Origin of the sequence: Mediterranea sp. ET5, from assembly GCF_023337025.1 — a bacterium.
Classification (GTDB): domain Bacteria; phylum Bacteroidota; class Bacteroidia; order Bacteroidales; family Bacteroidaceae; genus Phocaeicola_A.
Genome location: NZ_JAMBLN010000025.1, coordinates 1 through 42,531 on the forward strand (window position 1 = coordinate 1; position 42,531 = coordinate 42,531).

45 protein-coding genes and 1 tRNA gene are annotated in these 42,531 nt (G+C 49.9%); 23 read left to right on the top strand and 23 right to left on the bottom strand.

Annotated elements, in window-relative coordinates:
* The 6 genes from M3087_RS12750 to M3087_RS12775 form a co-directional block, all read right to left on the bottom strand.
* Positions 1-603 (bottom strand): GIY-YIG nuclease family protein (locus M3087_RS12750; protein WP_249096308.1); only part of this gene is annotated, 603 nt, incomplete at its 3' end.
* Between the two features lie 22 nt (positions 604-625).
* Complete coding sequence (locus tag M3087_RS12755) at positions 626-1,207, bottom strand: peptide chain release factor 1 (RefSeq protein WP_249096309.1); 582 nt, start codon at positions 1,205-1,207, stop codon at positions 626-628.
* Between the two features lie 12 nt (positions 1,208-1,219).
* Entirely contained in the window at positions 1,220-2,329 is a 1,110-nt protein-coding gene (locus M3087_RS12760) for an HNH endonuclease family protein (RefSeq protein ID WP_249096310.1), read from the bottom strand.
* A 3-nt stretch (positions 2,330-2,332) separates the two neighbouring features.
* Positions 2,333-3,190, bottom strand: a complete 858-nt coding sequence (gene dinD / locus M3087_RS12765) for a DNA damage-inducible protein D (RefSeq protein WP_249096312.1) — start codon at positions 3,188-3,190, stop codon at positions 2,333-2,335.
* Positions 3,190-4,191: an adenine-specific methyltransferase EcoRI family protein gene (locus M3087_RS12770; protein ID WP_249096313.1), complete on the bottom strand. Its 1,002-nt coding sequence runs from the start codon at positions 4,189-4,191 to the stop codon at positions 3,190-3,192. Before M3087_RS12770 ends, dinD begins: the two co-directional genes overlap by 1 nt.
* Before the next feature lie 4 nt (positions 4,192-4,195).
* Complete coding sequence (locus M3087_RS12775) at positions 4,196-4,396, bottom strand: helix-turn-helix transcriptional regulator (protein WP_075317913.1); 201 nt, start codon at positions 4,394-4,396, stop codon at positions 4,196-4,198.
* Between the two features lie 586 nt (positions 4,397-4,982).
* On the opposite strand from M3087_RS12775, the gene M3087_RS12780 reads away from it, so the two are divergent.
* From M3087_RS12780 to M3087_RS12800, 5 genes are all read left to right on the top strand, one after another.
* Positions 4,983-5,294 (top strand): helix-turn-helix domain-containing protein, encoded by a 312-nt coding sequence (locus M3087_RS12780; protein WP_165859010.1) that lies wholly within the window; start codon positions 4,983-4,985, stop codon positions 5,292-5,294.
* A gap of 41 nt (positions 5,295-5,335) precedes the next feature.
* A complete protein-coding gene (locus M3087_RS12785; RefSeq protein ID WP_249096315.1) occupies positions 5,336-5,641 on the top strand; it encodes a helix-turn-helix domain-containing protein in 306 nt (101 codons plus the stop codon).
* A 50-nt stretch (positions 5,642-5,691) separates the two neighbouring features.
* Positions 5,692-5,943, top strand: a complete 252-nt coding sequence (locus M3087_RS12790; RefSeq protein WP_249096320.1) for a winged helix-turn-helix transcriptional regulator — start codon at positions 5,692-5,694, stop codon at positions 5,941-5,943.
* Between the two features lie 416 nt (positions 5,944-6,359).
* On the top strand, positions 6,360-6,902 hold the full coding sequence (locus M3087_RS12795; protein WP_249096322.1) for a hypothetical protein: 543 nt from the start codon (positions 6,360-6,362) through the stop codon (positions 6,900-6,902).
* A 120-nt stretch (positions 6,903-7,022) separates the two neighbouring features.
* A complete protein-coding gene (locus tag M3087_RS12800) occupies positions 7,023-7,478 on the top strand; it encodes a hypothetical protein (protein WP_249096325.1) in 456 nt (151 codons plus the stop codon).
* A 315-nt stretch (positions 7,479-7,793) separates the two neighbouring features.
* Here M3087_RS12800 and M3087_RS12805 read toward each other — a convergent pair whose 3' ends face one another.
* The 6 genes from M3087_RS12805 to sppA form a co-directional block, all read right to left on the bottom strand.
* Positions 7,794-9,035: a site-specific integrase gene (locus M3087_RS12805; RefSeq protein WP_249096327.1), complete on the bottom strand. Its 1,242-nt coding sequence runs from the start codon at positions 9,033-9,035 to the stop codon at positions 7,794-7,796.
* A gap of 245 nt (positions 9,036-9,280) precedes the next feature.
* Positions 9,281-9,353: transfer RNA gene (locus M3087_RS12810), tRNA-Phe, on the bottom strand.
* A gap of 164 nt (positions 9,354-9,517) precedes the next feature.
* Positions 9,518-10,558, bottom strand: coding sequence for a thiamine-phosphate kinase (gene thiL / locus M3087_RS12815; protein ID WP_249096328.1), 1,041 nt, complete (start codon positions 10,556-10,558; stop codon positions 9,518-9,520).
* A gap of 9 nt (positions 10,559-10,567) precedes the next feature.
* Positions 10,568-11,377, bottom strand: coding sequence for a purine-nucleoside phosphorylase (locus tag M3087_RS12820; protein ID WP_106484423.1), 810 nt, complete (start codon positions 11,375-11,377; stop codon positions 10,568-10,570).
* Complete coding sequence (gene lpxK / locus M3087_RS12825) at positions 11,337-12,428, bottom strand: tetraacyldisaccharide 4'-kinase (RefSeq protein WP_249096330.1); 1,092 nt, start codon at positions 12,426-12,428, stop codon at positions 11,337-11,339. Before lpxK ends, M3087_RS12820 begins: the two co-directional genes overlap by 41 nt.
* Positions 12,429-12,441: 13 nt before the next feature.
* Complete coding sequence (gene sppA / locus M3087_RS12830; protein WP_249096334.1) at positions 12,442-14,208, bottom strand: signal peptide peptidase SppA; 1,767 nt, start codon at positions 14,206-14,208, stop codon at positions 12,442-12,444.
* A gap of 920 nt (positions 14,209-15,128) precedes the next feature.
* Here sppA and M3087_RS12835 point away from each other — a divergent pair.
* The gene (locus M3087_RS12835) at positions 15,129-16,106 is read left to right on the top strand and encodes an acyltransferase family protein (protein WP_249096336.1); all 978 of its coding nucleotides are present in this window, start codon (positions 15,129-15,131) and stop codon (positions 16,104-16,106) included.
* A gap of 276 nt (positions 16,107-16,382) precedes the next feature.
* Here M3087_RS12835 and mscL read toward each other — a convergent pair whose 3' ends face one another.
* Positions 16,383-16,823 carry a large-conductance mechanosensitive channel protein MscL gene (mscL, locus tag M3087_RS12840; protein ID WP_022383651.1) on the bottom strand — a complete coding sequence of 147 codons (441 nt, stop codon included), beginning with the start codon at positions 16,821-16,823 and terminating at the stop codon, positions 16,383-16,385.
* 136 nt (positions 16,824-16,959) lie between these two features.
* Positions 16,960-17,829, bottom strand: a complete 870-nt coding sequence (locus M3087_RS12845; protein WP_106484435.1) for an NAD kinase — start codon at positions 17,827-17,829, stop codon at positions 16,960-16,962.
* A 198-nt stretch (positions 17,830-18,027) separates the two neighbouring features.
* On the opposite strand from M3087_RS12845, the gene M3087_RS12850 reads away from it, so the two are divergent.
* From M3087_RS12850 to M3087_RS12885, 8 genes are all read left to right on the top strand, one after another.
* Positions 18,028-18,744 carry a pyridoxine 5'-phosphate synthase gene (locus M3087_RS12850; RefSeq protein ID WP_106484436.1) on the top strand — a complete coding sequence of 239 codons (717 nt, stop codon included), beginning with the start codon at positions 18,028-18,030 and terminating at the stop codon, positions 18,742-18,744.
* Positions 18,741-19,463 carry a MotA/TolQ/ExbB proton channel family protein gene (locus tag M3087_RS12855; protein WP_106625739.1) on the top strand — a complete coding sequence of 241 codons (723 nt, stop codon included), beginning with the start codon at positions 18,741-18,743 and terminating at the stop codon, positions 19,461-19,463. Before M3087_RS12850 ends, M3087_RS12855 begins: the two co-directional genes overlap by 4 nt.
* A 6-nt stretch (positions 19,464-19,469) precedes the next feature.
* Positions 19,470-19,883 carry an ExbD/TolR family protein gene (locus M3087_RS12860; protein WP_022383647.1) on the top strand — a complete coding sequence of 138 codons (414 nt, stop codon included), beginning with the start codon at positions 19,470-19,472 and terminating at the stop codon, positions 19,881-19,883.
* A gap of 3 nt (positions 19,884-19,886) precedes the next feature.
* Positions 19,887-20,729: a TonB family protein gene (locus M3087_RS12865; RefSeq protein ID WP_249096337.1), complete on the top strand. Its 843-nt coding sequence runs from the start codon at positions 19,887-19,889 to the stop codon at positions 20,727-20,729.
* Between the two features lie 2 nt (positions 20,730-20,731).
* A complete protein-coding gene (locus M3087_RS12870) occupies positions 20,732-21,283 on the top strand; it encodes a DJ-1 family glyoxalase III (protein ID WP_022383645.1) in 552 nt (183 codons plus the stop codon).
* Positions 21,280-21,951: a 2-C-methyl-D-erythritol 4-phosphate cytidylyltransferase gene (locus M3087_RS12875; RefSeq protein ID WP_249096339.1), complete on the top strand. Its 672-nt coding sequence runs from the start codon at positions 21,280-21,282 to the stop codon at positions 21,949-21,951. The genes M3087_RS12870 and M3087_RS12875 overlap by 4 nt, the downstream gene beginning before the upstream one ends.
* Positions 21,939-24,035 (top strand): ATP-dependent DNA helicase RecG, encoded by a 2,097-nt coding sequence (recG, locus tag M3087_RS12880; protein ID WP_249096341.1) that lies wholly within the window; start codon positions 21,939-21,941, stop codon positions 24,033-24,035. The genes M3087_RS12875 and recG overlap by 13 nt, the downstream gene beginning before the upstream one ends.
* An 887-nt stretch (positions 24,036-24,922) precedes the next feature.
* Positions 24,923-25,321 (top strand): hypothetical protein, encoded by a 399-nt coding sequence (locus tag M3087_RS12885; RefSeq protein ID WP_249096343.1) that lies wholly within the window; start codon positions 24,923-24,925, stop codon positions 25,319-25,321.
* A 133-nt stretch (positions 25,322-25,454) separates the two neighbouring features.
* Here the strand turns inward: M3087_RS12885 and M3087_RS12890 are convergent, their stop codons facing one another.
* Positions 25,455-28,115, bottom strand: coding sequence for a calcium-translocating P-type ATPase, PMCA-type (locus tag M3087_RS12890; protein ID WP_249096360.1), 2,661 nt, complete (start codon positions 28,113-28,115; stop codon positions 25,455-25,457).
* A 191-nt stretch (positions 28,116-28,306) separates the two neighbouring features.
* Positions 28,307-29,059 carry a hypothetical protein gene (locus tag M3087_RS12895; protein WP_249096361.1) on the bottom strand — a complete coding sequence of 251 codons (753 nt, stop codon included), beginning with the start codon at positions 29,057-29,059 and terminating at the stop codon, positions 28,307-28,309.
* A gap of 176 nt (positions 29,060-29,235) precedes the next feature.
* On the opposite strand from M3087_RS12895, the gene nhaD reads away from it, so the two are divergent.
* A complete protein-coding gene (nhaD, locus tag M3087_RS12900) occupies positions 29,236-30,636 on the top strand; it encodes a sodium:proton antiporter NhaD (protein ID WP_249096363.1) in 1,401 nt (466 codons plus the stop codon).
* Positions 30,637-30,730: 94 nt separating this feature from the next.
* Here the strand turns inward: nhaD and M3087_RS12905 are convergent, their stop codons facing one another.
* Positions 30,731-31,069, bottom strand: coding sequence for a translation initiation factor (locus tag M3087_RS12905; protein ID WP_249096365.1), 339 nt, complete (start codon positions 31,067-31,069; stop codon positions 30,731-30,733).
* Positions 31,070-31,345: 276 nt separating this feature from the next.
* Between M3087_RS12905 and M3087_RS12910 the strand changes: the two genes are divergently transcribed.
* The 3 genes from M3087_RS12910 to ispF are packed head-to-tail and all read left to right on the top strand — an operon-like array spanning position 31,346 to position 33,195.
* Positions 31,346-32,005 carry a redox-sensing transcriptional repressor Rex gene (locus M3087_RS12910; protein ID WP_249096367.1) on the top strand — a complete coding sequence of 220 codons (660 nt, stop codon included), beginning with the start codon at positions 31,346-31,348 and terminating at the stop codon, positions 32,003-32,005.
* Between the two features lie 57 nt (positions 32,006-32,062).
* Positions 32,063-32,680, top strand: a complete 618-nt coding sequence (locus M3087_RS12915; protein WP_022383635.1) for a fumarylacetoacetate hydrolase family protein — start codon at positions 32,063-32,065, stop codon at positions 32,678-32,680.
* Positions 32,681-32,715: 35 nt separating this feature from the next.
* A complete protein-coding gene (gene ispF, locus M3087_RS12920; RefSeq protein ID WP_249096374.1) occupies positions 32,716-33,195 on the top strand; it encodes a 2-C-methyl-D-erythritol 2,4-cyclodiphosphate synthase in 480 nt (159 codons plus the stop codon).
* 30 nt (positions 33,196-33,225) lie between these two features.
* Here ispF and M3087_RS12925 read toward each other — a convergent pair whose 3' ends face one another.
* The 5 genes from M3087_RS12925 to M3087_RS12945 form a co-directional block, all read right to left on the bottom strand.
* A complete protein-coding gene (locus M3087_RS12925; protein WP_249096376.1) occupies positions 33,226-33,693 on the bottom strand; it encodes a DUF4252 domain-containing protein in 468 nt (155 codons plus the stop codon).
* Positions 33,690-34,220: a hypothetical protein gene (locus tag M3087_RS12930; protein WP_249096381.1), complete on the bottom strand. Its 531-nt coding sequence runs from the start codon at positions 34,218-34,220 to the stop codon at positions 33,690-33,692. The genes M3087_RS12925 and M3087_RS12930 overlap by 4 nt, the downstream gene beginning before the upstream one ends.
* On the bottom strand, positions 34,204-34,716 hold the full coding sequence (locus M3087_RS12935) for an RNA polymerase sigma factor (RefSeq protein ID WP_249096382.1): 513 nt from the start codon (positions 34,714-34,716) through the stop codon (positions 34,204-34,206). The genes M3087_RS12930 and M3087_RS12935 overlap by 17 nt, the downstream gene beginning before the upstream one ends.
* Positions 34,703-35,191 (bottom strand): DUF4252 domain-containing protein, encoded by a 489-nt coding sequence (locus M3087_RS12940; RefSeq protein ID WP_249096383.1) that lies wholly within the window; start codon positions 35,189-35,191, stop codon positions 34,703-34,705. Before M3087_RS12940 ends, M3087_RS12935 begins: the two co-directional genes overlap by 14 nt.
* Before the next feature lie 127 nt (positions 35,192-35,318).
* A complete protein-coding gene (locus M3087_RS12945) occupies positions 35,319-36,080 on the bottom strand; it encodes an SDR family NAD(P)-dependent oxidoreductase (protein WP_249096387.1) in 762 nt (253 codons plus the stop codon).
* Between the two features lie 335 nt (positions 36,081-36,415).
* Here M3087_RS12945 and M3087_RS12950 point away from each other — a divergent pair, with 335 nt between their 5' ends.
* The 5 genes from M3087_RS12950 to M3087_RS12970 all read left to right on the top strand — a co-directional run bounded on the left by M3087_RS12950 (position 36,416) and on the right by M3087_RS12970 (position 42,429).
* A complete protein-coding gene (locus tag M3087_RS12950; protein WP_249096388.1) occupies positions 36,416-37,843 on the top strand; it encodes an aspartate ammonia-lyase in 1,428 nt (475 codons plus the stop codon).
* Between the two features lie 117 nt (positions 37,844-37,960).
* Positions 37,961-38,149 carry an RNA polymerase sigma factor gene (locus M3087_RS12955; protein WP_249096389.1) on the top strand — a complete coding sequence of 63 codons (189 nt, stop codon included), beginning with the start codon at positions 37,961-37,963 and terminating at the stop codon, positions 38,147-38,149.
* Positions 38,150-38,202: 53 nt separating this feature from the next.
* The gene (locus M3087_RS12960; protein ID WP_249096390.1) at positions 38,203-39,201 is read left to right on the top strand and encodes a FecR family protein; all 999 of its coding nucleotides are present in this window, start codon (positions 38,203-38,205) and stop codon (positions 39,199-39,201) included.
* 451 nt (positions 39,202-39,652) lie between these two features.
* Complete coding sequence (locus M3087_RS12965; protein ID WP_249096391.1) at positions 39,653-42,031, top strand: SusC/RagA family TonB-linked outer membrane protein; 2,379 nt, start codon at positions 39,653-39,655, stop codon at positions 42,029-42,031.
* Positions 41,959-42,429: a TonB-dependent receptor domain-containing protein gene (locus tag M3087_RS12970; protein WP_249096392.1), complete on the top strand. Its 471-nt coding sequence runs from the start codon at positions 41,959-41,961 to the stop codon at positions 42,427-42,429. Before M3087_RS12965 ends, M3087_RS12970 begins: the two co-directional genes overlap by 73 nt.
* Here M3087_RS12970 and M3087_RS12975 read toward each other — a convergent pair.
* On the bottom strand, positions 42,410-42,531 hold a 122-nt coding region (locus tag M3087_RS12975; RefSeq protein ID WP_249096393.1), incomplete at its 5' end, for a transposase. The two genes, M3087_RS12970 and M3087_RS12975, sit on opposite strands and share 20 nt — an antisense overlap.

Consider the following 42,531-nt stretch of genomic DNA (forward strand, 5'->3'; position numbering starts at 1 on the left):
ATTCTTGCCTTCAAACATCCAATAACCGGTAGGTTGAATGGCATGAGTGATATTGAGTAATTTCTTAGTAATTCCAGTCAAAGAATAGACTTCACCTTGATACTTTACTTTCTTTTCATCCACTACAGATATTTCAGTAGATGGATCTTTTATGAATACTAAAACATCACCTTTCTTCATTCCCATCTCAAAATAATTGAGGGGAGGACGACGAGACGAATTGATTTTCTCCGTAGCAGACTTATCTTCTGTTGTCAAGTCATTGTCTATCTCTTCCGTGATTTCTAGTGTCACATCTTCTCGATTAAACAATTCCAATATCGCCATTGCCTGCTCCGGTTTTATTTGAAAAAACTCACGATTCGCATTAATCCGATTTGGAGCAAATGCAGTATGCAGGGCTTTTTCAATCTTTGCACAATCCGAAGATTTTACCTTGCAAGCATATTTACACTCAAATGGAACAGGAACCCCAGTACCATAAAGTTCTTTCATTCGAGCATCCAGATTGTCTCTTGTAGTCATACCAATTTTTACTAGCCCAGGCATTGCAGGGTTAATAAGAACATAAACAATTCCTGAATTATTTTGTTTTTGGGACATATGATACATGTTTTTATGTATGTTATTGACACAGAACTGTCGTTATAATATTTGAAATAATATTAGAAGCTACATCTATACCGAAACTCTTTATTTTATCAACTAACTTTGTTTTAGCCAAAGCTGGGTTAGGTTCTGTTTCAATAATTTCTTTTATTTCCTTGTATTGTTTACCTGTTAATTCATCCTTTATTAGATCCATGAAAAAGTCTAAAGACTGGGATTGTCGCTGTGATTGGTTTTGACTAACATGGACGTTAATAGATTTATCTATGATATTTAAATTTTTAGTATCATTGATAATTTGAGGCATTTCTAAGCAAGCCTGTAATATTGCAAGCATCTTATCAAAAAATATAGGAGAATTTCTATTCTTAGTAAATTCTTTAGAACCTTCCTCAAAATCATTTACACACCTGTCGTTAGGGAAAGATATGGATAGAAATCTTATTGCCTTGTTTTTCCAAATCTCATAGATTGAATTATCTGCAAGTCTATAAGATGAATATAGACGAATAACACCTGATGGTGGATTGATGTATGTGATTTTACTCCTTATATCTCTTCCTTCTTCAATAAGTTGTTCAAGAGTTATTGTTTCCATCTTTTAATGATATTATTTACCACCTTTTATTCTATTACAATTCTTACAAAGCATCTGGCAATTCTCAGCCACAGTAGTACCACCTTCTTTCCATGGTGTGATATGATCAGCTTCCATTTCCTCCAACTCAAAATGTTTTCCACAATGTACACAAATACCTTTCTGGCGTTCGTAGGCTTCACGTTTCTGTTTTTTATCAAACGTACGGAAACTTAAATCACGTAAATCACCACTCAGGACATAACGGTAAATACCGGATTTTTTCATGATTTCATCATCTTCCATCAAATCATGAATTTGTTTTTCCAACGCTGCGGTATCATAGACACCATCACCATATTTGTCGAACATTTCGCCCCAGTCCAAACCTTTCATTTCACGGCGGTACTTAACGAATGTAGAACGTATCCATGTGATGATTGATACGAAATAAGCCCAAAGTTTATTGGCATTTGGATCAAACTGATGCAAAGCCATATACTTGTCAATACTCTCTACACCGTCATGACGAGCAGCCCATTTTAAGATTGTGGATAAATATGCTTGTTCTATTGCATTACCGTTCAGAAAATCTGCCCCCATTTTATATGCCGGGCAACCATTCTTTGAGAAGTGTCTACGTGCGTCAGTTACAAAAGGTCCAGAATAAACTGCATTTAATAATTCTTGGTCAAGAAGTTTTTCTCCAGCAATGTTGATTACACGGAACCAATCCAGTTTTTCTTTATCTGTACCTTCACAAAAATAGACCGTTAACTCATAATTGAGGAATTTTTCTTTTTCCTCAGCAGTAAGTGTTGAAAAATAAAGTGTACCTCGATCATGGTCAACTATATTGAAGTCATGGGTATAGAATCCGCAGATTGAAAGAGTACGTTGCTGTCCGTCAATCATTTCAAAATTGCCATTATCATCCACACTCCAATACATAATATTGAGAGGAAACCCTTTAAGTATAGTATCTATTACAGCTTGTTGTTGCTTTTCATCATAACGAAACTCACGCTGATAAGGTGGGCGTATATCCAATTTTCCATGGTAGCCTTTAACACCTGTATCTGGATCATTGACATAGCCGTCAATAAGATCTGCAATTTTTATTGATTTCAATTCTATCTGCATATCTTACTCCTTTCCTTTTTTTGAAGTTTTGTTTGTGCTTTGTTTCTTGGTCAAGGATTTTTCCTCAGATTTTAATCGCCGTTCTACCTTTTTTACGTCCTCTCCCGGTGGCAACTGTTCCGGAACAATTCCACGTTGAAGCAGCATATTCCTTACAGCAGCATTGTTGTCTACATGCTCACGGGTTATTTGTTCTTGGCCATGCAAATCTTTCTGTTGTACATTCACTGAGGTCATTTCTGCAGCGAAATCTTTTGCTTTGATACTGATTGTTGGAAGAAAGTCTGCTAAAGGTCGATTGTCAGGAGCGCCTAATCTACGCTTTAATAATGCTGTGTCTAAATGAAATAATGCCTTGTCGCCTTTAGAACGGATAATGCCGAATCCTTTGTTATCCACGCCACGCTCATAAAGAATGCCAGACAGACGATTTTCCGTTTCAGCTAATTTGTTGCGTGCCACAACACGTTCGTGTTCCAAGATTCTTTTTTGCACAAGTTCTGCTCGGCGTGTCTGTACAGCAAAGTAGTTTTGTGCAAATGCTACTTGGGCTTTGCGGGGGTCTCCATTTTGTGCTATAAGATAGCAGGCATAGCGCGTCAGCATGTAGTCATTTATCTCACGCTGAGCTCCTTTGGCCAATTCTATCATTTTGCTGACGTCAGCAAAATGATATGCTGTTTCTTGGCCTGCATTTTCACATGCTGCTTTTGCTTTCTCTATGATATTCTCGAAGTTACGCCATTGAGCATAACCCAATAAGGTAGAGAGTTCTCTTGCACTCCAGCATTCTACTCCTTCGTATTCATTAGCAATGGCTTCAAATTGCTGGAATAGTTCTATTATTTCTTCGGCTTTCATTATATCTTCTTATGACGGATTAATATTCTCGTATAAACTCGTTTTAATTCTCCTTGATTTTCTATGTAAAATGCGGGCCCTCCATTTAACTTTCCTAACCTTTTCTTTATAATATCCATATTCGCGCAATTAAGATTAAATCCTACAATCTCAAATTGTTCTGGATTATATTTATCTAAAAAAGTAATAGGAACTCCCATTACACCATCATAATTCATGGGAATTAGTTCTGTTTTAGGTACTTCTATTGCATCGTAATTTACATACTTAGAATATTCTTCAGGCGTATATTTCTTATAAAGTATTAAATCTTCATGTCTTTTTTTGATTTCAAGGTTGGTAAACCATGTTACACCAGAGACTCTTATCATTCCTTCTCTGTGATCATTAGCTGTGGCTGTGTCTTCATAGTTAGAAATAAAATGACCAGCGCCACCTTTAAACCCATATCCCAGCCATAATTTATTTTGCATAATAAGAGGAAATATTTCTTTATATGTAATTGCATTTTGATGTCCAATAATCAAAAACTTCTTATTGTATTCAATCAATTGAGCAACATATTCTCTAAATAATGAGAATGGAGGATTGGTAACTACGATGTCTGCTTCTTTAAGCAATTCTATACACTCTTTACTTCGAAAGTCACCATCTCCTTTCAGTGGCATAACTCCTATTTCATTTGCATCTGGAGTATGATTCCCATTCTTATCTCCTTCATAAATTAGATATACAGCCTGTTCACTTTGGTTTTGGCTGAATAAATCCATATTCTGGTTCTTGTAGCATGTAGTAATCAGCTTTTTCAAACCAAGGAACTCAAAATTATATGCAAAATAGGTAAAGAAGTTACTTACTCGTGGATCGTCACAGTTACATAATACCGTTTTACCACGAAAATGTTCGCGATAATGTTTCAGCTCATTATTGATATCGTCAAGTTGAGTATAAAATTCATCCTTTTTCGCTTCTTTAGCCTTATCTATATTTCTTTTTGCCATACTTTTACATGCTTTTATTTAATAATTCTCTGATATCCACATTTAGCAATCCTGCAATTTTAGACAAGGTTGCTAAATCTGGTTGAATCTTATTGGAACACCATTTAGAAACGGTGGAACGATCTTTTCCAAGTTGTTCAGCCAACCACTTTCCCGTTTTGTTTTGTTCTACTAATACGACTTTTATTCTATTTAAATTTTCCATTATAGACCACATTGTTGGTGTATAATGCAAATGTAGTGATAATATGTGAAACAGTATATGTCAGCTAGAATCTTTTTAATTACTATTTAATCATTAGTTGCTTGTATATTTAATTGGGGTTATATTTTCCGACTTTGGAGGAAAATATTTTAGCAAGTAGTTTTGGGGTGCCGAAAACATTTCGGGCGCCCCAAAACACAACTTGCTATGTTCGTTTGAACATAAATTTTCGGTGCCGAAAATTATTCAAACTAAGAACTTTTTTAGTGACAAAATCATATAGGGAAGTGTTGCTTATAATCAATACTGTTTGCTTGGTGATAAATAAACAAGCAAACAAACACTCAGTCAATACTGACTGCACTCATTACTGATTGTGTGATGGTTTGAAGTCATACAAACAGTAATTCAGTCACTCAGTTGTTCAATTTGTATCATATGGAATGAAGCGACCTTGCTAACGTTTTCATTTCGTTATGCAATATGTCGACAGTTGATGATACCGAATGTCAGAGTTGCGGCATGCATTGTTTTTTATCTTTACTTAGTATCAAACATTTAGGTTTAACTCAAAATAAAGAAGACAATGGAAATCATCAGCTTTGAAAAAAGGACTTTCGAGGAGATTGCCGCCAAACTGGATCGGTTCGTGCAGCGGGTGGAAAGTCTGTGCCGTGAACACGGTGGGAAGGAAACAGGTGAATGGATGGACAACCACGAGGTCTGCCGCAGGTTGCGTATCAGTCCGAGAACCTTGCAGACTCTGAGGGATAACGGGACACTTGCCTTTACAAAAATCGGAAACCGGACTTACTACCGTCCTGACGATGTAGAGCGTGTGGTCGGGAATGTAGAGGAAAAGCGTAAGGAAGCCCGTTGGAAAGGCAAGACCATTTGAGTGAGTTTCAAGAATAATGTATAACCCAATATCAAACGCGTATGAGTAATGAAATCAGAGAAAAGGACCACGAGTGGGTAAAGGCGTTCCACTCGAATTTCGACAGGCTGCTGGCCCTGCTCGAAAAGTTGTTGGAGAAACGGCAACCGTCCGCCTATGGCGATGAACTGCTGACGGACAAGGAAGTGGCATACATGCTGAAAGTGAGCCGGAGAACCTTGCAGGACTACCGCAACAACGGCATTCTGCCTTACACACAGGTAGGCGGCAAGATTCTCTACCGGGCTTCTGACATAGAAAAGACACTGATGAAAGGGTACAAGGAAGCGTACCGACTTAATGAATAAAATCGGTATCACTCTATTGGAATCTGTATCACTTATCAAACAGGTGGGTGATGCAGATTCTATTTGTTTTATTGCAAAAGGTAGGGAGAAAAGCAAATAAAGTGGGGAGAAAAAGTAGGGAGAAAATTATTGCTTTGCTATCTCAAGACAATTCACTAAGTGCAGCTACCCTTGCCGAGCGGATAGGCATAACCCCTAAAGCTGTGGAAAAACATATTGCCAAGATGAAGGCAGAAGGAATACTCAAGCGTGTCGGACCGGATAGAGGCGGACACTGGCAGGTCGTAGAAAAAACGGATTGATTTTTCTGGAGGGAGCGCAGTTTATCGCCTGCCCATTTTATTGCATTTCTAAAAAATATCCCTCTTTAAGTGATGAAAACGGCATATAGAATCGGACGTGATTTTAATTTCCATCGATATGCTGTTTTACTTTTTAATTTTCTGACTTTTCCGTCAGTCGCTTGTTTCCGCTGCCGTCGGCGTTCATTGTACAGACGTGAAAGGGAAAAGGTTTTCGGGCTGAATACGCTCTGAAAGAGGAAGATTCTGCCCGAAACGGCATAGCCGCCAGACCTTTTCGCTTTCAAGAGAGTCTGTACTAACTTCTATGGACGGCGAGGAAATAGGCGACTGATAAAGAATTGTAAGTTACTCCTTCTTTATTTTATAATGCTATAATAATTTTGTATTTTTGAAAGCTATATTACATTGATTATATGGGAGCAGTAAAAAATTACATGATTGACAGAGATAATGTTATAGATAATCTAAACTTTTATTTGAGTATCATTAAGGAGTTTGCAAATCAAAGTAAAGTTGGTTTAGATATCTACAAGAAAGGACAACTGATTATAGAACAACTGGAAGGTCCACATTTATTTATCCAAACCATGAATTTTATTGATCATATGCAATATGTATTAGATCAATATATTGAAACTGTTAAATCTCAAAATGCTAGCGCAAAAGATAAGCATAGTGCACTGATTGGTGTCAGGAATATTTTTTCTTCTATTCTTCAGATGATAAATGAGGAAATTAATAATTCTACAAGCAATTACAATAGTGAAAAATATTACAAAGAACAAATTGCAATATTAGAAAAAAGAGAGCAAGAATTAAATGAAAAAATATCAATGCTTGAACCTGAGTTGAGTAAAACTCAGCAGCAACGAAAAGAAGCAGAAATACATCAGCAAGAGTTGGCAATAGAACTTGCGAATGTAAAGCAATATATGCAACAAATGCGTCAGGAGTAAGATGAACAAAAACGACGTCAGGATGCTCAAGAAGAATTAAAAACTAATATCAAAAATGCATTTAATGAACTTAATGAATATTCAGTTCCAATTGAAACAGAAAAGAAGCGTTTAAATTGGATGTTTATAATTTATGCCCTACTATGTATAGCTACTTTAACAATTCTGGCTATATATGAGTACAAATTTATAGAACGTTTCAACAATCAATCGATTCCTAATACTTGGATTAGTTATTTACCATTTTATTTACCTGTGCCATTATGTGCAGGATTATTGTGGGTTTTTATATTTCAAATGAATAGAGCACAACGGCAATTAATTCTTTTAACAGACAAATTGCATCATGTCAAATATATTGAAGGATTATTGTTGGCTATTAATACTCTTTCTACTAATACTTCAGAAGGAGCGATAAAAATACAACAGACTATCAATAGCATTATTGATAATTATCTTCGTCATCAACAACGTGTAATTGAACCTCAAATTCAAAAGGAATTATCTCAAGATCAGACAGACTTAAAGCAGCTTACTAACTTTATTCGTGAAATAAAAGAATTAACTCATAAATGACGTCATATTAATTCAAAAGTTATTTCCGTCTTTCGTTTGAGTCGATTGCAGACGTGAAAGGGAAAAGGTTTACGGACTGAATACTCTCTGAAAGAGGAAGAATCTGTCCGAAACGGCATAGCCGCCAGACCTTTTCGCTTTCAAGAGAGTCTGTACTAACTTCTATGGACGGCGAGGAAATGGGCGACCGATGGGTATTCTTTTGATTCGGAGATTTGTCTGGTATTCACGCGGATAATTAACCGCAGAATTTGCGGCCTATTATCCGTATGATAGAATGATTCAACATTATTTCTGAATTGTTTAAATGGGTTGTTATAAACGAAAAAGATTGCCTGAAAGTAAATCCCTTACATTATTCATATCTTTCAGAATGGAACTGTCTAGTACCCTTGCATAGTGCTGCGTCATCTTGATATTGGTGTGACCGAGCATTTTGGCTACATTCTCAATGCTTACCCCATTGGCCAAACAGACAGATGTGGCGTACGAGTGGCGGGCTGTGTGTGTAGTCAGGTTCTTCTTTATCAGACACAGGTCGGCAATCTCTTTCAGGTAGCTGTTCATCTTCTGATTGCAGGGAACAGGCAGCAATACTCCTTTCTTTTTAGATGTAGGATAATCTGCATATTTCCTCAGGATTTCCAAAGGAATATCCAGCAGCGGAATATTACACATGTTCTTTGTTTTCTGACGTGGCTTCCTGATCCACAGATTTCCGTTGTTGTCTTTTACGATATGCTCAGGAGAAAGCTGTTGCACGTCGATGAAAGCCAGACCGGTAAAGGCGGCGAAAATAAAAACATCACGGACTACGGTGATTCGCTCCAGAGGAAACTCCTTGTGGTAGATGGTCAGCAGTTCGTCCATGGTAAGAAATTCACGGATTACTTCTTTTTCGTGGAACTTGATACCGATAAACGGATCCTTGGCTATCCATTCATTGGCCAGTGCCAGATTGGTAATCTTCTTCAGACACTTCATATAACGGATGACGGTATTCTGCTGACATTCCTTTTCCGTCTTCAGATAAAATTCGAAGGCACGTACCAGTTCACCGTTGACTTCTGCTAGCGGCAGATCATCCTTTCCGTATTTCTGTTTGATAAGTTCGGCAAGATAGCGTTTGCAGCTTTCATAACGGCGAACGGTAATCAGGGCGTAGTCTTTACCGACCAGGGCACGGCATTGGTCATTGTGCTCCTGCATGGTACCGATGAGCGTACGTACCGCTTCCGGTTCTTTGTCCTGTCCGAAAAATATTTCCTGTAACAGACGCGCTGTTATAGGCTGATTCTGTTCTTCCAGCTCACAAAAAATCTGATGTAACTTGATTCTCGCATTTTCGATATAGGCATTCAGATCGCATGATTTGCGACTTTTGCCTCTGGCAGATTCCTTTGCCTGACTCCAAAGGGATGGGTCAATGCTCTTGCGGATGTTGTTTTCAACTCGCGTACCATCTACAGTGATACGCATACACACGGATGCTTCTCCGTTTTTCAGCAGCTTTGTTTTCTTCAAGAAGAAAAGCACATTGAATGAACTTCTTTTCATTTTTCCTACAGTTTTTAGTTTGTACAAAAGTAGGAAACCGAACCCGTTTTCTTGCTATGCAAAATATTGACAATCAGTGAAAAAGGTCGTAATTCGGTGGAGATTTCTGCTCCACCTTTTATCTCCACCTTTTGCTCCACCTCGAACGGTAATATTTTGCCGTTTTTTGCGTGCCGGGGGGGAAACAAAAAATCCCGATTTCGCTTGGAAATCAGGATTTTACTGCTTTTTGCTTTTCTTCAAAGTGGTGCCACCAGGAATCGAACCGGGGACACAAGGATTTTCAGTCCTTTGCTCTACCAACTGAGCTATGGCACCGTTTTGTTTTGCGTGTGCAAAGGTAGAGAAAATATTTTATCATGCAATAGGAATGGGCACTTTTTTGCAGAAAAACGCGAAAAAAGTGGAAAAGGCTAAAGCCTCCTTCCCGGAATGAACACATTCAGGCGGGAAAGAGGCTTTAGGAAAGAGGCATGAGGGGCCTAAGATTCGCGCAGCGGATTCCAACCCTGTGCCTTGAGTTCGAATTCCTGACCGTCACGGGTGATGAGGGCCAGTCCCAGCTCGGGCTTGGTGATGTAACCGATGATGCGGATGCCGTCCAGTTGGGAGACCTTCTCGTTGTCGGCCAGAGGTACGGTGAACAGCAATTCATAGTCCTCACCGCCGTTCAAGGCACACGTCGTGACGTTCATGTTCAGCTCCTCCGCCATGACTGCCGTCTGGTAGTCCAGGGGAATGCGTTCTTCGTAGATGCGGCAACCGGTATGGCTCTGGTTGCAAATGTGCATCAGCTCCGATGAAAGGCCGTCGGAAATGTCCATCATGGCAGTGGGCAGGATGTGATGCTCGGCAAGCTTGCGGATGATGTCTCCGCGTGCTTCGGGCTTCAGCTGACGTTCCAGCAGGTACTCTTTGCCTGAAAAGTCCGGATTGACCTCCTGCTGGCCTTCAAAGACCTTCTTCTCGCGTTCGAGCAGCTGAAGTCCCATGTATGCAGCTCCCAGGTCGCCACTTACGCAGATGAGGTCCGTTTCATGGGCACCGTTGCGATAGACGATACGGTCCTTCGGAGCATCGCCGATGCACGTGATGCTGATGGCAAGTCCCGTGAGCGATGAGGTGGTGTCTCCGCCGACGATGTCCACGTGGTGTGCGGCACAGGCAAGCTTCAGTCCGGCATAGAACTCCTCCATGTCCTCGATGCTGAACCGTTTCGACAGGGCAAGCGACACGGTCATCTGACGCGGCGTACCGTTCATGGCATAGATGTCGGAGATATTCACCATGGCGGATTTGTAGCCCAGGTGCTTCAGGGGGACGTAAGTCAGGTCGAAGTGTACCCCCTCCATCAGCAGGTCGGTCGTCACCAGCACTTCACTGTCGGGGTAGGAGAGCACGGCGGCATCGTCGCCCACTCCATATCGGGTCGAAGTATTTTCCAGCTTGATGTCCTCGGTGAGGCGGCGTATCAGTCCGAACTCGCCGAGTGTGGCAATTTCTGTTCGTTGTTTCTCTTGCATAGTTGTATGTTAGGTTCGTTGAATTAGTTCGCGGATGAGGGTGGTCATGTGGGGCTGTGCGGCGTGGGCGGCTTCCTGCACTTCCTCGTGCGACACTTCCGCCACCGCATCCCCCAGTCCCAGGTCCGTGATGACGGAGATGCCGAACACGCGGATGCCGCAGTGGCGTGCCACGATGACTTCGGGAACGGTCGACATGCCCACGGCATCGGCTCCCAACCGGTGGAACATCCGGTACTCGGAGGGAGTCTCGAAGGTCGGTCCTTGTGTGCCGAGGTAGACACCTTCGCGCACGTCGATGTGGTGTTCGGCAGCGATGGCCCTGGCCTGACGGAGCAGTTCGCGGTCGTAGGCTTCGCTCATGTTCGGGAAGCGGGGACCGTAGGGGATGTTGCGTCCGCGCAACGGATGCTCGGGAAAGAAGTTGATGTGGTCGGTGATGAGCATCAGGTCTCCCAGTCGGTGCTCCGGATTCACGCTCCCTGCCGCATTCGACACGATCAGGGTGCGGATGCCCAGTTCACGCATGACGCGCACCGGGTAGGTCACTTCCTTCATGGAGTAGCCTTCGTAGTAATGGAAGCGGCCTTGCATGGCGAGGACCTCCTTGCCGTCCAGCTTGCCGAAAAGCAGCCGTCCGTTGTGTCCTTCCACCGTGGAGACGGGGAAGTGGGGGATGTCCCGGTAGTCGATGGCTACGATGTCGGTGAGGGCGTCCGCCAGACTGCCCAGTCCTGTTCCCAGGATGATGGCGGTCCGTGGACTGAAGGGCATCCTGTCACGCAGGAAGGCGGTTGTCTCTTGAATAGGTTCCAACATAGTCCAATATCTTTTGATTAAACACGGGTCGTTCGCCGAAGAGGATATCCACCTCGATCGGCAGTATGTATAGATTTCGTTTCACTTCGTCGCTCAGCGGAAGGTGGTGCAGGCGGGTCGCGTCCTTCTCGGTGGTGAGGAGGAGGGTGTCTGCTCCGGCTTCGGCAAAGCGTCGGTTGATGGTCTCCGCGTCTCCGTCCGTGAACTGATGGTGGTCGGGGAAGCGGAGGGAGCTGATGCGTCGCGTGTAGCCTTGCAGGTCGTGCAGCAACTTGTCGGGACTGGCTATGCCGGTCAGCACCAGCACGGGGGTGTCCTCCGTCAGGCTGGACAGCGGACGGGTGGCGTCCGTCGGTCCCTCAAAGGGATGGAGGTCGCCGTAACGCAGGGTGGAGAAGAACAGTGACTGCCTCTCTTCCAGGCACAGATGTTGCCGGATGGCTTCCGCTTCGGATTCCGACAAGCGAGGCGGACATTTCGACACCACCACGATGTCGGCGCGGGACTTGCCGGAGAGGGGTTCACGCAGACGCCCTGCCGGCAGCAGCGCATCCTCGTAGATGGGGCGTCGGTAGTCCGTCAGCAGGATGTTCAGCCCAGCCTTGACGTAGCGGTGCTGATAGGCATCGTCCAGCAGGATGACATCAAGGGGAGGCGTCACCTCCGGAGCTGTCATGCAGCGGATGCCATGCGGACGGTCGGCGTCGACGGCAAGGCGGATGTCCGGGAACTTGCTCTTCATCTGGAAGGGTTCGTCGCCAATCTGTTCCATCGGTGTGCCTGCATCCGCCCAAAGGAAGCCCTTCGACTTACGCTTGTAGCCCCGGCTCAACACACCGGTGTGCATTCCGGAAGCAGTGAGCAGGCGGATGAGGTATTCCGTGTGGGGGGTCTTGCCTGTTCCGCCCACGGTGAGGTTGCCGACGCAGATGACGGGCAGGGGAAACGAGACGGAACGCAGGACGCCGCAGTCAAAGAGGGCATTGCGCAGCCGTACTCCCAGCCCGTAGAGCCAGGCGAGCGGATAGAGGGGTTTGTATATCTTCACCATCGGTCAGTGGTTTTCAGAGATTCAGACGGAGGACGTAAGGCAGGCGTGCCTGTACGGGAGCCTGCTGACGGATGTGTTTCACGAATTGCAGACTTTCGTAGTCGCTGCCCAGCAGGTCGCGCAGTTCAGCCTGCACGAAGCCGCCCCAGGAGTTGTTCATCAACATGTCCCACCACTCGGCAGGGGCAGGATGCCGTGTGAGGCTGTATTCCGTCAGTCCGGCTTTCTCGGCAGCCAGGCGGATGGCAGTGTCGATGCCGCCCAGTTCGTCGACCAGTCCGATACGCTTTGCCATTTCCCCGGTCCATACACGGCCCTCGGCGATGCGGCGGATGGAGTCGGTGCTGAGTCCGCGTCCGTCTGCACAACGCTGCACGAAGAGTGCATAGCCGCGCTCGATGTTCGCCTGCATGCCTGTCCGTTGGGCATCGTCAAGCGGACGGAAGAGGCTGGCTCCTCCGTGGCGGTTGGTCGACACGCCGTCAAAGGTGATGCCCACCTTGTCCGCCACTCCCTTGAAGTTGGGTATCATGCCGAAGATGCCGATGGAGCCGGTCAGTGTGCCGGGGTCTGCCACGATGCTGTCCGCAGCACACGAGATGTAGTAGCCTCCCGACGCGGCATAGCCTCCCATCGACACGATGACGGGTTTCCGGGCTTTCAGGTTCATCACTTCGTGCCAGATTTGTTCCGAACCGAAGGCGCTGCCGCCGGGAGAGTTCACACGGAGGACCACAGCCTTGACCTTCTCGTCTTCCGCCAGCTTGCGCAGGTCTTCACACATCAGGGGCGCATGGATGTTGCCGTCGCCACGTCCCGAGGTGGCATCGTCGATACCGCCTTCCGCATAGTAGACGGCAATCTGCGGATGCGAGGCCTTCAGTGCCTGTGAGGTTGCCAGCGAGACAAGGTCGGCGGCTTCCACCAGGTGGAAGTCTTTCTTTTCCGTGTTGTATCGTTGGTTGATGTCGTCCTCCACGTCGTTGCGGTAGATGAGGGTGTCCACCAGATGGCAAGCCACCAGTTCCCTGGCAGGAGCGGCGGAGAGCAGACGGTCGGCGTATGCCTGAAGCGTGTCGGGGGCAATGTCGCGTGCAGCAGCCACTCCACCGACTATGCCGTTCCAGATGGATTGCAGGAAGGCGGTGGTCTGCTCACGGTTCGCCTCGCTCATCTGCGTGGCGGCATACGGCTCGACAGCTGACTTGTACGTCCCGACTTTGAATATCTGTACCTCGACACCGGCTTTCTCCAGCAGGTTCTTGTAGAACATCACTTCCGTGCTCATGCCCTCCCAGGTCATGTCGCCGACGGGATTGAGCATCACACGGTCTGCCAGCGAGCAGACGTAATAGGTCCCCTGACTGTAGGAGTCGGCATAGGCCGTGATGAATTTGCCCGAATCCTTGAAACGCTCCAGTGCACCGCGCAGCTCTTCGAGGGCGGCAGGCGGGGCGGCAAAGCTGCCGGCAGTGAGACAGATGCCTTTGACCTTGTCCGACGATTGGGCGTAGGCGATGACGTCGAGCAGCTGTTGGAGCGTCAGGTCCGTACCTCCCTGACTTGTCAGGGTCTGGAGGGTGAGCGGTTGGGGCTGTTCAGTCAGTTCCCCTTCCAGTCGGATGACGACCAGCGAGTTGTCGTCGACACTGACCGGGGTACTTGAAGAGAAGGAGGCTGCCATGCCGACGAGCATACCGACGCCGATGATGACCAACACGATGCCTGCGATGACCAGTCCGGTTACGGTGGCGAGAGTGTACTTCAAGAATTCTTTCATAGCTGATGGTTTTTTTGATGAGTTGGGACAAAGATAAAGATTTCGGCACAGAGCTGCCAAGCAATCGGGAGATTTATTCGCCGGGAATGTTCCGTTGATGAGGCACGGGCGGGTATTCCCGCCTTCTGATTCTTCTTTTCCACCCGACGGAGTGAGGTACGGCGGAAGTGACAAAGTGTCAAACGAAGCCTTTCCTGGTGGCTTTCCCTGCACCAAAATACGTCTTGGCGGATTTTTTTGCATTCTCAGGCGATTCGCGAAATGCAGATTGTCGCCAGTTTCTTCTTTTTCGTTTCCTTCCGGGTGTTTCAGCGGACGGTACGTGTCGTTTTGTCTATTCATATTGGTTGCTACCTGCTCTTTTAATAGCTTCCGAAATGTTGACTGCCTCGTTCTTCCAGAGAGTGAAACTCGGAATTCTTCTCTTCCATTTTCCAAAGATTTGACTTCCGCGGACGAAACAATCGTGTTTGGCAGGTGAAACTATATTGTTTGACGCCTCAAACTATATTGTTTGGCTCGCGAAACAATATTGTTCTGGGCACGTTTTGTCAATATCCCGAAAATGAAATGTATAGTTTTCTAAAATCAAAGTCCTTTTCGGGTATTTTCGTTTGCATTATTTAGCGATTGCTCTCTAGTTTGATGGGATTGCCCAAAGTGTGCGTTAGCCTGAGAGGTCGTTTTTGCTGATTCTGTCAAGCGGAAGGGTTGAAACAGTTTCTTTTTGATAGTTGGGCGTTCGGGCAGGGAGTGAAGAGGACCATCAAGTTGGCTGTATGAATTATACTTGGAAAACGAAGTGATGCAGTGGCAGGTTGGAATAATTTTATAGGTGTACAATAATAGTTTGATTGGAGAACTTGTTTCCTGTCTAATTTGTGTATGTTTGCAACATCGTAATCATAGAAGTTTTGTGTATGAAAAAGCCGGTCTATAATGATGTCATAGACTTTCAGCGCGCCCTATTGATAGTGATGGTCATTTTGGTGCATATCGTGAACTTCGGCACACTGTATCCCGAAGTGAAGGCGAGGATATTTTCCTTTTTCATGCCTGCATTCCTGATTATCACCGGCTATTTGGTGAATATCAGGAAAACGCCACGACAATTTGGAGTATACCTTCTCCAGATGGCTCTCCCATATGCCATAATGGTCATAGGCTATATGGTGCTGTCTCTGTATCTGCCCGTTAGGGATGGCATAACGGAATTGAGTTGGGAAACCACCTTTCGCATTCTCTTCATCCGTTCCATCGGTCCCTATTGGTTCTTCAGGGTGATAATTATTTGTAGTACGCTGTATTACATCGTCTTCAAATGTGCAGATGGACTAAAGGTCCGTTTATGGAAAAGTAATGCAGGAAAAGAGGATACCGCAAAGGTCGGAGAGTTATTTGCACTGTTGGCAACCTTATTCATCGTATCTCGACTTACCCCTGCTTTGCCTTGGGATACAGCTTTTTATTTTGTGTGTGGGGTAACGATACGTCTCTTGGTGCATGATTTCGACAAGGTTTGCCCCAGAAGTTGGATGGCTTGCGTCCCGTTCACACTCTTTCTATATGTTTATCCCAAGGATTTGCTCAATGTGTCAGTGCTGATACTGGTTTTCTGTTTCTTTTCGTTGACAGCCCAACTCTCCACGGTCATAACAGGCCGTTTCAGATTAGCCTTACTTTATATTGGCAGGAACACGCTGCCCATCTATATCTTTCATCCTGTTTTCACGATGGCAGGCAAATTCTTATTGCCCATATTCCAGTTTGACAAAAGTGGGCTTTGTCATGCCGGTTGTGTGACTTTATTGGCTCTTTTGGGCTCAATAGCCATAGCCCGGGTGGCTGACAAGCTACACTGCTCGTGGATTATGGGGCGGGCTAAACTACTCCGCTAATGGTGATGTGGAAACGGTCGTTTCATTCCGTCATTACGAGTTATCCGGCAGACAGTGGCTGTGTTTTTTCGTGCGGCAGGTAAAAGTTTATTCCTCATGTGCGGAACTTCCTTAGCAGCAGTTGCTTCTACATATTGAAATGATACTTTGTTCCGGGCTTGCGTTCCCGTCAGTGAATAAAGAAAGCACGTTGCAGTCGGTGTGTGTCGGCAGGAAGAGGACACAACGCCGTGCAACGGGCTTTTCTATGGGTTACGCTATGACTGAAGGACAAGCTTATTTCTTGTTCTGTTCTTTCAGTAAATCTCTGATTTCGGTCAGCAAGGTCTCTTCCTTGGAAGGAGCAGGAGGAGCAGCAGGTGCGGCGGGAGCTTCTTCCTGTTTACGCTTCAGCTTCATCATCAAGCGGATCATGATAAAGATGGAGAAGGCAATGATGATAAAGTCGAACAGGGTCTGGAGGAAGTTGCCGTAGTTGAGTGTGACGGCAGCAGCCTGCTCCACACCATCCACGATTTCTGCTGGTTTGAGCACCCATTTCAGTTCCGTGAATTTTACACCACCGGTGAGCAGTCCGATGGGCGGCATGATGACGTCAGCCACCAATGAAGAAACAATCTTACCAAAGGCACCGCCGATGATGACACCGACTGCCATGTCCACGACATTACCTTTCAAGGCAAAGTCTTTAAAGTCTTTTAAAAAACCACTTTTCATACAACTTGATATATTTAATTGAGTTAAGTTCCACAGGTACCTGTTGTCCGTTGGAACATACGGTTGCGAAAGTAATGAAAAAACGTTTCCGATGTTCACATCTGTCTGTCAAATGTACATTTAAGTGTCATTTTTGTCAGCGGCGGTCCGCTCCCCACATCATTTTCTCACGCAGGGTGGTGAAGAAGGAGTGCCCCTTCTGCTGCACCAGCTTGATGGTGTAGGGGGCGCGGCGCAGGGTGAGCCGGGTGCCTTCGTGCATGCTTTCGCTCCGTCCGTCTACCGACACTAGGAAGTTATGGCTGCGGCTTTCGATGTCGAGGGTGATTTCGCAGTCGTCGCGGATGACGACGGGACGCATGTTGAGGCTGTGCGGTGCGACAGGGGTCAGTGAGAGGATGCCCGATTGCGGCACCATGATGGGACCTCCCACACTCAGCGAGTAGGCGGTCGACCCGGTGGGCGTAGCCACAATCAGTCCGTCGGCTTGATAGGTGGTGAGGAACTGTCCGTTGACACTGGTGTGGATGCTTATCATCGACGAGCTGTCGCGTTTCAGAACCGAAACTTCGTTCAGGGCAAAGGGATAACCCTTCAGCTTGTCCGGCTGACTACTGATCTGGAGCAGTTTGCGCTCCTCTACATGGAAGTCTCCCTGCACGATGCGCTCGAAGGCAGATTCAATCTCTTCGGGCATGATGTCCGCGAGGAAACCGAGGCGTCCGGTGTTGATGCCCACGATGGGTATATCCTTGTTGCCGATGCGGCTTGCCGCTTTCAGAAACGTGCCGTCTCCACCCATGCTGATGGCAAGGTCCGCCTGGAAATCTCCGTTCTCGAAGATACCATCCGGCTCGAAGGGGAGGCCCAGTTCCTGTTTAACGAAGTGATAGAAGGAAGCGTCGATGAACAGGTTGCAGTCCAGACGTCGCAACGTGTTCAGCAGTCTCTCGATGTGCGAGGCTTTTTTAGTCTGGTATGTATTTCCGAAGAGGACGAATCTCATAAGTCGATTTTCTGTTTTGTTGGGTTTATTTGTGTGGGGACTTCAAATTTATTTTGACACGAACTCCCTTATGGGTTAAAAACTCCAAACCTGCGGCTTATCTTTCCGATGCAAAAGAAGTCTTTTCAGCAGAAACTATTACTTTTGCAATAATTTGGTTGCAAAGATACACTTTTTTTAGAATAGACTATTGATACAATGACAAAGTTGAGTGTAAACATCAACAAAGTTGCCACCCTGCGCAATGCCCGGGGAGGCAATAATCCTGATGTAGTAAAAGTGGCGTTGGATTGCGAGTCGTTTGGTGCCGACGGCATCACGGTACATCCGCGTCCCGATGAGCGGCATATCCGCCGCACCGATGTGTTTGACTTGCGTGGAGTGCTCCGTACTGAATTCAACATAGAAGGATATCCGAGCAAGGAGTTCATCGACCTGGTCCTGCGTGCCAAACCGACCCAGGTGACCCTGGTCCCTGACAAGCCCGATCAGCTGACGTCGAATGCCGGGTGGGATACGAAGACTAACCTTTCGTTCCTGACCGATGTCCTCGATACCTTCAGCAAAGCCGGCATCCGTACGTCTGTCTTTGTCGGGACGGAACTCGAGATGCTCGACTATGCGGCAAAGGCAGGAACCGACCGGGTGGAACTTTACACCGAGCCTTATGCGTCGCTCTATCCGAAAGACCGTGAACAGGCAGTAGCTCCCTTTGTGGAAGCTGCACGCCGGGCACGTTCGCTGGGACTGGGACTAAATGCGGGGCACGACCTGAGTCTGGAGAACCTGGCTTACTTCCATGCACAGATTCCTTGGCTCGACGAGGTGTCCATCGGTCATGCACTGATTTGCGACGCCCTTTATCTGGGATTGAAAACAACCATAGAAGAATATAAAAAATGCTTGCGCTCATGAATTTAGCACTTGTTTTGGCACAGGCTGCCCAAGGGGTGGCTTCGGCTGTGAGTTCTGATAACCCCGTGTTGACCCCTGTGACGGTTGCCGAACCGGAGATGAATCTCTGGGACATGGCGCTGAAGGGTGGCTGGATCATGATTGTCCTGGCTGCCCTGTCGGTGTTGTGCGTCTACGTCTTCTTCGAACGTTGGGCGGTTATCCGCAAGGCGGAAAAGGAAGACCCTCTCTTTATAGAACGCATGCGCGACTATATCCAAAGCGGAGAGTTGAAGTCTGCCATCAACTATTGCCGCATGACCAATACGCCGGCCGCCCGGATGATTGAGAAGGGCATCATGCGTATCGGACGTCCGGTAGCCGATGTGCAGGCTGCCATCGAGAATGCCGGAAACATCGAAGTAGGCTTGCTGGAACGTCGCCTGCCGGTCATCGCTACGGTGGCAGGAGGGGCACCGATGTTGGGCTTCCTGGGAACCGTGACAGGTATGGTGACTGCCTTCTGGGACATGGCGAATGCCGGGAACAACATCGACATCACCCTGTTGTCAAGCGGTATCTATGAAGCCATGATTACGACGGTCGGTGGCCTGATTGTGGGTATTCCCGCCCTGTTCGCCTACAACTACCTGGTGGCGAAGGTCGATACCGTGGTAAACAAGCTGGAGGCAAAGACACTCGCCTTCATGGACCTGCTCAATGAACCCGTTAAAGAATGACGGCCTATGGCACTGAAACGTAAAACACGCATTGCGGCGACCTTCAGCATGGCGTCAATGACCGACATCATCTTCCTGTTGCTGATCTTCTTCATGATCACGTCGACGATGGTGTCGCCCAATGCCATCAAGGTGCTCTTGCCGCAAGGCAAACAACAGACGTCGGCGAAACCCCTCACGAGGGTCATCATCGACAAGGAACTGAACTATTATGCAGGCTTCGGCAATGAGGCGGAGATGCCTGTCACCCTCGACGAGCTGCCCGGCTTCCTGAAAGAGTGTGCCGAGCGTGAGCCGGAAATGTATGTGGCACTCTACGCCGATGAGTCCGTGCCTTACGGGGAAATCGTGCGGGTGCTCAATATCGCAAACGAGAACCAATATAAAATGGTGCTGGCCACACGTCCGCCCGAGAAATAGCCAATGAAGAACAATCGTCTACAAGGAATCATAGGTACGGTGGTGGTCCACCTCATCATCCTGCTCATCCTGTTTGTCGTGACCTTGCACGCTGCGACACCGGAGGAGGAGAGCGGTGTGCCCGTGATGCTGGGGAGTGCCGAGCTTTCGCAAGGAGATGCCGACCCTTACACCCTGACCGAAGTGGATGTGCTCGACGAGCTGCAACCGGAGACGGCACCGGCAGACCCTTCCGTGGAAACACCTTCCGAACAGGAGATGCTGACCCAGGACCTGGAAGAAACGGTAGCCATGAAACCGCAGAAAAAGCCTGTCAAACCCAAGACCGAGGTGAAGACTCCGCCCAAGAAGCAACCGGAGCAACCCAAACAACCCACGAAGACGCCTGAACAGATTGCTGCCGAGAAACGTGCCGCCGCTGAAAAGGCTGCAGCCGAAGAAGCTGCCAAGAAGATTGCCGGAGCTTTCGGCAAAGGTTCCAGCATGGGCAACCGTGGTACGGGTACGACAGGGAGTGGTGTCCAGGGAAGTTCGACGGGGAACAGCAATACCGGCAAGTCGACCGGTGTCGGCGGTGTGGGCAGCTGGGACCTGAACGGACGTTCGCTGACCGGTTCACTTCCCATCCCCGTGTACAACGTGCAGGATGAGGGACGTGTCGTGGTAACCATTGTGGTCAATCCCTCCGGAAGAGTCATCAGCACCAGCATCAACAAACGCACCAATACGGTGAGCACCGCTTTGCGGCGTGCAGCTGAAGAGGCGGCACGCAAAGCCCGCTTCAATGTCACCGACGGTGTGAACAACCAGACCGGTACAATCACTTACTATTTTAAATTGAGATAGCTATGGGAACTATTTATTTGTTTTTGGCTGAAGGCTTCGAAGAAGTGGAAGCCTTGTCAGTGGTCGACATCGTTCGCCGCGCCGGACTGTCCATCAAGACTGTTTCGGTGACGGGACAAGAAACCGTGACCAGTTCACACGGAGTGAATATCAAGGCCGACATGCTGTTTGATGCGGAGGCCATCTGCCAGGATGCCGAAATGCTGGTACTTCCCGGTGGACTGCCCGGTGCAACCAATCTGGCTGCCCATGAGGGACTGCGCAAGGTCCTCCTCGGATTCTGTGCGGCTGAACGTCCGCTGGCTGCCATCTGTGCTGCTCCGATGGTCTACGGACAGTTGGGCTTGCTGAAAGGCAAGAACGCCACGTGCTATCCCGGCTTCGAGAAATACATGGAAGGGGCACATGCCACCGGTGCCATGGTCGAGCAGGACGGCAACTTCATTACTGGTAAAGGACCGGGAGCTGCCTTCGACTTCGGCTTTGCCATCGTGACCAAGCTCGCAGGCAAGGCTAAAGCGGACGAAGTAAAAGCCGGAATGTTGCTCGCATGAAGAAGTATGCAATCATAGTGGCTGGAGGCAAGGGGTTGCGCATGGGGACCGAGGTCCCCAAACAGTTTCTCCCCATCGGGGGAAAGCCTGTGCTAATGCGTACCCTGGAGGCTTTTCATGCCTATGATGCTGCAATGGACCTGATTGTGGTACTGCCCGTCGACCAGCAGGCATACTGGGACAGGCTGTGCCATGACCAGGGCTTTGCCGTGCCTCATCGGGTAGCAGATGGCGGAGCGACCCGCTTTCATTCGGTACGGAACGGACTGGCGTTGGCCGGTGATGACGGACTGGTTGCCGTGCACGACGGGGTGCGTCCCTTTGTGGCACGTGAAGTCATTGAGGCTTGTTTCCGTGAGGCGGACTTGCGTGGTGCCGTTGTCCCCGTGACCGATGTCGTGGAGACGGTGCGTCGGGTGACACCCGAAGGCAGCGTGACGGTCAACCGTGCCGACTACAAGCTGGTGCAGACTCCCCAGGTGTTCCGTACCGCACTGTTGAAGCGTGCCTACCGCCAACCTTACTCCGAGAGATTTACAGACGATGCTTCCGTCGTGGAAGCAATGGGTGTGTCCGTCGCATTGGTGCCGGGCAACCGTGAGAATATTAAGATAACCACTCCATTTGACATTCGAGTAGCAGAAGCCTTGACGGGATGTTCGATTTAACTTCGCGTGATATCATGTATTTGCCGGGCGTAGGCCCTCAGCGGGCAGCTGTCCTCAACAAGGAGCTGTCCCTCCATTCCCTGCACGACCTGCTCTACTATTTTCCTTATAAATACGTCGACCGCAGCCGTCTCTATTACATCCATGAGATTGACGGCAACATGCCTTATATCCAGTTGAAAGGAGAAATCCTCAGCTTCGAGACCTTCGGCGAAGGGCGTCAGCGTCGGTTGGTGGCTCACTTCTCCGACGGGACGGGTGTGGTGGACCTCGTGTGGTTCCAAGGCATCAAGTACCTCCTGGGGCGTTACAAGGTACACACGGAATACATCGTCTTCGGGAAGCCGACCGTCTTCAACGGGCGCATCAATGTGGCCCATCCCGACATCGACCCTGCCGAGGGACTGGTGTTGTCGAACATGGGGATGCAGCCCTACTACAACACCACGGAACGCATGAAGCGGGGCGGACTGAACTCCCACGCCCTCGAAAAGCTCACCACCAATCTCTTTGCCCTCCTGAAGGAACCTCTGCCCGAGACGTTGCCTGCCTGGATGGTGGAGAAGCATCACCTCATGTCACTCGACGAGTCTCTCCGCAACATCCATTTCCCCCGTACTCCCGAGTTGCTCCGGCGTGCCCAATACCGCCTGAAGTTTGAAGAACTGTTCTACGTGCAACTGGGCATCCTGCGTTACGCGAAGGACCGGATACAGAAGTACCACGGCTTTGTCTTCAGTCGGGTAGGAGAGGCATTCAACACCTTCTACAGCCGGCACCTGCCCTTCGAACTGACCGGAGCACAGAAGCGCGTCATCAAGGAGATACGCCGCGACATGGGCAGCGGACGTCAGATGAACCGCCTGCTGCAAGGCGATGTCGGCAGTGGAAAGACCCTTGTGGCACTGATGAGCATGCTCATTGCCCTGGACAATGGTTACCAGACCTGCCTGATGGCACCCACGGAAATTCTGGCTTCGCAGCACTGCGAGACCATCCGTCAGTTTTTGGGAGACATGCCCATCCGTGTAGAGCTGCTGACGGGCTCGGTGAAGGGAAAGAAACGTGAAGCCATCCTGAAAGGGGTGACGCTGGGCGAGGTGCATATATTAATAGGTACGCATGCCGTGCTGGAGGACACGGTCAACTTCGCTTCGCTGGGGATGGTGGTCATCGACGAACAGCATCGCTTCGGCGTGGCGCAACGTGCCAAGCTATGGGGGAAGAACACCCGTCCGCCTCACGTGCTCGTGATGACGGCGACCCCCATTCCGCGTACGCTTGCCATGACGCTCTATGGCGACCTGGATGTGTCCGTTATCGACGAGCTGCCTCCCGGACGCAAACCCATCCGCACCATCCATCAGTTTGACAACCGACGGGCAAGCCTCTATGCCTCCATCCGCAGTCAGATAGAAGAGGGACGTCAGGTGTACATCGTCTATCCGCTCATACAGGAAAGCGAGAAGATGGACATCAAGAACCTCGAAGAGGGCTATGAACACATCTGCGCCGAGTTCCCGGAATACAAGGTCAGCAAGGTGCACGGCAAGATGAAACCCGCCGACAAGGATGCCGAGATGCAACGCTTCGTCACCGGTGAGACGCAAATCATGGTGGCGACAACGGTCATCGAGGTCGGTGTGAATGTGCCCAATGCCTCGGTGATGGTCATCGAGAATGCCGAACGCTTCGGACTCTCGCAGTTGCATCAGTTGCGCGGACGTGTCGGTCGGGGAGCCGACCAGTCCTATTGCATCCTCGTGACGGGTTACAAGCTGACGGAGGAGACGCGCAAACGCATCGAAATCATGGTCAACTCCAACGACGGCTTCGAGATAGCTGAAGCAGACCTGAAGCTTCGCGGTCCCGGTGACCTGGAGGGAACACAGCAGAGCGGTATCGCCTTCGACCTGAAGATTGCCGACATTGCCCGCGACGGCCAGCTGTTGCAGTTCGTCCGTGAAATCGCACAGGGAGTGATTGACGCTGACCCTGCCGAGAACCGCCCCGAGAATGCCGTGCTGTGGTCCCAACTCCGTGCCCTTCGCAAGACCAATGTCAACTGGGCAGCCATCTCATGACGGATTGTCCGGACTACATAAAGAGGAGTGTACGGCACATCTCTGTGTGTTTTGCTTGTTTGCATGTTGAAAGCAATTCCTCCTTTTTCCTTGACAGATTTCCCGAGAATCCTCTTTTCAGCTAACGCATACTTTTGAGAAATCGGGTAAAGTAGGCTTTTTTAGGAATATTCATGCGAAACAGATTGCATGGATATGTAGAATAGAGAGCAAAAATGAATAATTATACCGCGAAACAATATTGTTTGGGAGGTCAAACACTTGTGTTTGGTGCGTCAAACAATATTGTTTGACGAGTGAAACAATATTGTTTCATCCGTTGAAGTCAAATGTTCGGAGGTTAAAACACTTGATTTACGAATTTGAAACTCTGTTTTAGGAATATTCACCTCTGGTTTGTTCTCGGAAGCGTTCAATTTGGATGTGTGAAATGGAACGGTTTATTTCCCATTCGTCTTTCTTTCGGATGCCTGCAAGGTGATTTGGTGATATTCTTGACGGCAGACGGACGGATACGGCAGCAAACTGTATTTTGCGAATCGCCTGAGATTTCATTTTTTGTGCACAGCCTCGCATTTGGACCCAAAGAAGGGCACTGTGGAGCGATTCGTTTGACACTTTGACAATTTGATATTTTGCAACTGAAGGACATGTTGTCTGTGAAAAAACAAGGATGAGGTCTAGTGACCGGGATGAATTTATGCTCTATAACATGTGTATGGTGCTTGGAATAACTTCTTATTATACTTATACTTGCAATCGAAACTTCGATTCGTGCTGTTGATATTCCCAGGAGCAGGTTGTGTTGCTCCAACTTTCTCAAGCCACATTCGCGTTGACAAAAATAACGAGTTAATAATACAAGTCTCACCTTAAAAATTTATCGTATGAAAAAACTACTATCCATGTTGTGTACGTCGGGCGTACTTCTGTTTGTGGCATGCCACAGTGACCAGACCAAAGAAGCACTCACAGCTGCTGATGAACAGCAACAGACCACCGAGGTGAACTTCCTAAAGTTATCGTTGGACGAGTATCAGCATCTTTCTCCTGCTGAGAAAGAAGCCCGTCGCAGTATCTTTAAGCTGGGGCAGTATGTGTTGCTGGACAGTATCAATCATTGTTATAAACTGACAATCAGCAAGGAGGAAGCTGTCAAGCAAGATATTCCGGCAGCAGATTATGATTCCTTTGTTGCAGAAATGGAGAAGGCGAATCAGACGATTCAGGAATACATGAAAGCCGGGAAGTCTATCCAACTCACAGACCCACAGAAGAAGGAGTAAGTGAGAGAGGAAGGGGTGTTGGCTTGAGAGGTTTGTATTCAAGAGCAAGGCTGTGTGCCATCGGTTCATCAGAACCGGCACACAGCCTTGCTCTTGTTTCATAATGCTTTCCGGCAAATTCTCCGGAAGCATTTTATCTCTTCTTCTGGCACAGACGAAGCAGTTCGCCAATCCACAGCACCGGGGAGGTGGCGGCTAGCAGGATGCCCCAGGTCTTCAGGTCAAGCGGAACGGTGCGGAACACTTCGCCACCGAACTGCACGATGATGAACTGCCCGATGAGGATGATGGCAGCCACACCTACCAGCACGTAGGACTTGCCCAAGTGACCGAGGGCGGAGTGTGTCGTGCCGAATACACGGGCGTTGAACAGATTCCAGAATTGCAGCAGGACGAACACCGTGAAGAAGATTGTCAAGTCGTGGATACTCATGTCACCATCCATGCCCAGCCAGTAGTACAGACCCAGGAGGATGAGGATAAAGGCGATGCCCGTACCTATAATATTATGGTACATGCCCCGGTTGATGATGAAGTCGCTCTGCTTGCGCGGCTGCTCTTTCATCACGTCCGCACTGGGCGGGATGGATGCCAGTGCCAGAGCTGCGAAGGTGTCCATGATGAGGTTTACCCACAACATCTGCGTCACAGTGAGCGGAATGACGTCGCCCATGAAGCTTCCGGCAAGCACGATGAACATGGCAATGAGGTTGATGGTGAGCTGGAAGGCGATGAAGCGTTGGATGTTCTTGTACAGCGAACGTCCCCACATCACGGCAGTCCCGATGCTGCGGAAGGAGTCGTCGAGCAGGGTGATGTCGCTCGCCTCCTTTGCTACCGAGGTTCCCGTACCCATGCTCAATCCCACCTGGGCGTGGTTCAGAGCCGGGGCATCGTTGGTGCCGTCGCCGGTTACTGCCACGACAGCCCCTTTCTGTTGGAGCAGCTGGACGAGACGTTGCTTGTCCGTCGGTCTTGCACGCGACATGATTTTCAGGTCCATCACACGGTCCAGTGCCTCTTCGTCGCTCAGGGCTGCGAAGTCGGTACCCGTGATACGGTTGCGTTCCGTGTCTTCCGGTTTCCACAGACCGATCTGACGAGCTATCTCGGTTGCTGTTCCCGGTGTGTCTCCCGTCACGATTTTCACACGGATGCCTGCATCCTGGCATTGACCCACGGCAGCCGGTACATCCGGACGGATGGGGTCGGAGATGGCGACGATGCCGAGGAAGATGAATGCTCCTCCTGTAGCGAGGGTGGCACAGTCGGTCGGTTCACCGGCATCCACCACACGGTAGGCAAATCCCAGCGTACGCATCGCCATGTTCTGGTAGGCGAGGAGCTGTTTGTCGATGCCTGCCTGTGCTTGTGCCATCGGTGCCGTTCCGTCGGGAGTGGCGATGAGGGCACACTTTTTTGCCACGATTTCAGGAGCCCCCTTTATGTAGAGAATCCGTTTGCCCAACGCCGAATCAACCAGCGTAGCCATGAACTTGCGTTCAGTGGAGAACGGCAGCTGGTCGACAGTCTTGGCGGCATGGCGCAGCGAGAGGTAGTCCTGTCCCTGAGCCTGCATCCACAGCAGGAGGGCAATTTCAGTCGGATTGCCTACCCCTTTCACGTTGTCGCCCTCTTCTTCGAGGTAAGCCGTGGAGTTGGCGGCAATGCCTTCAGCCACCAGTCGGCTGGCATCCTGAGTCATGTCGAGTTTCTGTCCGTCGAGCACTTCGAACCTGGTTTCGTAGACCTGCATGCGGTTCTGCGTCAGTGTACCGGTCTTGTCGGTGCAGATGACCGTCACGGCACCCATGGTCTCGCAGGCATGCATCTTACGCACCAGGTTGTTGGTGGCAAGCATGCGGCGCATGTTCAGCGCCAGGCTGAGGGTGACGCTCATGGGCAGACCTTCAGGGACGGTCACCACGATGAGGGTCACTGCCATCATGAAGTTGTGGAGGACGATTTTGGCAATCTCCAGGTATTCCGTTGTTCCGCTGACGGTGTGTGCAGCCAGGTAACTGTGCAGCTCGTGCCAGGTAAAGCCGATGAAGGCGAGTGCTGCAACGACGAACCCGACTTTCCCGATGAGGTTGGCAAGCCGTTCGAGCTGGATGTTGAGTGGTGTCTTCTCGTTCGACTCTTCCGTTGCCTGACGTGCCACCTTTCCAATTTCCGTTGCATCGCCGACGTGGAGCACCTGCATCACGCCATGTCCGTCGACAACGGTCGTGCCGCGCATCACATGGTTGGAGGGGTAGGTTGCTTCCTTGTCGAAGTGGGCGGGGTCGGTGGTCTTTTCCACCATCGGTTCACCCGTGAGGCTTGACTCGTTGACCTGCAGCGAGGTCGCCTCCAGCAGTTCACCGTCGGCAGGTATCTCTTCGCCGTTTTCCAGCATGACGATGTCGCCCACGACGATGTCCTTGCGGGGCACTTCATGTACACTTCCGTTGCGGATGACACGGACGAGCGTCTCCTCGTTGGTGGCATTGAGCAGGTCGAACTTCTTGCCGGCATCATACTCGAAGTAGAAGCCGATACCCGTAGCCAGGAAGATGGCGACGATGATGCCGATGGACTCGGCAAACTCTCCTTCGATGAATGAGATGATGAGTGAGAAGACGGCGGCTACAAGCAGCACGCGGATGATAGGGTCGTTGAATTTTTCCAGGTAAAGTTTCCACATCGGGGTGCGGGGCGGAGGTGTGAGGAGGTTGTTGCCGTGTTGGGCACGGCTCTCTTCCACCTGACGGTCATCGAGTCCCCGGTGTTTGAATTGGGATGTTGCCATTGTGTAGTGTTTATTAGAATAGTTATAACAAGATTGGCAAAATTAAGCCATTTCACGGAATATGAGGTAAGAAAGGTCCGGAAAAAGCAATAATCCCGACAAAAGGATGCCGGGTGGGGAGGGATGTTACAAAACTGTTTCAAAGGCGGAAGCGTCTCCCGTCAGTCCCGTGACGGAAGGCGTAAAGGAATTTACGATTTCCCCGGTACGTACTTGACGGGCTTCAGTTCCTGCGTATCCGTCACCTGATGATGGATTTTGAAGGTGGGGAAAGACATCTTCCGGCTATTCCCCGGTGTATAGATGCACAGGATGCCGCTATAGGCTGCCGAGGTGACAGTGGTGTCGCGGAGGAAACAGAGGGTATGTCTGTCACTGGACTCTGTAGTGGTGTAGGTGATGTCAAAATAGCCCAGGCTGTCGCGTTGGACGTGGAGACGGACCTTCGGCGAGGTGTTTCCGCGCATGAAGGCTTCGCTTTGGGCGAGCAGGCGTATTTTCTTTCCGGTCTGACAGTAGAAATAGATGCAGTCCTTTGCACCGCCAATCTGGAGGAAATAGCCGTTGAGCGGACCGTTCAGGTCAGCGGAAGTCGACATCAGGTAGAGGCGTGCATGATTATGAGCGGAAGGGTTGAAGGAGCAGTTCACCTGCATGACCCATCCGGTACGGTCGGGAGTACGGAGCGGAGTGTAGAGACAGGCACTCCCGGTGCGGAGGCTGTCGTTGAGGCGGATAGTCCCGTTGTCCGTCAGACGGAATTTTCCAGTCTCTCCCTGCCATGAGAGCGTGTCATAGGCTGTTGCTTCCTCAATGACTGCATGCCAGCCGGTATCTTCCGTCGGTGATGCTTCCTCCGGTTCTTCCATGAATTCCGGAGGCGTGCATTGGATGAAAATGAGCGCAACCACGCCCAGTATAAGGAGAAAACAGGTCTGTTTCATGGCTCTCAAAGTGTCAGGTAAAGATGTCAGTGACAAAGGTAACACTTCTTTTAAGAACCTGGACTTTCTATCTTGAATCTTTTCTCCTTTCTTTCTTGGCAGTTTATTTGGAAACCTCGGATTATTTAAGCTCTTTTGCACGTCCAAATTTTAGTTTCACTCTTTAATACTACCTAATGACTGCTGTAATTGTTCTTCTCTTCGTTGCGGGCTATGCCTGCATTGCGCTGGAACATGGCTTGAAAGTGAACAAAGCCGCCGTGGCGCTTGTGATGAGTGTTGTGTGCTGGGTCCTCTACATGTCTTTCTGTGACGTCTATGTCCCTCGTTTCTATGCGGATGAGTTTGCTGCTTTCTCGGCATCGGGCGCAGAGGGAAGTCTGCTCGACAGAGCCCGTGCTTTTGCCAACGAGCACCTGTTGCTGCGCCATCTGGGCGACACCTGTGAGATTATTTTCTTCCTCATGGGCGCCATGACCATTGTGGAGACCGTGGATGCCAACGGAGGCTTCAACTTCGTCCGTGACCGCCTCGGCACGCGGAGCAAGCGTGCTCTGTTGTGGCGCATTGTCATCATGACCTTCTTCCTGTCCGCCCTCTTGGACAATCTCACGACCAGCATCGTGATGGTCATGGTGCTTCGCAAGCTCGTCGACGACCCCAAGGACCGCATGGTCTATGCCGCGATGATTATCCTTGCCGCCAACAGCGGAGGCGCCTTTTCTCCCATTGGCGATGTGACCACCATCATGCTTTGGATTAAAGGTAATGTGAGTACGCTCGGTGTCATAGCCGAGGTGTTCCTGCCTTCGGTCATTTCGGTCATTGTTCCCCTGCTGCTCATTCAGGGTCAGCTGAAGGGCGAACTTCGTCCGGTGGCAGACGACCCGTCAGCCTGTCCCTCTTATGATTTCTCAGCCAAGGAACGTCAGTGGGTGTTCTGGTTGGGTGTCGGCGGACTGGTGATGGTCCCTGTCTTCCGTACGCTGACGGGGCTTCCTCCGTTCATGGGTATCCTGCTGGTGCTCGGCATCCTGTGGCTGACGACAGAATTCTTCTATGCACGCAAGCCCAATGTGGAAGGTTCGTGCATGCAGCGTATGGGCAACCTGCTGTGTCGCATAGACCTTGCTACCCTTCTTTTCTTCCTGGGCATCCTGATGACGGTGGCAGTGTTGAGCGAAATCGGTGTGTTGAGCGAGTTCGGACGTTGGCTGGAAGAGGCGTCGGACAATAACGCCTACCTGGTGACCGGCATCATAGGCATTGTGTCGTCGATTGTGGACAATGTCCCCTTGGTGGCAGGTTGCATGGGCATGTATGAGATTGCTCCCGCCACGGTGACTGACCCTGCCCTGCTGAACTTTGTGCAGGACGGTACGTTCTGGCAACTCCTTGCCTACTGTGCCGGTGTGGGTGGCAGCATCCTCATCATCGGAAGTGCAGCGGGTGTCGTGGTGATGGGATTGGAAAAGATTACCTTCGGCTGGTACCTGCGTCGCATCTCCTGGCTGGCACTTGCCGGTTATCTGGCAGGCATCGCCGTCTATTGGCTGGAAAAGCAACTGTTCTTCTGAAGCCAGACTTCCTGAAATAACTTACATAAAACGCGGATGGCATCATCGTGTCATCCGCGTTTTTGCAATTTTTCGGTTAGGAAGTCATGCGAGTTTACCGGGTACGGACGTACCCCTCTTTCTTCAGAAGTTCCACCACCTTGTCACGCAGTTCGCCCTGGATGATGATTTCCCCGTCTTTGACAGCACCACCTACGCCGCAACGTGTCTTCAGCAGTTTGGCCAGTTCCTTCAGGTCTTCCTCCGTTCCGGCGAATCCTTTTACGACGGTTGCCGTCTTTCCACCCCGGTTCTTCTTTTCGATGAATACCCGCAGGTTCTGTTTTTCCTTCTCCAGTGTTTCCGGCTCCTCTTCACCTTCCGTTTCGTAGGCGAAATCAGGGTTGGTGGAGTAGACTATGTTCAGCCGGTCTTTCCAATCGTTTTTCTTCATAGGGGATTGTTGTTGGTTTGGGGTACAAAGATAAACAGGCTATTTGTAAATTGTGAACGATGATAGAAAACAAATGCGGTTCTTTCAACGCTAAGCACGTATCTGTAAACTTCTATAGAAGGATATTCAGCTTCCAGCATCCGGCAAAACGAACCGGAAAGAGTGCCTTTGCCAATTAAATTCGATATGTTTTCCCTTTATTGCTCGGTGTATTATGGAAATATTTCTGTAATTTTGCGTGCCATATACAATTTGAGAACAAAAAACGAACGGGTTATGAGTACCTCTTTGCTACGCGATTTCGATAAAGTGCCGGAGCCTACGCTCCGCCGTCTGCCGTGGTATCTGTCCACGGTGAAGCTGTTGAAGGATAGGGGGGAGCAATATGTCTCTTCTACTCAGATATCTAAAGACATCAATGTCGATGCCTCGCAGATAGCCAAGGACTTGTCGTATGTCAGGGTCACCGGGCGTACCCGCGTGGGGTATGAAATCGATGGATTGATTCGGGCGTTGGAAGCATTCCTGGGATTCACCAACATGCACAAGGCGTTTCTTTTCGGAGCCGGAAGTCTGGGACGTGCCCTCTTGGGAGATTCCGGTCTGCACCAGTTCGGACTGGAGATCGTGGCAGCCTTTGATGTCAATCCTTCCGTCGTGGGAACGGAAGTGGGCGGAGTACCTATATTTCATACGGACGACTTTGCCCGGAAGATGCAGGAGTACCGGGTGGACATCGGTATCCTGACCGTACCCATCAATATTGCCCAGCAAGTGACTGACGACATGGTGGCAGGAGGCATCAAGGCGGTGTGGAACTTTACCCCCTTCCGCATCCGGGTTCCCGAGAACATCGTCGTGCAGAACACCTCCCTTTACGCCCACTTGGCAGTGATGTTCAACCGGTTGAATGTAAATCAGATGTTAAATAAGTAATTCGGCTTTCGCAAGCTCACGTTGCAGTGGGGCGCGAAACTTAAATAAGGAACAATCATGAAGATTATAGCTGTCGGGATGAACTATGCGGCACACAATCAGGAGTTGCATGCCGGCATGGCACTCCCCAAAGAACCGGTTATCTTTCTGAAGCCGGACTCGGCTTTGCTCAAGGATGGCAAGCCATTTTTTATCCCCGATTTCTCCAATGAGATTCATTACGAGACGGAGCTGGTCGTGCGCATCAGTCGTCTGGGCAAGAACATCTCCGAACGCTTTGCACACCGTTACTATGATGCCGTCACCGTGGGCATCGACTTCACGGCACGTGACTTGCAGCGCCGTTTTCGAGAAGCGGGCAATCCGTGGGAGTTGAGCAAGGGATTCGACAATTCCGCCGTCATCGGTACGTTTGTCCCGATGGAGTATTTCAAGGACATTCAGAACATCCGTTTCCACCTCGACATTGACGGGAACACGGTGCAGCGTGGTTGTACCTGCGACATGCTGTTTACCGTAGACCGGATTATAGCCTATGTGAGTCGGTTCATGACGCTGAAGATGGGCGATTTGCTCTATACCGGTACTCCCGTGGGGGTAGGTCCCGTCAGCATCGGACAGCATTTGCAAGGCTATCTGGAAGGGGAACGGGTGCTTGACTTCTACGTTCGTTAGACAAAGATTCAGAAACTCACAAAACTTATAGACAGATGAACATACGCGTAGGATTCGGTTTCGACGTACATGCTTTGGTTCCCGGACGCGAACTGTGGTTGGGAGGCATACGCTTTGAACACGAGTTGGGATTGTTGGGGCATTCGGATGCCGACGTATTGATACATGCCATTTGTGATGCCTTGCTGGGAGCAGCCAACATGCGTGACATCGGTTATCATTTTCCGGACACGGCAGGCGAGTTCAAGGACATAGACAGCAAGGTCCTGTTGGCAAAGACTGTCAGTCTCATCGCCTCAAAAGGCTACCGGGTAGGTAACATCGATGCCACGGTCTGTGCCGAACGTCCCAAGCTGAAAGCACGCATCCCTGAGATGCAGGAGGTGCTGGCACGAGTCATGGGAGTGGAGACCGACTGTGTGTCCATCAAGGCCACGACGACCGAGAAATTGGGTTTCACCGGACGGGAAGAGGGCATCTCGGCTTATGCCACTGTCTTGATAGAGAAAGTATAAGGTAGGGAGCGGCTGTTGCCTTCCGTCCTGTCATTTGTGCTTCTTTTCTCCGATGATGTTCTGGATGTCCTGCAGGCTCATGCGTCCGGTGATGACTATGAGGGTGAACTCCTTGGGCTCGTCCGCCAGGACGACAAACTCGTTGATGCCGTTGGAGTGCTTTTTCAGGAGGATGTCCACCTTCTCCCCATCGTCGCGTACACGTACCAGTGACTCATAGCCGTGTTTGGGGGTAAAGCCGGTCACAGCCTCACGCAGCTTTTGGATGACAGGAGCCTTTTCGCTGTTGAGCACCTGGAGGCTTTCCAACTTTTGTCCGATGCCTTCCAGCTGCAATCCATCGACCTTGATGTCACTCATCATGCTGAACATGGCTTTGGAAACATAGACTGATGTGACGCCCTCCATCTCCGAGAAGCGGTCAAACAGATTTTCCTGGGCGTAGGTGACGAAAGAGCAGAGCCAGAGCAAGGCTCCGAGTATATACATGCGTTTCATTGTGGTAGTTGTTTGATGTGGTTCAATTGTTCGATTACTTGTTCATGGGCTTTCTCTGTGGTTTGGCTGGCGGTCTGTACGCCTTCCATTCCCCGCCGGAGTCCGTAGGCGAGGATGGAGAGTGCCTTTTCGGTTTCTCGCTGTGCCTCTTCCGGAGTGGCGCACGTGTCTTTCGGGGTGGGCGGTTGTGCCGGACGCAGGAAATAAACTCCCGTACTCACGAGCAGACATATCATGGCTGCCATGCCGAGCAGGCGTCGCCAGTGGATAACGGGGCGGTGGAAATGCCGTTCCGTCTCGTTTTCCTCCAGCCGGTCGATGAAAGCCGACAGCCGTTCCTCCATGCCTTCGGGGACTTCAGGAAGGTCCTCCTCCGTCAGCTGACGGAACATGTCACGGTCAGCATGCAGGGCAGGAGGCACATCCGTCCGTGCAAAGTATTCCTTCAAGGTCTGTTCTTCTTCGGCAGTGGTCTCTCCTGCATAGAAGCGTGCCAGGAGCTTTTCGATATCATTGGGTAGCATCATGGTCCATCCGTTTAAATTGTTCACGTATCTTTTTGCGGGCACGGGAGAGGAGCACGCGGATGTTGGTCGCATTCAGTCCCGTCGCCTGTTCAATCTCTTCAAAGGAGCAATCATTGACGTCGCGCAGCCACATGACCCGTCGTTGCTTGTCGGGCAGCCGGCTTATGAGGCTTTTGGCATGTTCCGCTTCGTCATGCAGCTCGGTGGCGTGTCCCGGTGAGTCGTCGGTTGCCAGTGTCACCTCTTCGGGCGTACAGGTGTCGGTGTCGTGTATGTTCCTGCGCATCCAGTCAAAGCAGAGGTTCTTCACCAGCATCACACCATAGGCTTCCGCGTTTTCCACTCCCTCCAGTTCGTTTCGCCTGTTCCATAGTTTTGCGTAAGCTTCCTGCACGAGGTCTTCCGCATCCTGTGTGTTGCCCGTCAGACGGAAGGCCGTGTGGTAAAACCGTTTATGGCAGGGGAGGAACCGACGTTTGAACTCAGTGGTGTCCATGCTTGTGTCCCGTTTGCTCGTTGACTACCCGGGCGATGTCGTCTCTGTTGAAGCGTCCCTTAATCTGCACCAGGGTACAATCTTTCTCCTCGCTGCAGGCAATCAGCAGTTCGCGGATTACTTTGTTCTTGATGCGTGCGTAGATGTGCACCTTTTCGCCGTCATCGTTCACACGCACCATGGTTTCATATCCTTTGTGCGCCAGTGCCGCCACTCTTCGGTCAAAACGGCGTTTCACTCCGGCGGAACATTTCTCCATGTCAAGTACACGGACGGTCCTTACCTTCTTGGCAAATTGTTCCTCCGGTTCATTGCCCATGAAGAGTTTGCCCATTGCCGTCACGATTGCCGGGATTTTGATATATTCGGCGTTCCGTTCCCTCTTGAATTCATCGAATAAAGCGTCGCCTTGTGCCAGGGCAGGCATGCTGAGGCAGAGGAGCAACAAGGTCAGGATGTATGTTTTGATGTGCATGGTGTCTTTTTTAGGTTTTAAATCTGAATGAATGGTTTGAAAGCACTTTCATTCTTATAGACGCAAGTCGTGCGCAAGTTGTTACATCAATGAGCCGATTTTTTTGTCGGGATGTCCGGACGAGGTGTCAGCGGTCGGGTGTCTTGGTCTCCGGATGCCGGGTTGCGCTCAGCTCAATCCGTTCCCACAGCCATCGGGGAATCAGTCGCCACAATGCCACCAGCATCCGGTAACGTCCGTCAATGATGACGACACGCTGACGATGGGTGATGGCGCGGAAGATGCGGCGTGCGACGTCAGCCGGGCGCATCAGCATCGGGTAATGTCCGCCTTTGAGCAAGTCCGTGTCAACGAAACCCGGACGTATGTCCGTGAAGGAGATGTTCAGGTGCTGGGTGCGTGAGAGTTGGGCAAGGGCTTCCAGGTAGGTGTTCTGATAACGCTTGGTGGCAGAATAGGCAGGGGCAGGTCCGAGACCCTTTGTCCCGGCAATGGAGCTGACGACGGCAATCTGTCCTCCTTCGCCACGTTCCTTGAAATAGTTGAATGCTGCCGTTACCATCCGGGTGAAGCCTTCCACGTTGGTACGTACGGTGGCAAGTTCGGTGTCGGCGTCCAGCCGGGGATTCTGAAACCCGATGCCGGCGACATGCAGGTAGACCTCCATGCCACCCATTTCGTCGATGAGGCTGTGCAAGGTATCGGCGGCATTTTCGTGACAAATGTCCATCGTCCGTGTGAACACATGTCCCGGAGCCAGCAGACGGAAGCCTTCGAGCAATTCGCTGCGACGTCCGGTGAGCCCGACTGTCCATCCGTCGCTGATGAACTGAAGCGCCGTCTCTCTGCCGATGCCCGAGGTAGCGCCCGTGATGATGATTCGTTTCATAACCAGTGATAAGTATAGCAATTACGTCGGCAAAGTTAACCGATTTGTGCCAAAGGCAGATACCGGTGCAGGGACTGAATGTGGCTGCTGACGGCTGTGGTGATAAAATGTAAATAGGATGGTTGGTATTTTGCGGATAATATTCTTTAATGAGGCTGCAAATCTTTTATTGAAATAACTTTTGCTATCAAAATGTAAGTAGTATATTTGCCGCATCATCAGCAGATGATGACAAGATATGGATTGTTCAACTTCCGCAGGCATGTCCTGACCCTGTCACCTGACAGTGGGACGTGTGCGAAACTTAAAAAGTAGATTATATAAACCTTACTAGTATGACAACAGACAGTAAAACCCGTGTGGAACACGATTTGCTGGGCAAGCGTGAACTGCCCGCCGATGCACTCTACGGCATCCAGACTTTGCGTGGAGTGGAGAACTTCTCCATCAGCCGTTTCAAACTCGAATACTATCCGGCTTTTATCAACGGACTGGCTTACACCAAGCAGGCGGCTGCCGAGGCGAACCACCGGCTGGGGCTGCTCACCGACGAGCAGTATGCCGGCATCAAGGCTGCGTGTGAAGACATCGTAGCAGGCAAGTATCACGAGGAATTTCCGGTTGACATGATTCAGGGTGGCGCAGGTACGAGCACCAATATGAATGCCAATGAGGTGATTGCCAACATTGCGCTGTTGCACATGGGACACAAGCCCGGAGAGTATGAATACTGTTCGCCGCACGACCATGTGAACCGTTCCCAGTCGACGAACGACGCTTATCCTACTGCCATCCACATGGGACTGTATGCCAGCCATCTTGCTCTGTTGCCCCACTTGGAGGCATTGATAGCCGAGTTCCGTAAACGGGGCGATGACTTTGCCAACATTGTCAAGATGGGTCGTACGCAGTTGGAGGATGCCGTCCCCATGACACTCGGACAGACCTTCTACGGCTTTGCCAGCATTCTTTCCGACGAACTGCTCCACCTGAATGAAGCTGCTGCCGACTTCCTGACGGTGAACCTGGGAGCTACCGCCATCGGTACAGGTATCTGTTCCGAGCCGGGATATGCCGAGAAGGCTGTGGAGGCATTGGCACGCATCACCGGCTGGAAGGTTCAGCTGGCGAAGGATTGGGTCGGCGCAACGTCGGACACTTCCTGCATGGTGGGTTACATGTCGGCATTGAAACGTGTGGCAGTGAAGATGAGCAAAATCAGCAATGACCTCCGTCTGTTGGCCAGCGGACCGCGTTGTGGCTTGGGCGAAATCAACTTGCCTGCCCGTCAGCCCGGGTCGTCCATCATGCCGGGTAAGGTCAATCCGGTCATTCCGGAGGTAGTCAGCCAGGTAGCCTTTAAGGTCATTGGCAACGAGCTGTGTGTGACGATGGCAGGTGAGGCCTCGCAGATGGAGCTGAATGCCATGGAACCTGTCATGGCACAGTGCTGCTTCGAGTCGGTAGACCTGATGTGCAACGCCTTTGATACGCTCCGAACCTTGTGTGTGGAAGGCATCACGGCAAATCCCGAACATTGTCAGGCGGAAGTGCGCAACAGCATCGGTATCGTCACGGCACTGAATCCCTACATCGGTTACGACCACTCCACGAACATCGCCAAGAAAGCCTTGGAGACCGGACGCAGTGTCTATGACCTCGTGCTGGAGGAGGGCATCCTGACTCAGGAAGACCTGGATACCATCCTTGACCCGAAAAATATGATTCGGCCCGTGAAGCTCGATATCCGGGCTAGAAAATAAGCGAAGACTGTCTTTCCCAAATTCTGAAGAGGGGTACATCGAAATGAGCATCGTGCTTGTTGGGATGTACCCTTTTCTTTTTGGGACGTATCGGCTTTAGAAGGAAAAACACTACTTTTGCCCTCCACACAGAGGCGTGTCATCGAGTTGACGCGGCTGCGTGAGTTGTCCAATAAAGAAGCGGCACAGGTCCTGGAGTTGAGCGAACAGACCGTGAAGAATCAGCTGTCCATCGGTTTGAAGGCACTCCGTCGGGAGTTGAGCAGGCTGGCTGTGCCTCTTTGGTTGTTATTTTTTATTAATTGAGGTCTTTTGATGGTACTTCCAATAAAGAGTCTTGTCTTACTTAGCAGAAAGCAATGATGAAAGAAACAGATTATAAATATCGGAACGATTTACTCTCATCGGAAGAGTTGCGTGAGGCTCGTGAGAAGGTAAACATGGCGTCTGACGAAGCCCTGGAGGAAGTCATGCGTGAGGTATGGATGAATGAGGAGTTTGATACGTCAGGCGTTGAGGAGGCAAGTCTGCAACGCATGAAAGCACGCATTGATGCACGTATTGACCAAAGCGACAACCTGCAGGCAGCGGCTCCCGTACGTCGTTTCTCCTTGGCAAAAGTACTCCGCATCGCTGCGGCGGTGTTGTTGCCGTTGTTGATGTTGACCACCTGGTATTTTTACCAGGAAAGTCGTGTCGTGGAGGCTGAGCAGATGGTGGTGTCGACAGGCAGGGGAGAAAAGGCACACATCACATTGCCTGATGGCACGTCGGTATCGCTGAATGCCGACTCAAAGCTGAGCTATGTTCCGCATCTATATAATAAGGAGGAAAGGCACATCAGCTTCTCCGGAGAAGCTTACTTCAAAGTGGCTAAGGATAAGGAACGTCCGTTCCGCATTGATGGCGATGGCTTGGAAGTGGAAGTCCTGGGCACAGCATTCAACCTGAAAGTCCGTCCCGGTAAACCGACGTCCGAGTTGTATCTGGCGGAAGGGAGCGTCCGCCTGACTTCCGGTAAGACCGCTGAAGAAGTTGTGCTCGCTCCGAAGCATCGTGCCATCATCGATTGTTCCAACGGACACATTACCGTTGTTGGCGAAGAGGATGCTGATGCAGCCACTGCCTGGCTGAGGAACGAGATGGTCTTCAAGGATGCTGCATTCCCCCGGATTGTGGAACAGTTGGAAGAAGTTTATGGAGTTCACATTGATTATCGTGGCAGTAAGACGCCGGAAGACCTGTTTACCGGTACGCTGTTTACGACAGACCTGATGGAGTCCTTGAAGATTCTGGAAAAGACATATAATTTGAACGTGGATATACAAGGTAAAGAGATTGTATTGTCTCAGCAATAGTTTTTCAATAGGTGTGTTTACAGACCTTGCTGTTCCTTCCGTTGTCCGACGGATGGAACACAAGTGTTTGATTTATCAGACACATTCGTTTGACTCACCAAACACAAGTGTTTGACCTGACAAACATAGTAGTTTGATGGACCAAAGTATAATACCTTTCTAAGCTAAGTATAATACTTTGATAGGCTGAGTATGATACTTACCTATGTCAAACCAGTTAGTTTGGCAGGTCAAACGCTTGTGTTTGCCTGGTCGAAGACTTGTGTTTGACAGGTCAAAAGCAAATGTTCGGAGGGTGTGTCAAGTATGACATTCCCTCTTTCTTTTTTCAGGTATTGGGTCCAAATCGGGTAAAAGATGTTCTATAACATAGAATTTTGTTGGTACTTCTTTCGGACGGGTGTGTCTTTACAGTCAGAAAGTTGAATTAGTAACCTAAAACGAATGTAACATGCAGAAACATTTGAGCCTGAAACATGGTGTCCTGACTCTGCTCCTGGTGCTGGGCAGTTGTGTCGGTCTGTACGCACAGCAGGAGCAGCGGGTAACACTGAACCTGAAGAATGTCTCCTTGAAAGAGATGTTCCGTGCCATTGAAGAACAGAGCACTTACCGGTTCTCTTACCGGAACAATGTAGTCGATGACCGTGCAGACATCACGGTCAGCAAAAAGAATGTGGCGGTATCCACCGTATTGACCGATGTCCTGCCGGCACGTGGACTGGATTATGAAATCGTCTCTTCCAAATCAATCGTGGTATTCCAGCGGCGTGCATCTACCGGGAAGCGAGGCGAAAAGAAAACCGTCAAAGGTGTGGTAAAAGATGAACAAGGCATTCCCGTCATCGGTGCCTCTGTGAAGGAGAGCGGGACGTCCAATGGGACGGTGACCGATCTGGATGGCAATTTCAGTTTGAGCGTTGCCGAGGATGCAATCCTGGATGTGACTTATATCGGGTATGCGGCACAGCACGTGAATACGTCGGGAAAGTCCGTGCTGGACATTCAGATGGCAGAGGATGCCGAGCAGCTGCAAGAAGTGGTAGTCACCGGTTATATGGCTGAGAAGAAGGCCAGCCTGACAGGGTCCGTAGCCGTCATAGACATGAAGGATGTGGCAGACATACCCACGGGCAATGTCCTGACTACCCTGCAGGGACGTGTGGCTGGAATGAATATCACGACCGATGGCCGTCCCGGTGGAAGCAATGTGGACGTCAAGTTGCGCGGAACGACCACCATCAACAACTCCGCTCCTCTGTATGTCATCGACGGAGTCCCTACTCATGATAACATGTCAACCATCCTGTCATCGAACGATGTAGAGTCCATCCAGGTGCTGAAAGATGCAGCCTCGGCTGCGATTTATGGTGCGCAGGCTGCAAATGGAGTCATCATCATCACGACCAAACGGGCACAGGAAGGAGTAATCAAGGTGGATTTTGACATGTCCCTTTCCTTGCAGACATTCAGTACCGGGCTCGACCTGCTCGATGCCAACCAATGGGGACAGGTCTATTGGCAGGCTTATAAGAACACGTATGGAACGCATCCCAACAGTGTGGTTTATGGCAATGGAGAGACGCCGGAGTTACAGCCGTTCTATTATGACGAAGACGGAGTCCGGATACGGACCGGCAATACCGACTGGGTAAAGGAAATCTATCACAATGCGTGGATGCAGAATTACAACCTCTCCCTTTCCCGTGGCTTTAAGGATGGCAGTGTGGCACTGACCATGAACTATATGAACCAGGACGGACTGGTCCGTAACTCAGATTATGAACGCTTTAATACCCGTCTGACCTCCTCGTTCCATTTTCTGGACAACAAAATACGGGTGGGAGAGAGTATCTCGGTGAACCGTTGGAAGGAACATCTGCATCCGGGAGGCATCGAGGAGAATGTGGTGGCACAGCATCCTGCCATCCCCGTATATGACGAGGAGGGAGGCTATGCCGGCGGGTATGTGGATGTGTTGGGAGACCGTCCGAACCTTATCCGGCTGACTGACAATGAAGCGAACAACCGGCATACGAACTGGCGTATCTTTGGAAATGCTTATTTGGAGGTTGAGCCGGTGAAACGACTGATTTTCCGTTCCAACTTCGGTGTGAACTACCTGACCGGGTTCAACTCCGTATATGTGCCCAAGTGGCGGGAAGGGTCACGCTCTGTAAATATCAATGAGCTGACCGTGCGTCAGGATAACAGCATGCAGTGGATCTGGTCAAATACGCTGAACTACAGCCTCGATTTCGGAAAGAACTCGTTGGTGGCATTGGCCGGTATGGAGGCGAAAAAGGAATACGGCGAACATGTCCAGGGATACGGACAGGGGCTGGTTATCGATGACTTGGACTATCGTTACCTCGACGTAGTGACATCTGCCAAGAACGTAGGCAATAATTCCAGCACGTATGCCATGATATCCTACTTCGGAAAGGTGAATTATGCCTGGGACAACAAGTATCTGATTTCAGGAACGCTGCGTCGGGATGCTTCTTCACGCTTCGGACAGAACAATAAGGCGGCTGTTTTTCCGTCCGTCTCTGCCGGATGGCGTATCTCCGCCGAACCCTTCATGCAGAAGACCTCTTCATGGCTGGATGACCTGAAGTTGCGTGTGTCATGGGGAGTCAACGGTAATGACCAGATTGATAATACGGCAACCTACAGCAAGTACATCTCCGACTTGAATACCGGTTCCTACAATCTCTCGGGTGACGGATTTACCTTGTTGCAGCCGTACGGACCATGTCTGCCAATCCGGATTTGCGCTGGGAGCAGACCGAACAGCTCAATTTTGGTCTGGATGCTTCCTTCCTGAACGGCAGACTGCTCTGGACATTTGACTATTATAACAAGGAGACGACCGACATGCTGATCCGCAAGGACTATATCGCAGTGATTGGAGAAGGAGGCTATTACTTCTATAACGGTGCCCGCTTGACAAACAGAGGCGTGGAGACGACACTCACCTGGCGCGACCGCATCCGCGACTTCCATTACGATGTGACCTTTAACATGTCGTATTACAAGAATCGCGTAGCCGACCTGCCTACGGACATCTATTATACGTATGGTGGTGGAAACGGCATCGACAAGTCCATCGTCGGGCAGCCTTTCGGTTCGTGGATGTCTTACCGCACGGACGGTGTCTTCCGTACCCAGGAGGAGGTCGATGAATACTTGAACAAGTATGGGTTCATCCGACATTTCGCGTGATGCGGCAATCATGCAGTGCATATAGCCTCAATTCAAAGTATCGTTCATCCCTAAATCCATATGCCGTTCTCTTTATGACCTTTATCTTGTTGTTGATGCCTC

Coding starts and splice junctions, on each gene's coding strand:
- M3087_RS12755 (WP_249096309.1), bottom strand. CDS start 1,207: ATGGAAACAATAACTCTTGAACAACTTATTGAAGAAGGAAGAGATATA.
- M3087_RS12760 (WP_249096310.1), bottom strand. CDS start 2,329: ATGCAGATAGAATTGAAATCAATAAAAATTGCAGATCTTATTGACGGC.
- dinD (WP_249096312.1), bottom strand. CDS start 3,190: ATGAAAGCCGAAGAAATAATAGAACTATTCCAGCAATTTGAAGCCATT.
- M3087_RS12770 (WP_249096313.1), bottom strand. CDS start 4,191: ATGGCAAAAAGAAATATAGATAAGGCTAAAGAAGCGAAAAAGGATGAA.
- M3087_RS12775 (WP_075317913.1), bottom strand. CDS start 4,396: ATGGAAAATTTAAATAGAATAAAAGTCGTATTAGTAGAACAAAACAAA.
- M3087_RS12780 (WP_165859010.1), top strand. CDS start 4,983: ATGGAAATCATCAGCTTTGAAAAAAGGACTTTCGAGGAGATTGCCGCC.
- M3087_RS12785 (WP_249096315.1), top strand. CDS start 5,336: ATGAGTAATGAAATCAGAGAAAAGGACCACGAGTGGGTAAAGGCGTTC.
- M3087_RS12790 (WP_249096320.1), top strand. CDS start 5,692: ATGCAGATTCTATTTGTTTTATTGCAAAAGGTAGGGAGAAAAGCAAAT.
- M3087_RS12795 (WP_249096322.1), top strand. CDS start 6,360: ATGGGAGCAGTAAAAAATTACATGATTGACAGAGATAATGTTATAGAT.
- M3087_RS12800 (WP_249096325.1), top strand. CDS start 7,023: ATGTTTATAATTTATGCCCTACTATGTATAGCTACTTTAACAATTCTG.
- M3087_RS12805 (WP_249096327.1), bottom strand. CDS start 9,035: ATGAAAAGAAGTTCATTCAATGTGCTTTTCTTCTTGAAGAAAACAAAG.
- thiL (WP_249096328.1), bottom strand. CDS start 10,558: ATGCAAGAGAAACAACGAACAGAAATTGCCACACTCGGCGAGTTCGGA.
- M3087_RS12820 (WP_106484423.1), bottom strand. CDS start 11,377: ATGTTGGAACCTATTCAAGAGACAACCGCCTTCCTGCGTGACAGGATG.
- lpxK (WP_249096330.1), bottom strand. CDS start 12,428: ATGGTGAAGATATACAAACCCCTCTATCCGCTCGCCTGGCTCTACGGG.
- sppA (WP_249096334.1), bottom strand. CDS start 14,208: ATGAAAGAATTCTTGAAGTACACTCTCGCCACCGTAACCGGACTGGTC.
- M3087_RS12835 (WP_249096336.1), top strand. CDS start 15,129: ATGAAAAAGCCGGTCTATAATGATGTCATAGACTTTCAGCGCGCCCTA.
- mscL (WP_022383651.1), bottom strand. CDS start 16,823: ATGAAAAGTGGTTTTTTAAAAGACTTTAAAGACTTTGCCTTGAAAGGT.
- M3087_RS12845 (WP_106484435.1), bottom strand. CDS start 17,829: ATGAGATTCGTCCTCTTCGGAAATACATACCAGACTAAAAAAGCCTCG.
- M3087_RS12850 (WP_106484436.1), top strand. CDS start 18,028: ATGACAAAGTTGAGTGTAAACATCAACAAAGTTGCCACCCTGCGCAAT.
- M3087_RS12855 (WP_106625739.1), top strand. CDS start 18,741: ATGAATTTAGCACTTGTTTTGGCACAGGCTGCCCAAGGGGTGGCTTCG.
- M3087_RS12860 (WP_022383647.1), top strand. CDS start 19,470: ATGGCACTGAAACGTAAAACACGCATTGCGGCGACCTTCAGCATGGCG.
- M3087_RS12865 (WP_249096337.1), top strand. CDS start 19,887: ATGAAGAACAATCGTCTACAAGGAATCATAGGTACGGTGGTGGTCCAC.
- M3087_RS12870 (WP_022383645.1), top strand. CDS start 20,732: ATGGGAACTATTTATTTGTTTTTGGCTGAAGGCTTCGAAGAAGTGGAA.
- M3087_RS12875 (WP_249096339.1), top strand. CDS start 21,280: ATGAAGAAGTATGCAATCATAGTGGCTGGAGGCAAGGGGTTGCGCATG.
- recG (WP_249096341.1), top strand. CDS start 21,939: ATGTTCGATTTAACTTCGCGTGATATCATGTATTTGCCGGGCGTAGGC.
- M3087_RS12885 (WP_249096343.1), top strand. CDS start 24,923: ATGAAAAAACTACTATCCATGTTGTGTACGTCGGGCGTACTTCTGTTT.
- M3087_RS12890 (WP_249096360.1), bottom strand. CDS start 28,115: ATGGCAACATCCCAATTCAAACACCGGGGACTCGATGACCGTCAGGTG.
- M3087_RS12895 (WP_249096361.1), bottom strand. CDS start 29,059: ATGAAACAGACCTGTTTTCTCCTTATACTGGGCGTGGTTGCGCTCATT.
- nhaD (WP_249096363.1), top strand. CDS start 29,236: ATGACTGCTGTAATTGTTCTTCTCTTCGTTGCGGGCTATGCCTGCATT.
- M3087_RS12905 (WP_249096365.1), bottom strand. CDS start 31,069: ATGAAGAAAAACGATTGGAAAGACCGGCTGAACATAGTCTACTCCACC.
- M3087_RS12910 (WP_249096367.1), top strand. CDS start 31,346: ATGAGTACCTCTTTGCTACGCGATTTCGATAAAGTGCCGGAGCCTACG.
- M3087_RS12915 (WP_022383635.1), top strand. CDS start 32,063: ATGAAGATTATAGCTGTCGGGATGAACTATGCGGCACACAATCAGGAG.
- ispF (WP_249096374.1), top strand. CDS start 32,716: ATGAACATACGCGTAGGATTCGGTTTCGACGTACATGCTTTGGTTCCC.
- M3087_RS12925 (WP_249096376.1), bottom strand. CDS start 33,693: ATGAAACGCATGTATATACTCGGAGCCTTGCTCTGGCTCTGCTCTTTC.
- M3087_RS12930 (WP_249096381.1), bottom strand. CDS start 34,220: ATGATGCTACCCAATGATATCGAAAAGCTCCTGGCACGCTTCTATGCA.
- M3087_RS12935 (WP_249096382.1), bottom strand. CDS start 34,716: ATGGACACCACTGAGTTCAAACGTCGGTTCCTCCCCTGCCATAAACGG.
- M3087_RS12940 (WP_249096383.1), bottom strand. CDS start 35,191: ATGCACATCAAAACATACATCCTGACCTTGTTGCTCCTCTGCCTCAGC.
- M3087_RS12945 (WP_249096387.1), bottom strand. CDS start 36,080: ATGAAACGAATCATCATCACGGGCGCTACCTCGGGCATCGGCAGAGAG.
- M3087_RS12950 (WP_249096388.1), top strand. CDS start 36,416: ATGACAACAGACAGTAAAACCCGTGTGGAACACGATTTGCTGGGCAAG.
- M3087_RS12960 (WP_249096390.1), top strand. CDS start 38,203: ATGATGAAAGAAACAGATTATAAATATCGGAACGATTTACTCTCATCG.
- M3087_RS12965 (WP_249096391.1), top strand. CDS start 39,653: ATGCAGAAACATTTGAGCCTGAAACATGGTGTCCTGACTCTGCTCCTG.
- M3087_RS12970 (WP_249096392.1), top strand. CDS start 41,959: ATGTCTGCCAATCCGGATTTGCGCTGGGAGCAGACCGAACAGCTCAAT.